A 57,671-nucleotide genomic window follows, 5' to 3' on the forward strand; every position below is an offset into this window, starting at 1 on the left:
GACGGAGCCCTCGTGACCACGGTGGTGGTGCCGGCGGAGGAGACATCAGGCCTCAGCTCCGCGACCAACGTCGCTATCGCGCCCGGCACTACTGATGCCTACGCGTCGGTCAGCGGCTCCGATGGCGGCTTCGTCTACCGCTTCGACGCTCTTGCGGAGGGGATCCCTCAGTCGAACGGAGGCTGAGCAGAGAAAAGGCTCATGCAGACCACCGCCGTGCTCGGCCAGCTGGCGCCGGGGTGCATCGACACGTTTCGGTTCGCGAAGGGCTAGTCCGTGGTGGCGTCGGGCGGCCGGCGCATACCCCGAGTAGAAGAAGGGTGACGGACAGGGGTCCCTCGCGCGCTCCAACTCTCCGACCCTCAGCGCTCGGTCTGACGAAGGACTTCGAGCCGACCGGCCCCAATCCGGCTGAGGAGACCAAGGCTCTCAAGCAGCGCTCCACTGATGATCGAGGCCGACGAGATCGCGATCAGGACGTGCTGAAGCGCAGCACGACCAAACGAAAGAGACCGTGCAGGAGCAGCGGGCGACGTGCTGGTGAAGGTGCGAGTGACGAAAGGGCTGGACATGGACATCGTGGCCTCCTGGGCTGCGGGGCCGGGCGCTCCGCGATGCCTTCACCCTCTCGCGGTCCGGCGGCCCGGTCGTCGTTCCGGTAGACCGGTCGCTGTCGTCTCGCTGCAGTAGAGCACGCGGACGGCGATCGACAAGAGGACGGGACTACTTCGGATGTAGTAGAGGTGACGGTCTCAGGGGACGACTCCTGGGAGAGCACTCAGCGGGACTCTGGATGCAGGCGGCGCTTCCGCCATCCCTCCCCGTCCTCTCTTCTCCCAGGAGCCACTATGTCCACATTTCTCGCCCGCCTCGGGCGGTACAGCGCACGTCACCGGTTGGTGGTCGTCGGAGCCTGGATCGTGATCTTCGCGGCCCTGATCGGCACCCTGGTCATCGGTTCCCAGAATGGCGGGAGTGAGGCCGCCAAGACATCGGTCCCGAACTCGCCCGCCTCGCAAGCTCTCGACCGGATGAACGAGGAGTTCCCGGCCGCCGGCAACTCATCGGCCGCCGCGCTCCAGCTCGTCTTCCAGCCCGCCGACGGGAACGTCGCAGACCCGGCGACATCGGCCGAGATCACCGCTTTCCTCGCTGAGGCCCGAACGCTGCCCGGAGTCGTGTCGGTCACAGACCCGTTCGACCCCGCCCAGCCCTACGTCTCCGCCGATCAGACCCTCGCCGTCGCCACGCTGGCCTACCCCGATCTCTCGGAGGACGACCAGAAGACCGACTACGAGGCGGCGCTCGCCCTGCAGGAGAACGCGCCCGCAGAGCTCGGCGTCCAACTCGGCGGCAATCTCGTCCCGATCGGCGCCCCTGCGCCGGGTCTCGGCGAGCTCGTCGGCGTCGTCATCGCCTTCCTCGTTCTGATCCTGACCTTCGGCTCGCTCCTCGCGGCCGGCGTCAACCTGCTGATCGCGGTGTTCGGTGTCGGAGTCGGCCTCGTCGGCGTCCTCGCCTACGGTTCGCTCTTCCCGATCGGCGACAACGCGATCATCCTGGCCTCCATGCTGGGGCTGGCCGTCGGCATCGACTACACCCTCTTCATCCTTTCGAGGTTCCGGATCGAACTGAGAGCCGGCAAGAGCGTGGAGGACTCCGTCGCTCGCGCCACCGGCACCGCAGGCACCGCTGTGGTCTTCGCCGGTCTCACCGTCATCGTCGCCCTGGTGGCACTGCTGGTCGCGAACCTCAGCTTCGTCACCGAGATGGGCTTCGCCGCCGCTGCCGCCGTCCTGGTGGCCGTGTTGCTGGCACTGACCCTCCTTCCCGCGCTGATGCGCACGATGGGCCTGCGCGCCCTGTCGAAGAAGCAGCGCGCCGAGGTTCTCGCGGGGCATTTCATGGTCGAGGGCGGCGAGCAGAAGCGCGGTGTCATGCGCGGCTGGGGCAGCTTCGTTGTCAACCGCCCGGTCATCTCCGCTCTTGCCGGCATCATCATCCTGGTGATCGTGGCGTTGCCGATGTTCAGCATGAAGACCGCGTTCAACATCCCCGGCGGCTCCAGCCCCGACTCGACCGAGCGCACCGCTTACAACCTGATCGTCGACGAGTTCGGCGGCACCCAGAGCCCGCTCATCGTCCTCGCCGAGGGCGACAACATCGCCGCGAAGACCGACGGCGTTCAGTCCCGCCTCACCGAGCTCGATGGTGTCCTCCAGGTCGCTCCGGCCGAGATCTCGGCCGATGGCAGGATGGCGCGCTTTATCGTCATCCCCGACGGCAGCCCGATTGACCAGGAGACCAAGGACATCGTGCACACCCTGCGCGACGACGCGGACACTCTGGCCGGCGTCCATCTCGAGGTCACCGGCGAGACCGCGATCGGGATCGATCAGGATGCGGCGCTGATGAGCGCGCTCGTGAAGTACATCATCGTGATCGTCGTCATCTCGCTGCTGCTGCTGATCGTGATGTTCCGCTCGCTCGTCATCCCGCTCATCGCCACCCTCGGCTACCTGCTCTCGGTAGGCGCGTCGTTCGGCGCGAGCACCGCGGTGTTCCAGTGGGGCTGGCTCGACCCCTTCATTGCGGCTCCCCAGGGGGACCCCATGCTGAGCCTGCTGCCGCTGTTGCTGGTCGGCGTGCTCTTCGGTCTCGCAATGGACTACCAGGTGTTCCTGGTCTCGCGGATCAAAGAGATGCACGACAAGGGCATGGCACCCAAGGAGGCGATCCGCGAGGGCTTCGCCCGCTCCGGTCCTGTCCTCGTCGCGGCCGCGACGATCATGACCGTCGTGTTCGGAGGATTCGCCACCGGCGAGTTCGCGATCGGCGCCTCGATCGCCTTCGGCCTGATGGTCGGAGTCATGGCGGACGCCTTCATCGTCCGCCTGGTGCTCATGCCGGCCCTGCTGAGCCTGCTCGGCACGTCGGCCTGGTGGCTGCCGAAGTGGCTCGACAAGATCGTTCCCCACGTCGACACCGAAGGCCACGCTCTCGACGCGGAGCCCACCGCGAAAGAGCGCGAGCTCACGAACGCCTGACCCGCTCGATCCGAGGGGCCCGTCACCGAGAAGGTGACGGGCCCCTTCGTGCTTCGGTGAGAGAACCCCGGACCGCCGAGGGAGCTTGCTCTCGGAGGTCCGGAATTTCCTCACCGCTCGCTCACTCGTTTGACTGCGTTTCCCACTGAATTCCTCTGGGTGCGTCCTGCGCCCGGACCAGAACGAGGGCGACAACGTGAACAGCGACTCGAGCATCTCTCTGGCTCGTCGTTCGCTGAGCGCGGCGCGACTCAGTCAACCTCTCCCGGCGCTGAACACCGACATCGACCTGCTGGACTCGCTCCGGCTCACGTCGTTCCGCTGCGGCATCAAGTACGCGCGAATCGAGCCCACGCGATGTGACTTCCCACGTGCAGAGCCGGCGCACGAGCGCGCGATCATCCAATACTGCCTCGCGCAAGGCATCGAACCGGTCGTCACGTTGCACCACTTCTCGAGCGCGCTGTCGTTCGCGATATCTGACGGCTGGAGCTCGGAAGCGGCTGTCGGTCGCTTCGGCGAGCGTGCCGAGGACGGCCGCACCGGTCCTCGGGGGCGCCACCTGCGTCGTCACGATCAAGTAGCCGGACATGTTCGCCATGATGCAACACATGGCGGTACCGCTTCAGTTACCTGGATCCCGCGGCCGTAGTGGCGCGCAAGGGAGCGGGCCGCGAGGTCGGCATTAACGTGTTCTCCCTGCCGGAACCGAAGCGCGAGGCGAGGGACACCATCATCCGCGCGGGTGTCCGCGTCCGCGAGATCCGTCGCGAGAAGACGACCGTCGAAGTCGGCTGGCCCATCACGGTCCGAGTCTCCTGCCCGCGAGGGCTATGAAGACAGGCTCGTCCACTACGAGCGGATCTGGGAGGACACCTACCTCGAGGCCTCCCGCGACGACGATTGGGGCAGCGTCCAGTCCGACACGAGTCAGCTGGTCGGCCTGGAAGGGGTACCCGAGGGCGCCGAGCTGACGCAGACCTCCTAGGCCTACCGCCTTGACGCCCTCAACATCGCCGTCCGTCGCGCGTGAGCCGTGACCGGAAGCACCCCGATCCTGATCTCCGAGAGCGGCCTTGCCGCCTCCGACGAGGATCGCCGCTGCATCGCCTACACGGCGGGCGCCCTGCTAGGACTGTCGTAGGCGAGCGCCGACGGGATCGACGTCCGCGGCTACCTGCACTGGACCTCCTCGACAGCCTCAAGTGGATGCACGTCTTCGACATCACCTTCGGTCTCGTCGCTGTCGGCCGCGAAATAGTTGAGCGCACCCTCAGGGCAGCGCCTCTGGCCCTGCGCCCTGGCGTAGCGCAGCGGTGCGGGGCTGTGACCGCCTCGCTCAATGCGGGGTCATCACCAGCAGAGCCCCGGGGTCGACCCTCGCGCTGAAGGTGCTTGCCAGGCCCTCCGTGTCTCCGTCGAGCTGGTAGGCCATCGGCCGGTCGAGCTCGATGTCGACTTGTCGGCCGCGGAGGCGTCGGAGCGGTGCGTCAGGTGAGTCCTTGCGGGTGATGCTGAGCACCAACCGCAGCAGTCCCCGGAGGCCGCCTTCGCCAGAGGCGACGAGCACGTGCAGCAGTCCATCGTCGGGCTCCGCGGCGGGGAGCAGCGCGAGTCCGCCCTGGAGGTGGCCGACGTTGCCGACGAGCACCATGACCGCGTCGGAGTCGTGGATCTGCTGGTCGTCGATGGTGACCGTCGCTCGGAACGGGCGCATGCGACGCTGCTGCACGGCCGCCACGACGTAGGCACCGGCCTTGATCACCTTCTTGAGGCGGGCATCAGTGTCGCGCATGATCTGCGCATCCAGTCCGACTCCGGCCATCACGGCGAAAGGAGCGTCCACTCCGTCGACGCTCCAGTGGACCATGTCGATCTCGCGGACGCGTCCGTGCAGCGCGACGTCGAGGGCCTCGTCCTCGTCGAGGGAGATCCCAAGGTTGCGACCCAGCAGGTTGCCGGTTCCTGCCGGGATCAGCGCGACCGGAACACCGCTACCGGCGATGGCGGCGCAGACGGTCCGCGCCGTGCCGTCGCCACCCGCGACGAGGACACGGTCGACGTTCTGCGAGAGGGCGTACTCAGCCATCGCGCGCCCGGGGTCGTCCTGTCGCGTCTCGATCCAGAGGGGCGGATCCCAGCCGCTGCGGGCGAGGGCAAAGATCACTCGACGGCGGAAGAGGTCGAGGTCGAGGACCTTCGTCGGGTTGAAGATCACGGCGGCCCGGCCACCGGACTCGGGCGGCAGCTCACGAAGGCGCCAGGCGCGACCGATGGCCTCCACTCCGCTGATCCAGAGCGCACCCGTCGCGATACTGGTGCCGAGCAGAAGTCCGCCGATCAGATCTGTCAGCCGATCCGTCCCCATCGCCCACATGCTCGTGCCGACGAGGGCGACGAACAGCATCCCGAGGAGGCGGCGCTCGCGCTGGGCGCGCCGCGATCGGCGTCGAGCGTTGGCGAGGGTGACGACGACCCACGTGAGGACCGTCGCTCCGACGATGTGTCCAGAGGGGTAGGCCGCCCCGAGAGCCGAAACGGAGTCGTGGTACTCGGAAAAGGGATGAGGGCGGCCGATCAGGTTGCGCTGCAGCTCCCAGAACACGAGCCCGAGGACGGCGATCGTCAGCGCCAGCGCAAGTCGGCGCTGACGCTGACGGAGGGACCTCAGTGCGGCCAAGACGGTGACCACTAACACCACGTAGGGGTGGGTCAGGAGCGCGAAGGCCTCGACCGACTGCCCTGCGGCGGAGCGCGGCGGCAGCGACGGCGTCCGGAGTAGGGAGTCCAGAGAGTCGCCGGAGCCGTTCACGACGCCGAAGGTCCACCCGCTGTACAGCGCGAGGGCGCCCAGGAACACGACGAGCTCTGTTGTGCGGCGGGCTCTGGACGTCGTCACCTCGGTGAACTCGTCGGGGAGGAGTGCGGGCGGTTTCGCGGTCACGGCGGTTCTTCCGAGGGAGGAGGCGGGAGAAGTCAGTCGTTCTCGACGACGACCGAGCCGGTGCCGCGGGTGAGAGTGCGCTCCCCGAGCGGCTGAGCGGGTCGGGTGTTGCCGGGGTGGGCCTTGTCAACCTCTGCCAGCTGCTGGGTCGAGAGCTCGATCGGGGTGCTCAGCACGATCCATTGCACCCCCTCGCTGCAGGGCGGCGTGGTGAGGCTGCCCTCGTAGGCGTAGTGGCCGAGGGTGGCCGGCAGCATCGCGGCCACGTCGACGTCGATCTCGGGGTCGGCGTCCGTGCCCGAGGCCTTGGCAGCATTCTCGGCGAAGGCGTCGTAGGCGCTCGACTCCGCGCCCTCGACCGCGAGGACGCCCACGACGAGCCGCTCGCCCGTCTCGCTCTGGTGCACGAAGTGGAACTCGGCGTCGGCCGCGACTCCGTCGACGGTGTGCTCGGACGGGGTGTGCACGTGCATCTGCGCGAGCTCATAGGTCATCCCGTCGTACTGCACCTCCGAGGCGTCCTCGGCGCCGACCTGCACCGTGTGCCCGGTGTCCTCGATCTCACCCTCCGTGCGCTCGCTGTCGAGCGTCAGGGGGAGGCCGGCGAGTGCGGTCGAGGACGGGAGGTCGATCGGCGACTGCTGCGTGCCGGTCGCGCAGGTCGCGAAGCCGTCCTCCAGCGCGCCCCAGCCGCTCGGGCCGGAGTCGCCCTCGTACGACCAGTGCGTCGGCTCGGCGGCGGTAGTCGGGGTCGGTGTGGAGGCTGCGGTGCCGGAGCCGGAGGTGCATCCCGCGAGCAGGAGCGCGGCGGCCGCGGAGGCGGTGAGCAGGGGCAGCGTCTTGGAGAGGTTCATGCGCCGGGTCCCGTCTATCGCGCGGTGGTTGAGAGGCCGGCGAAGAAGAGCTCGATGGAGTCGCCGAGATCGATCGACGACGATCCGCGGGGCGAGTTGTCAAGAAGCATCACCGGCAGAGCAGCGGCGATGCGGGGCTCGGAGGGGGCGGTGCGCTGGGGCATGACGTGTCCTTCGGTAGGGCGATGCGGGGTGCGTCGCTGTCCTTCGAGGTTCGCGGAACCGGGAGCCGCGCTCGTCATCCAGCCGGACCGCCGGATCTACTGCGGATGGATGACGATGACCGCTCTGCGCACTTCAGGCGTCGCGTGATCGGGCGGTGAAGACCCTCGAGCGCGGCGAGTCAGCCATCGTGTTCGAGATCTCGAGCGACGTCGTCGCGACGACGAGCGAGCTGCTCACCTCGCTGTCGGCGCGCCAGATTGCAGTCGAGACCGTCGATGCGAGCATCTCGGCGCTCTTCGACTAAGCGATGACACCCCGGCCGGGTCATCCCGGCCAAAGTGCGCGTCTATGCGGTCAGGCCGGCGCGGTAGGCGAACGACACCAGCTGCGCTCGATCGCGCGCGCCGACCTTGGCCATCGCCCGGTTCGCGTGTGTCTTCACGGTGAACGGCGAGACGAACAATTGCTCGGCGATGGCCGAGTTGTCGAGCCCGGTAGCAATTGCTGCGACGATCTCGCGTTCGCGCGGAGTGAGGGCCGAGAAGCGGTCGAGCATCGCGGAGTCGACGGCTGGCGCCGCGGCCTGCGCCGAGACCTGGCCGATGAGCACAGCGCTGGCCGCGCTCGAGAGGGCGCCGCCTCCGGCAGCGACCTCGCGGATGCCGTCGGCGAGGGCCGTGGGCCCCACCCCTTTGCTCAGGAAGCCGTTGGCGCCCGCCCGCAGCGCCGCGAGGACGTTCTCGTCGTTGTCAAAGGTCGTCAGCACGACGATACGTAGATCCTCCGCGGCGTAGCGCTCGCGGAGGCGGCGCGTGGTCTCGACTCCATCGATACCTGGCATGCGGATGTCCATGAGCACGACATCCACCTCGAGTGCATCGATCGCGGTCAGGGCCTCGAGTCCGTCACCGGCCGACCCGACGACGTCGATCCCCTCCTGCTTCGCGAGGATGGCCTGCAGCCCCTCGCGGATCATCTCCTGATCGTCGACGATCATCACTCGCACCATCAGATCCTGCTTCCCTCGATGCGCAGCTGTGCCACGACACGGTAGTCGTCATCGGTCTCCTCAATCCGAAGCGTGCCTCCGGCCGAGTGGGCGCGCTCGCGCATGCCGATCAGGCCGAAGCCTCGTCGCCCGGGTGCCCGATCGGGACGTCTGCGGTTCGAGATCGAAAGAGTGAGGAGCCGCTTCTCGGCGCGCACCGAGACCGCGGCGGGGCCGGCTCCGTGCTTCTGTGCGTTCGTCAGCGCCTCCTGGACAATGCGGTACGCCGCTGTCGAGACCTCAGGATCAAGATCCGCCGGCGGGTCGATCAGCTGGGCCTCCACGACGACTCCGGCGGCGCGGTACGACTCAATGAGTGCGGGGATTCGCGCGAAGTCGGGCGTCGGGGCCGAATCGGTCGAGGACCCGGAGTCGGAGCGGAGAACGCGCAGCACCCGCTGCGTCTCGTGTAGGACTGACTGCACGTTGGCTCTGGCCTTCTCGAGCGACGCCCGAGATGTTCCGGCTTCGTCGGGGAGGTTCACCTCGGCGACCCCCAGGTGGATGCCGAGCACCGCGATCTCGTGTCCGACGACGTCGTGCAGGTCGCGGGCGATGCTGAGCCGCTCTTCCGCGACGCGCCGATGGGCGTCGGCGTCCCGCGCGGCGATCGCCTCGACCGCGCGGTTCTCGACCTCCTGCTGAAACTGGGCGTAGCTGCGCAGAGCCGTACCGGCGGAGGCGAAGGCGAACGACATCGCCAGCGCGACGCCCGCCGTCGGGTTCACCCAGCCGAGACCTTCGAAGAGCACGACGGAGGCGTAGCTAACCACGCCAATGAACGCGCCGACTACGGGCCCCGAGAGACCGCGCAGCGCGATCGCGAAGCTCGTGAAGACCGCCAGGTTCCACGGCACCAGCGGATCGGTGCCCAGCATGGCGGAGGAGACGGGTCCAAGGACGAGCACGACCGTGCCTAGCCAGAGGCGCGCGCGGTCGTCGGCGATTCCGATTGGGAGGAGGTCGCGGACGATGGCGACTCCCACGAGGGACACTCCTAGTCCTACATATCCGCCGATCCCCTCCTCAATCCCGCGGCCGTCGACGAAGCCGTTGACAACGAGCGCGACTAGGGCCGTGGCGCTTGCCCCCGCAGTGATGATGAGGCTTGCGAGATCGAGCCAGCGGAGGCGGCGTGTCGAAGCGCGGCCGCGCGCGCCGAGATCGAGGAGGAAAGTGGCCACGTCTCATGCTCACAGGTGCAGGGTCGTCGCCCGTACTCCCAGCGCAGTAGTCGCGGCTACCGCACCACCACCCGTGCGCGCGCAACATTGTCGAGCCGCGCGTGGGGGCTTTCCGCCCGCCCCTCCGTCTGCGCGGTGACGCGGACGGCGAGCAGGTAGATGCCGGGGGTGTCGAATGAGCACTCCTGCACGGTGGCGATCGCGACGGCTGGAGTCACCGGCTGAACCGGGGAGAAACGTCCCGATCCCATCAGATCGGTAGCCACCTCGACGAGGACACCGTGCTGGGTGGTCGCCTGGGCGCTGATCGCGACCTGGACTACCTGACCGACCGTGACTTGCGCCGACTCGGCGCCGTCGACCAGCAGCGAGACGATCGGCTGAACGCCACCGCGCGCAGGGTTGGAGGAGTCGAGGGCGACCTGCCCGTCGACCACCTCGTAGACGGTGGAAGTGCTCGGCGCGACGCCGTCCTCGACCCACGCGCTGAGCTGACGCAACGCGGTCTGCAGCGCGCCTGCGTAGCTGACGGTCCGCGTCTCGTGCTCTTGCACGCCGCTCTCGTCGCCGTGCAGCGCGTTGTCGGTGTACCAGAGGCGGAAGCGGTCGTCGGCGGCGTCGCCGAGGAACTCCGCGACGCGGGAGCGGTACCAGTCGGCCTGCCAGGGGAATGCCTCCCGGTCGAGGAGGGAGGCGACCACGATCATCCGGCCGCTGATGCGACCGGTCGGGACGGTGCCGGAGGCGCCCTGCGCGAAGAGCGGACCGAGCAGCAGAGGTCGCTGGGGCAGGGCAGGCTCGCCGTCGATGTCTCGGAACTGGTCCCAGACGCGGTAGTCGGCGGACGGGACCTGATGGCGGTGGTAGGTCTGGGCGGCGAGGAAGTTCGAGTTGTCGAGGGTCACCGCGTCGCCGACGGCGAGGACGGCGTCGCCCTGGCCGGGCTCGAGAAGAACCTCATCACCGTCGACTTCTGCGACGCGCAGCACGCGACCGGTCGAGGAGCCGGAGCGGATCACGAGCTCGGCGCCCAGGGTCCAGCCGCGGGGGGCGTCCGCGAGGCGGACGCCGATGACCGAGCCCCCGCCGGAGACGGTGGCCTTGTACGACTCGTCGACCCCGCCGGTGACGGTCGCCGCCTCGGGGTCGGCGGTGAGCAGCTCGAGGACGGTGCTGTCGAGGCGGACGCGGTCGCGGTGCACGGAGGCGTGCGGGTCGCTGCCGAGGTAGCCCTCCGCGTTCCAGAAGTCGGTGGCGTAGCTCGGGTCGGCGGCCATGATCCCGGGGTACAAGACGCTGAACGCGTGCATTCCCATGGTCTCCCAGCCGAACCAGGAGCGGAGCGGGAAGCCCATGCGGGTCACCTCGTCCAGCGTCGCGCGCTCCTCGTCGGTGAGCTCCAGCGCAGCGGGGTCTCCGCCGGCGTCGTACGCGTCGACGATCCGGGGGAGTGCGTCGCGGAGGATCCGCTGTGCGTGCATCCGGACGGCGAAGACGTTGGGGATCGCCATCGGGCTGCCGATGACGTAGGGCACGAAGCCGTCCCAGACGCCGTCGGTGTTCTCGGACGCGCCGATCGTGCGGTAGCCGCCGCCGCTGCCGCCGTAGAGGTAGCCGAAGATCCGCTGCTCGCCGAAGACCGCGCTCGCGAGCCGGCGCGAGAGCCGGGCGACGGCCGCGTTGGCGCGATAGGCGCCGATCGTCGGGTCGACGCCGGACATCGGGCCGCCCGAGGCCGCGGGACCGCCGCTGTTGGTCTCGAGGTAGTAGCCGCCGCTGGCGAGGGTGAAGGGGATCGGGTTCTCGTCGTCGAAGCGCTGCTGCGCGAGGTTCTCGCTCTGCGGGACGGGGGTGACGTGCTGGAAGAACCTGCCCTCGAACCGCTCGACGGTCGGGAGGTAGAGCGAGAAGCGCGTGTCGCTGTCGTGGAAGCCGCCGTGCAGGTAGCGGTGGCGCACCGGCTCGTCGCGCCACTCGTCGATGTCGACGTAGGGCAGCGCGAAGGCGTCGTCCACCGGGTCCGGGTCGAACGGCTGCCCGGCGAGCGAGTCGGTCGTGACGGGGGAGGGGTGGGTCATCGGGCGTCCTTCGGTTCAGGGGTGACCACGGCGAGGCCCGCGGTGATGGTGGGGAGCAGCTTCTCGAAGCTCCGGTAGGGGCGCATGGCGAGCGCGACACCGATCCAGAGGACCGCGGGGAACGCGCCGGCGAGCAGGACGATGCCGGTGAGCGCCTCAGGGGTCTGGGTCGCGGCTGTGCCGTCGTAGCCGACGACGCCGAGGACCCAGCCGGTGGCCGCGCCGCCGAGGCCGCCGCCGAGCCGGACGGCGAACGCGGTGATCGCGCCCATGGTGCTCTCGAGCCGTCGGCGGCCGCTCCACTGGTTGTAGCTCGCGTTGTCGATCACGAGCACCTGGAGGAGGAAGGTGATGGGGAGGATCCCGAGGCCGCTCAGCGCGCTGGAGATCAGGATGACCGCCAGGTTCCCGTTGGCGATGATCATGAGGACTCCGGCGAGGACTCCGCAGAAGGCGCCGGCGGTGATGATCGTGCTGACGGCGAAGCGCTTCATCAGACGGGGGAAGAACAGCATCAGCGGGAGGATCAGCACGGGCACGAGGCCGGTGAGGCTCATCAGGGAGATGTCGCCGACGACGTACTTGAAGTAGTAGACGGCGATCCCGGTGCCGCCGGCGAGGGCACCGACGAAGCTGATCCCGGCGACGATCCAGATGTAGCGGTTCGAGACGAGGACCTCGCGGATATCGCGGAAGGTGACCTTGGGAGCGTCCGCGGCCTCCGTCTGGTACTTCTCCTTGAAGAAGAGGAAGCGGCCCAGCCCGATGAGGGCCAGCGGGATCGCGAGGAAGAGCGCGAGCATCGACCACGCCGAGCTGCTCGTGCCCGCCTGGGCGATGAAGAGCGGCAGGGCGACGTTGAAGGCGACGACTCCCACGGTCGTGAAGAAGCCGGTGCGGGTGGCGACCTTGGCGACGAGGACGCGGGAGTTGAACGTGCGGGCGAGGTAGAGGTAGTCGTTCGCTCCGAGGAGGGAGGTGAAGACGACGTTGGCCAGGAGGAGCCAGACGAAGAGCCACGCCGTCTTACCGGCATCGGGGAGATCGGGCGTGGAGAAGAGGAACCAGGTCGAGACCCAGACCCCGATGATCGCCAGCTCGTACGGCCGGGCCTTGCCCCAGCGAGTCTCGGGGGTGCGGTCGACGAGCCAGCCGGCGAGGACGACGACCGCCGCCTCGAGGAGCTTGCTCACCAGGGCGAGCGTGCCGAGGACGGCCGGATTCAGGCCGAGGACGTCGGTGCCGTAGAACACCCACATCGCGAGGAACAGGTAGTTAACCGCTCCGGAGAGCCCGGTGGTGGTCCACGCCAGGCCCGCTGCGGCGGAGAGGCGGTCGGGGTCGCTGCGCCGGTCGGCCTTGCGGGCGGCGCGGGCGCTGGCGGGTCGTGACGTCGTCGTCATCGGGGGGTCCTTTGGAGGAGGAGCGCGGAGATCTGGAGGGCGGCGTCTCTCGGCGCCGGATCTGAAACCAGAGTGAACCACAGAGTTCAGGACGTCCACAAGAAGAACACTGCTCCTTCGCGAATCGAATTCCGAGTGCTCGGATAACTTCACTCGCTTAGGCTGGTCGCGTGACAACGACTGCACCGACGAAGCGCGGACCGTACGCCTCGACGCGGAAGCGCCGCGAGACGATCGTCGCCGCGGTGATGGGGCTCGTCGACGAGCTCGGCCACGAGGGCGTGACCACGTCGCTGGTCTCGCAGCGCTCGGGGGTGAGCGAGACGACGGTGCTCTACCACTTCCCCTCGAAGGACCACCTGCTCGTCGCCGCTCTGGGAGCGATCGAGGACGAGCGGGGCGCCGAGTCGCAGCTGGACTTGGACGACACCGTCATCGACGCCCGCGCCTTCCGCCGGCTGCCGAACCCCGATTCCGCCGATCCTCGCTTCCGGCTCCTCACGGTGCTGCGGGGCGCAGCGGCGTCGCCGGAGCATCCGGCCGCCGAGTACTTCGCCGCGCGCAACGCCCGCCTCGTCGAGGTCTTCGCGCGCCTCATCGAGCACAGCCAGCAGAAGGGGCTCGCTCACCCCGCTGTGGATCCACGCATCACCGCACGTCAGGTCATCGCGGTCTGGGACGGGCTCATGCAGTTCTGGATCTCCGACCCGACGTTCGACCTCGGTGCCGCGGTCGAGGACGCGATCCGCCGATTGACGGGTCAGAATCTGATGGAGATCCAGCAGCTGCTCGGAGCTTCGTTCGACACGCCTCCCTCGCGGTGACGCCGAGGAACCCCTGATCCGTCGACACGCCCTCTCGTGTCGGCTGTCGCGACGGTCCAGGGGGATCGCGAGGCAGTCGGCGTAGCCGGCAGCGAACATCAGATCGGCACGGGCGCATCGCCCTGAGCCGCCCATGGCGACCGGAAGCTCGCCTTTCATGCTGACCATCGCCACTGGTGCGCTCGTTGCAGCTACTGCAGATGGACTACACAGGCCGCTCCTGAAGCACGACGGCAGCGCGATGGCGAGCCGGGAGAGTGGACCTACATCGCCCGGCGACAAGCGCAGGGCCTGATCGAGGAGCACTTCATGAGCGCAACAGCCCCCACCCGAACCATCCTCGCCGCGACCTTCGCTACACCGGACGGCGCAGCGCGAGCCGCCGCGGCCGTCGTCGGCGCCGCCCCTGAGAAGATCGCCAACACCGCAGTCCTCCATGTCAAGGCCGACGGTACGCCCACGTTCACCGAGACCAAGGACTGGGGTGCGGGGCGCGGCGCTCTCGTCGGCGGGGCCATCGGCCTCATCGGCGGACCGCTCGGTGTCCTGGCGGGAAGTGGTGTCGGGATCCTGGCCAGTCGCCTCCGTGACGTCGGCTTCAAGAATTCGCAGCTCCAGGAGCTCGGTGAGACGCTTCAGCTCGGCGAGTCCGCCGTGGTGTTCGAGATCTCGAGCGACGCCGTTTCCCAGGCGTCCGAGCTTCTCGGCTCGCTCTCGGCGCGTCAGGTGGTCGTCGAGCCGGTCGATGCCGACGTGTCGGCGCTCTTCGATTGACCGTCAGCGTCGACCTGAACCTGGCCGGGGTCCGCTGATCCCGGTGCATCACCGTCTGAAAGAGAGAACCGATGGATCAGAACCCTGCGGGCGGTGATGAAGTGGTCCAGGCCGCGCAAGGCGGCTCGATCGGTGTCGACACCGCTGCCGCCCGTGCCCAGGCCTACATCTACGGCAATATCGTCGTCCTGGGCACCCTGGCGGTCATCGGTCCCGCCGAAGCGGGCACCGCCGAGAACCTGCTCTTGCTGATCGGCACCGTGGTTTCGACGTTCGTCGCTCATGTCGTCGCGGAGTCGTACGCGACACGGATTCGGACGAATCATCGGCCTGACCGGGCGGCACTTCGGCACTCGCTGCGCGACGGTCTGCCCGTGCTCAGCTCGGGCGCGATACCCGTGGTGCTCCTGATTGCCGCAGCCACCGGGCTTCTCGGCAGTACTGCGGCTTTCTCGCTCGCCGCGCTCTCCGTTGTGGCGAGGTTCCTGCTTCTCGGCTTCACGATCGGCCACCTCCGCGGCACTCAGAGTTCGTGGCGCACGGTGGGCACCGGAGTAGCACTGGCGGCGGCGGGAGTCGCGACCGCGGGGTTCAAGCTCGTCGTCGGGCACTGAACGCAGTCCGTCAAAGTCGCTCGGTCAGGTCGTCCCGCCGACCACCAGCTCGAGCTCGAGAGCGTTGACCGGGCCATCGGGCGCCGGTGTTTCACCGAGGACCGACAGGAAGTTGGCGATCATGTTCTTCGTCGGCGCGGTGACGTCGTAGGAGATCGTCGTCAGCCGGGGCACGGTGACCTGCGAAAGAGGCGTGCGGTCCATGCCGATGATCGCGACCTGCCCGGGCACCTCGAACGAACGGATCCGGGCGGCCGAGAGCAGGCAGGTCGCGATGTCGTCGTTATAGCAGGCGATCCCGATCCCGGGAGGATTCAGGCTGTCGAGCGCCCCCACAGCCTGGTCCAGATCCACACCGAGGTGCACCACATCCGGATCGGCGAGGCCGGCTCGGCGGCACTCCTCACGAACGCCCTCCTCGCGGCCCTGACCGAACGGGTCCTGCCGCGCGTCCTGGAGGCGAGCCACTGCCAGGCGGGTGCTGCCCCGCTCGATCAAGTGGCGCGCCTGGAGGCGGCCGATCTCCCGGTCGAACTGATCCTCGGAAGAGAGGTGGGGCTCGAACGCGCGCACCCCTCGGCGCTCGAGAAGCTCCCTCTCCTCGTCGGAGAACGGCGTCAGCGAGAGGATCGCCCGCGGGGCCATACTGCCCACCAACCGCCCCAGCGCGGCGGTCGTCGTCGTTGCGAGCCGGAGGACGAGGGTGAGACCCTGCTCCGCGAGCTGCTCGGTCGCGGCGCCGAAGATGTCCTGCAGGTTGCCGCCGAACGTGGTGTTCGGAATGAGCGCGATCACGAAGTCGCTCGAACCCATGGCGAGGGCACGGCCGGCGGCTGAGGGCTGGTAGTCGAGCTCGAGGGCCGCCTCCTTGACGCGCTCGATCGTCGAGGCGGAGAACCGCTCGCCCCGCCCGTTCAGGATCTGACTCACGGCGCCACGCGACACTCCGGCCAGGCGGGCGACGTCCTCGCTCTTCACGATCACGCGGCTCCCCTTTCCACTCCGGCGACTGATCTTGCTCAGCAATTCTAGAACGGGTGTTGACGCGCGTTACCCGCTGTGTTTAGCTCTGTAACGCGCGATACCGGCGTGTCTTTCCCGCAATGAAGTGGAGTTCTCGATGACGAGCCTGACCGATCCCGCTACCCGCGACGACGATCGCGTCGCCACGCAGCGAATCACCGCACGTCCGAATCGGTCGCTCTTCAATCAGGGATGGTCCTTTCGTACGAAGGTCACGGCGTTCGCGGAGCTCGGCGGCTCCAGCGGTGCCGGGTGGACCGACGTGCACCTCCCGCACGACGCCCTGATCGGGCAGACCCGCCACCCGGACGCCCCGCGCGGCGAGACCAACGGCTACTTCCCCGGCGGCGCCTTCGAATACCGTCGCACGTTCGCGGCGCTCGAACAGGACGCCGGGTCGCTCGTCCTCCTCGAGTTCGACGGCGTCTACCGGGACGCAGCCATCTTCGTGAACGGGAATCTGGCCGGCACGCACGCCTACGGCTACTCGCGCTTCACCGTCCGGATCGACCCGTTCCTCCAGTTCGGCGCCGACAATGAGATCCGCGTCGAGTGCCGCACCTCTCTCGACAGCCGCTGGTACGCCGGCGCCGGCGTCTACCGCGATGTGCACCTCGTGGTGAAGCGACCCGGGCGCATCGTGCACGACGGCGTGCGCATCACCACTCCCGAGGTGACCGCGGCGGAGGCGCTCGTCGAGATCGAGGCCGTCGTCGAGAACGCAGGCCCACTCACCCGCACCTACCGGCTGGAGGTCGCCCTCCGCGACGACGCCGGCGTCCCGGTCGGCAGCAGCGGCTCGCCGATCACCCTGCTCCCCGGGACGACCGGCACCGTCCGCCGCCGCCTCCACGTCGAGGACCCCGCCCTCTGGAGTGTCGAGAGCCCGGCACTGCACCACGCCCGCGTCACCCTGCACGACGGCGACGAGATCGTCGACACCGAGCATCTGACCTTTGGCATCCGCTCGCTGCGGCTCGACCCGGCGCACGGCCTGCGCATCAACGGCGAGAGCGTGAAGCTGCGTGGCGCGTGCATCCACCTCGACAACGGCCCACTCGGGGTCGTGTCGATGCGGCCCGCGGAAGAGCGGAAGGTCGCGATCCTCAAGGAGGCCGGCTTCAACGCGATCCGCAGCTCGCACGCCCCGATGAGCACGGCGCTGCTCGATGCCTGTGACCGGCTCGGGATGCTCGTGATGGACGAGACCTTCGACGTGTGGACCCAGGCGAAGTCCGACAACGACTACGCCTTCGACTTCCCCACCTGGTGGGAGCGCGACGTCGAGGCGATGATCGCGAAGGACCGCCATCACCCCAGCGTGATCTTCTACTCCATCGGTAACGAGATCCCCGAGACCGGCTCCCCGATCGGCTCGATCTGGGGCCGGAGTCTCGCCGAGAAGGTCCGCTCGCTCGATCCGACCCGCTACGTCACCAACGGGGTGAACCCCTTCGTCTCGATGATCGACACGATCGTGCCGCAGATGAAGGCGCAGCGCTCCGCGGCCGCCGAGCAGCCCGGCGGCGGCGTGAACACGATGATGGCCGGCTTCGGCGCCATGATGGGCCGGATCCAGGCCTCTGAGCAGGCCACCCAGCGCACTGAGGAGTCGTTCGCCGTCCTCGACGTCGCCGGGATGAACTACGCCGACGCGCGCTACGAGCTCGACCGCGAATTGTTCCCCGACCGCATCATTGTGGGCAGCGAGACCTGGCCGTCGTCGATCGTCGCCAACTGGGCGCTGGTGCAGGCCGACTCCCGCGTGATCGGCGACTTCACCTGGACCGGCTGGGACTACCTCGGCGAGGTCGGCATCGGCGTCAACCGCTACGTCGAGCCGGGCGCGGAGGCTGTCTCCGGCTTCAGCGGCGCGTACCCGGCGTTGACCGCCGGCTGCGGCGACATCGACATCATCGGCGAACGACTCCCGGTCTCGTACTTCCGCGAGATCGTCTTCGGACTCACCTCGACGCCGTACATCGCCGTGAGCCGCCCTGAACGCCACGGGCAGGAGCTCGCCGTCGCCACCCCATGGGCGTGGACCGACTCCCTGGGCAGCTGGTCCTGGCCCGGCTTCGAGGGCCGGCCGATTCGCGTCGAGGTCTACAGCGACGCTGAGCAGGTCGAACTGCTGCTCGACGGCTCCTCGCTGGGAGTCGCGGAGGTCGGCGCAGAGCTGCCGTTCCGCGCGGTGTTCGAGACCTCCTTCGCGCCCGGTGAGCTCGTCGCCGTGGCTTCCGCCGGCGGAGCGGAGGTCGGCCGTTCCGCTCTCCGCTCCGCCGGCACGCAGGTCGGGTTGAACATCGTCGCGGATCGCGCGGAGGTGCGCGCCGATGGCTCCGACCTCGCCTTCCTCGCGATCACCCTCGTCGACGACTCCGGGACGGTGCACAACGCGAAGTCCCACGTCGTGACGCTGGCCGTGGACGGCCCTGCCGTCCTCGAAGCACTCGGCACCGGAGCCACCTCGACCAGCGAGCCGTTCACAGCCAATTACTGCACGACCTCCGACGGTCGCGCTCTCGCGATCGTTCGGCCGACCGGCCCCGGTGTCGTGACCGTCACCGTCTCAGCCAAGGGCCTCGCTCCTGCGGTCACGGCGATCGTCGCCGGCTGACCGATGGTGTCGACGACACGATGGCCGGCGTCCGCCGCGCTTCACGACAAGTCCGGCGTCGACCGGAGAACGCACCCGACCCGCATCGCCTCGAGGAGGATCACGTGAGTGACCGACCGGCACTGGCGGACGACGTTTCTGCGCCGACCGCCTTCGAGGCCGCGACGACGCGCGTAGTGGCCGGCGCTTCGCTCTACGACGCGACCGAGGCCTTGGTCGATGAGCTCTCCGACGAGGAGATGCGCGGTCTCCTGGACGGCGACGGCGAGTTCTGGTCGGGCATGAGCGAGATGGGTCGGCAGTACAACGCCACCCCTGTCGTGATGGGCGAGGTCGCACGCTTGGGTGTTCCCGGCCTGCGCTTCAGCGACGGACCGCGCGGTGTCGTGATGGGCGAATCGACCGCGTTCCCGGTGTCCATGGCTCGCGGAGCGACCTGGAACCTCACCCTCGAGGAGGAGATCGGCCGGGCGATCGGTGCTGAGATGCGGGCGCAGGGTGGCAACTTCTTCGGCGGGGTCTGCATCAATCTGCCGCGCCACCCCGCGTGGGGTCGGTCGCAGGAGACCTACGGCGAGGACCCCGTCCTCCTCGGCGAGTTCGGCGCCGCCCTCGTACGCGGGGTGCAGCGCCACGGAATGGCGGTCGCCAAGCACTACGCCCTCAACTCCATGGAGAACGCGCGGTTCGCAGTCGACGTGACCGCCGATGACGCCACGCTGCACGAGGTTTACCTGCCGCACTTCAAGCGTGTCGTTGAGGAGGGGGTCGCCGGGATCATGACCTCCTACAACAGCGTGAACGGCGAGTGGGCCGGCCAGAACGAGGCACTTCTCGAGGGCGTGCTGCGCGAGCAGTGGGGCTTCGAGGGCATCACCCTCTCGGACTTCATCTTCGGGCTCCGCGACCCCGCGATGTCCCTCCGGGCCGGTCTGGACGTCGAAGCACCGTTCCGGCAGCAGCGGGCCAGAGCCCTCCCCGGGGACCTCGAAGCGGGTCGCGCATCGTGGAATGACGTCCGACGAGCGGCACGACGGATCATCGCGACGCAGCTGCGCTTCGCCGCCTCCGATCTCGACCCGCAACCCGAGCTCTCGGTCGTCTTCTCGCGAGCGCACCGCGCGCTGTCCCGCCGCGCCGCCGCCGAGTCGATGGTCCTTCTGCAGAACGACGCACTCGATGAGGTCCCTCTCCTGCCGATCGACCGCACGGCGGTCTCGTCGATCGCCGTGATCGGACGCCTTTCCGACCTGGCCAACACGGGTGACAAGGGCTCCTCGAACGTGCATTCACCGCGGGTGATCACCCCCCTCGAGGGTGTTCGCAGTGCCTTCCCCACTGCGATGGTCCTCAGCAGCGTCGAGGACGATCCGGTCGCCGCCGCGCACATCGCCGCGGATGCGGACATCGCCGTCGTGGTCGTCGGCTACACGGCCGCCGACGAGGGCGAGTACCTCGGCGACACCATGCTCTCGGCTCCAGGCCTCCTCAAGGTCTTCCCCCCGCTGCCACCCGGGGTCACGATGCCGACCGGCGACGACCGCAACGAGAACCTCATGGGCTCGGCGGCTGGAGGTGACCGGGCGTCGCTCAGGATCCGTCCCGTCGACGTGGAGATCATCCGAGCGACCGCCGCGGCGAACCCACGGACGGTGGTCGTGATCGTGACCGCCGGCGCCGTGATCATCGAGGAGTGGAAGGACCTCGTCCCCGCGATCCTCGTCAGCTGGTACGCGGGCAGCGAAGGCGGGGATGCGCTCGCTGACGTGCTGCTCGGCGAGGTGGATGCCTCCGGTCGGCTTCCCTACTCGATACCGCGGGACGAGTCGCACCTCCCCTTCTTCGACGTCGCCGCCACGTCCATCGTGTACGACCGCTGGCACGGTCAGCGGCTCCTTGATCGCGATGGCATCGAGGCCGCCTACCCCTTGGGTTTCGGACTCTCCTACACACGATTCGACATCCGAAACCTCGAAGTGGGAGCCATCGACGAGGAGTCGGGCTCGTTCGAGGCGACGGTCGATGTCGTCAACATCGGCGACCGGGCGGGGCGGCATGTGGTGCAGCTCTACGGAGTGGTCGACGCCGACGACTTCCCCGAGCGCGTACTCCTCGGATTCGAACCCATCGCCGTCCGTGCGGGCGAGACGCGATGCGTCCGCATCACCGGGTCGACTGCGCCGCTGCGCCGGTGGACGTCGACCGGATGGAGTCTCGCGGCATCCCGAGTACTCGTCGAGGCCGCAGCGTTCTCGGGTGATCCCGCCGCAGCGACCGTCCCGCTCGACCTCGCTTGACCCACCACACCACGACCACTGATCACTGAACCAACGACGAAGGAGTCACCATGAGAGACCAGGACGCCCAGCACCCCCTTCCGAGCGGAGGAGCTTTCCCGATCCCGGGAGCCCTCGCCCCGGAAGACACCGCCCAGCAGAAGGCGGCGGCCGACCTCGGAAGCACACCCGAGCCGCCGAAAGTCAGCGCGGGGTGGATCACCCTGCTCGCGCTCGGTCTCTTCGGCGCCTACCTGGCGTTCGTCACCCCGATCGCGATCTCGCTCGCCATCCAGGTGCAGGCGCTCGCGCCCGGGAACGAGGAGTACCTGGGCGTCCTCCTCGGCGTCGGCTCGCTCGCCGCACTGCTCGTCGGTCCCCTCGGCGGTCAGCTCAGCGATCGCACGCGAACCCGTCTCGGGCGCCGGAGGCCGTGGATCCTGATCGGCACGTTCATCGGCCTCGTCGGCCTGACCGCGATGGCAGCAGCACCGAACGTGCTGGTCCTCGGTATCGGCTGGGTCATCGCGCAGATCGGCTGGAGCCAGACGGTCAACAACTTCACCACCCTCCAGGCCGACAAGCTCCCCGAGAGCCAGCGCGGCAAGGTCGGAGCGATCACCGGCTTCGCGACGATGGTCGCACCCGTCTTCGGCGCCGTCATCGGAGGAACGCTCGCGAGCCAGCCGTTCCTGCTCTTCCTGGTACCCGGCGCGATCGCCCTGGTCCTCGTCCTGGTCTTCGTCGCTTTCATGAGGGAGGACGACAGCCGGAACGCCCCGACCGAGCAGACACTCACCGCTGGGATCGTGCTCTCGAAGTACGTCTTCAACCCGCGCAAGTACCCGGACTTCTCCTGGAACTGGCTCGGCCGCTTCTTCTTCTTCTTCGGCCTCACGCTGAACACCTCCTACACCGCGTTCTTCTTCTCCTCGAGACTCGACATCCCCGTCGACGAGATCGGCGGCACCGTCGCCACGGTCGGACTGCTCGGCATCGTCGGCACCATCATCGGAGTCTTCGCGGGCGGCTTCCTCAGCGACAAGCTGCGCCGGCGCAAGGCCTTCGTCCTCGGCTCCGGCATCCTCTTCGCCGCCGGTTCTCTGGTAATGCTCCTCGCCAACGATCTGCCGCTCCTCATCGTGGGCGCGTTCATGGGCAACCTCGCGATCGGCGTCTTCTCTGCCGTCGACCAGGCGCTGTTCCTCGACGTGCTCCCCGAGCGGGCGACCGAGGCGGGCCGCTTCGTGAACCTCACGCAGTTCGCGACCACCATCCCGCAGGCGCTCGCTCCCCTGCTGGCCTCGGTGATCCTCGCGATCGGCGCGGGTTCGGACGGTGCTCGCGACTACTCGATGCTCTACATCCTCGCGGCGGTGTTCACGCTCCTCGGCGGGCTCGTGGTCCTTCGCGTCCGCTCTGTGCGCTGAGCCGTACCCGCTCGAATCCGACTCAAAGGAAGCGCGAAATGAGAGCACTCCGTCCCGGCTTCCTCTGGGGCGCCTCCACCGCCCCGCACCAGACCGAGGGAGGCAACGTGAACAGCGACTGGTGGGTGTACGAGCAGCGCTCTGCGCACTTCGCCGCGAGCGGGGACGGGGTCGACTCGTACCACCGCTACGAGGAGGACATGCGTCTGCTCGCCGACGCAGGGCTCACCGCCTACCGCTTCGGGGTGGAGTGGTCGCGGATCGAGCCGCTTCCCGGGCAGTTCTCGCGGGCCGAGCTCGCGCACTACCGGCGGATGATCGACACCGCTCTGGGTCTCGGGCTCACACCGGTCGTCACCCTGCACCACTTCACGAGCCCGCGCTGGTTCGTCGAGGAGGGCGGTTGGCTGGGTGAGACCGCGATCGACCGCTTCAGCGCTTACGTGCGCGAGGTGTGCGGGATCCTCGACGGAGTCGAGTGGGTCTGCACGATCAACGAGCCCAACATGTTCTCGTTCATGATCCTGATGAGCCGGATGATCAATTCCACTGCGGTGCCGCCCCTGGAGACGCCGACCATCCAGCCGGAAGGCGGCTTCACGCTGCCGTCCCCGTCATCTGAGACGACGGCGCGGCTGATCGAGGCGCATCACGCCGCCCGGGCGATCGTGCGGGAGCTGACCGGCTCGAAGGTCGGCTGGACCGTCGCGAACCTCGCGCTCTACCCGCTGCCCGGCGGTGAGTCGAGACACGCCGAGGAGCAGCAGGTCCGAGAAGACGTGTTCCTCGAAGCGGCGCGCGGCGACGACTTCCTCGGCGTGCAGGCCTACTCGACCCAGGGCGTCGACGCGAACGGCCTCGTGCCCAACCCGCCGAGCCCCGATAACACCATGGTCGGCACTCCGTACCGCCCCGACGCGCTCGGCATCGCCCTGCGGCACGCCTGGGAGGTGAGCGGAGGCGTCCCGCTCCTCGTCACCGAGAACGGCATCGCCACGCCCGACGACGCCCGGCGCATCGCCTACACGAAGGAGGCGCTCCGGCACCTCCGCGAGGCCGTCGACGACGGGATCGACGTTCGCGGTTATCTGCATTGGAGCCTGCTCGACAACTTCGAATGGGGCCACTGGGAGCCGACCTTTGGCCTGATCTCAGTCGATCGCGACACCTTCGAGCGGCATCCCAAGCCCAGCCTCGCCTGGCTCGGCCGGACCGCCACCTCGCTCGGCTCCTGAGGGTTCGCGAGTCCGACATCCTCCGACCTCGACAGTGGAAGAGCACAGCATGACCGACGACAAGATCGCCCTGACCGCCAACAGCACGATTGGCGCGTGGCTCGATCACCCCGCGGGTGCCGCGATCGTCCGCGGCATCGCGGAACAGGCTGGTATGGATGAGCACGCGCTCACGGTGCTCCGCAAGGTGACCCTCGGTCGCCTGATCGCATCGTCGCCGAACGCGCCGGCCGGACTTGCCGATTCGCTCGTCGCAAAGGCCAACGGCGGGCGCGTGCCCTTAGACGAGGAGGCGGCAGGTCTTGCCTGGGTCGAGAAGATCACTCCCGGGCGCTTCGAGGGCTCTACCGTGATCGTGACGGGCGCGGCCTCCGGAATCGGCCGGGCCGTCGCCTCGCGAGTGGCCCGCGAAGGCGGGCGGGTCATCGCCGTCGACATCTCAGCCGACCGGCTCGCCGGTCTCACGGACGAGCTCACCGGTCACGATGTCGTCCCCGTCGCCGGCGACATCACTTCGGAGGAGGGCGTCGCCGCGATCATCGCTGCAGCCGACGGGCGCGTGGACGCGCTTGCCAACGTCGCCGGGCTGAGCGACGACTTCGCTCCGCTGCACGAGGTGAGCGATGCCGTGCTCGAGCGGGTCTTCGCTGTCAACGTGTTCGGAGTCATCCGCCTCACCCGCGCAGTACTGCCGCTGATGATGGCGGCCGGCCGCGGATCCATCGTGAACATCGCCTCGGAGGCGGCGCTTCGCGGCTCCTCGTCCGGGCTCGTCTACACCGCGTCCAAGAACGCGGTCGTCGGCATCACGAAGAGCACCGCCTTCATGTACGAGCCGCACGGGATCCGCACGAACAGCGTCGCTCCCGGCGGCACGCTCACCGGGATGCGGCCGGTGAACACGAGCACGTTCGGCCAGCAGCGGATCGACAGCCAGCGAGCCGATGTACCCATCTCGGTCCCGGAGGCGCTGGCGGCGTCGATCACATTCCTCCTGAGCGACGACAGCGTCAACATCAACGGCGCGATCCTGCCGTCCGACGGCGGCGAGTCCGTGTACTAGGGCACGTCACGCCTCACGCCTCCGTCGCTCTTCACCCGCAGAATCGGCCGCAACCGGCCGGAAGGACCCATGCCATGACCACGCACACTGAACCCGCCGCCTTCGTCGGAGCCGACCGCCCGTCAGAAGAGGGCGACCCCGCGGTGTACTTCCGCCGAGGTTTCACCGTCGGTGGCGGGCTCCGCCGAGCCGAGCTCGTCGTCACGGCGCTCGGAGTCGTCGAGGCGTACGTCAACGGCACTCGTCTCGGCGACGAGGTGCTCGCACCCGGCTGGACCTCGTACCGGCACCGGGTGGTGGCCCGTCGCCATGACGTGACGGAGCTTCTGGTTGCAGGGGAGAACGTGCTCGGCGCGATCGTCGGCGAAGGCTGGGCGGTCGGCGCGCTGACCTGGGAGAACAACCGACACAACTACGCCGATCGTCCTGCGCTCTTCGCGCGAGTCGAGTTGACCTACGACGACCGAGTAGAGGTGATCGGCACCGACGGTGATGTGCGAGTCGGCACGGGCGCGGTGCTGTCTTCCGGGATCTACGGCGGCGAGTCGTACGACGCGCGTGCCGAGCCGATCGGCTGGGCCGAGCCCGGTTTCGACACGTCGTCGTGGTCGCCGGCGGTCGAGGTGCCGTGGGATCTCGCGACGGTCACGGAGGACGCCACTCCGCCGATCCGTCGTTCCGAGGAGCTCGCTCCCGTCGCGGTCACCATCAGTCCATCCGGCCGAACCATCGTCGACTTCGGTCAGAACATCTCGGGCTGGGTGCGCTTGGCCGTGTCCGGTGAGGCCGGCACGACGATCACTCTCCGTCATGCCGAGCTGCTGACCCCGGAGGGGGAACTCGAGATCGAGACGCTGCGCAGTGCCGCCGCGACCGATCGGTACACCCTCGGTGGCGGCGGGCCGGAGTCGTGGGAGCCGCGGTTCACCTTCCACGGCTTCCGTTACGCGGAGGTCGACGGCTGGCCGGGTGAGTTCGCGCCCGACGCTCTGCGAGCGGTGGTCGTGCACAGCGAGATGACCCGCACCGGCTGGTTCGAGACCTCGAACCCGCTGGTGACGAAGCTGCACGAGAACACGGTCTGGTCGATGCGCGACAACTTCGTCGGAGTGCCCACCGACTGCCCGCAGCGCGACGAGCGTCTCGGCTGGACGGGCGATCTCAACGCGTTCGCGCCGACCGCGACCTTCCTCTACGACGTCCAAGGGGTGCTCGGCTCGTGGCTGCAGGACCTCGCGGTCGAGCAGGCGGACACCGGGACCGTCCCGTGGACGGTGCCGGACGTGCTGCCGACGGGCTCCTCCGCGACCGCGCTGTGGAGCGACGTCGCGGTGAGCCTGCCGTGGGAGCTGTACCAGGAGTACGGCGACCTCGCGATCCTGCGCACCGCGTACCCCTCGATGACAGCGTTCGTCCGCGAGGTCGAGGCCGCGCTCGACGAGAACGACCTGTGGGGGAGCGGCTTCCAGTTCGGCGACTGGCTCGACCCCGACGCGCCCGCGGACAACCCCGCCGGCGGGAAGACCGACCGCTACCTCGTCGCCTGCGCCTATCTCTGCCGGACCACCCGCCAGATGGCCGAGACCGCCCGACTGCTGGGTGAGGGTGCCGACGCCGAGCACTTCGTCGCGCTGGCGAAGCGGGTCCGCGCGGCGTTCCGGCGCGAGTTCGTCACCGAGACCGGGCGAGTCGTCAGCGAGTCGGCTACCGGCTACGCGCTCCCGATCATGTTCGACCTGCTCGACCCGTCCCAGAAGCGGAAGGCCGGCGCGAAGCTCGCCGGGATCGTCGCGCAGTCCGGCTTCACCATCTCGACCGGATTCGCCGGCACCCCGCTGATCACCGACGCCCTCAGCAGCACCGGCCACCTCGAAGAGGCCTACGAGCTGCTGCTGCAGACGAAGAGCCCGTCCTTCCTCTACCCGGTGACGATGGGCGCGACCACGATCTGGGAGCGCTGGGACTCCGTCCTCCCCGATGGCACGATCAACGCCACCGGCATGACCTCGCTGAACCACTACGCCCTCGGCGCCGTCGCCGATTGGATGCACCGCGTCATCGGCGGCCTCACCCGCACCTCCGCGGGCTGGCGCACCCTGACGATCGCCCCGCAGCCCGGTGGAGACCTCACCTCCGCCCGCGCCGTGCACGACACCGTGCTCGGCCGCGCCGAATCGCACTGGCGCGCCGAGGGCAGCGAGATGCTCTTCGACGTCGTCGTGCCCGATGGCGCGACCGCGACGGTCGTGCCCCCGCTGCACCCGGACCGCCTCAGCATCGAGGTCGGCCCCGGCGCCCACTCCTGGCGCTACCCGCTGCCCACCGGCTTCGGCGAGGAAGCGGTGCTCTCGCTCGAGACCCCGATCAAGGACGTGATGAAGCACGACGCCCTCTGGCAGGCCGTGCTCGACGTGATGCGCGCCTACCTCCCCGGCGTTCCCGTCGAGGCCGCCGGCAGCCACATGGGCGACCTCCCGCTCGGGATGCTCGCCTCGCGCCTGCCGCAGAACGGCGAGGCGATGGAGCGCGACCTCCTCGCTGTCCTGGAGACCGCACGATGACCGCCGAACCGACGGACGACACCGCGATGACCCAGACCTACGACTCCTTCCACCCCGGCCAGGTATGGCTCGACACGAAGGGCGAGCGGATCCAGGCCCACGGCGGCTCGATCCACTACGAGGACGGCGTCTACTACTGGTACGGCGAGAACAAGGAGAGGACCGTCCCCGGCAGCGGAATCTGGCACTGGGGCATGCGCGCCTACTCCTCGACCGACCTCTACAACTGGGAGGACCGCGGACTGATCGTGCCTCCCGTCCTCGACGATCCCGAATCGCCGCTGCACCCCTCGAAGGGCGCCGACCGGCCGCACATCCTCTTCAACGAGAAGACGAGCAAGTACGTCTGCTGGATCAAGGTCATGGACGAGGAGGCGAAGACCCAGTCCTCCGCCGTCCTCACCGCCGACGCCTTCCTCGGCCCCTACGAGATCGTGCGCACCGGACTCCGGCCGCTCGGCATGGACGCCGGCGACTTCGACCTCGTCGTCGACCCCGCCACCAAGAAGGCCTACTACTACTTCGAGAAGGTCCACACGGAGCTCATCTGCGCCGAGCTGACCGACGACTACACCGACGTCACCGGCGAGCACACCAGCCACTTCCCCCACCCCGGCCCGCCCGACACCCGCGAGGCGCCCGCCCACTTCGAGCGGAACGGCAGCCACTACCTCATCACCTCCGGCACCACCGGGTACTTCCCGAACTTCTCCGAGACTGCGAGCGCACCCGGCTTCCACGGACCGTGGACCGTCCTCGGCGACACCCACCCGACGGACGCCTCGCGCACCTCGTTCCGTTCGCAGATCACCTCTGTCTTCCGGCACCCGACCATCGACGACCTCTACATCGCCCTCGGCGACCGCTGGCTTCCGCAGCTGCCCGAGGACATGCCGAATGTCTACGACTCCGTCGCCGCGATGACCGCGGGCGGCGGCGAGGCGCGCGCCGGGGACGCTCGCGAGACGACCCCGGAGGACCGGGAGCGGATGGGTGCCGTCATGGCCGCCGGCCGTGGCGAGAACACGGCGATCGCTGACTACGTCTGGCTACCGATCAGCTTTGACGGGCCGTATCCCGTCATCCAGTGGCACGACGAGTGGCGCCTGGACACGAAACGCTGACGCCAGCGCGTGGTGCGGCTCGCTCTGGGTTCGCCGGTCCAGCGTGAGCGTCGCTGCGCTGGAGCCGACCGTCAGGCGTGGCGGACGTGGAAGACCGTCTTGAGGAGGTCCTCGTCTCGAGAGCTGCGTCCGACGAGGAGATCGAACGCGCCGAGTTCGACACGGCGGTCGCCGTCGGCGTCGACGAGCGAGCAGTCGGAGGCGGCGATCTCCAGCACGGTATCGACTGATTCCCCGGGCGGGACTGTCATCTGCACGAAGCTCTTGAGCTCCCGCTCGGCCCAGGTGACGCTGGTGATCTGATCGGCGATGTACGCCTGAACTGTCTCGAGCGCCGGCCGGTCTCCGGTGTTCGTCAGCGTCACGGTCGCCCGGATCAGTCCGTCGACGGGGACGGAGTCGCTCTCGAGCCGCAGATCGGAGTACTCGACAGTCGTGTAGCTGAGCCCTTCACCGAACGCGAAGAGAGGGTCCTGGGTGAGGTCGGCGTAGCGATCGCCGTGCTGCCCGCGGATCTGGTTGTAGTAAACGGGCAGCTGCCCGACGTGGCGGGCGAACGTGATCGGCAGGCGGCCGGAGGGTTCGATCAGGCCGAGGAGGAGTTCGGCGATCGCGGTCCCGCCCTGCATGCCGGGGTTGAAGGCTTCGACGATCGCGGCCGACCCGAGGACGGAGTTCGGCAGGGTCGACGGCTTGCCCTGAATGAGGACGACGATCACGGGAGTGCCGGTGGCGACGAGTGCGTCGACGAGCGCGACCTGGCCGCCCTGAAGCTCCAGGGTCGCGGTCGATTTCCCCTCTCCCGTGAGCGCGACGGTGTCGCCGATGACCGCGACCACGTAGTCCGCCTGCTCGGCGGCGGCGACGGCCTCGGCGATCAGATCCGCGTCAGGTGCTGCCGCTCGGAAGAGCGGCGGACGCGGCTGCCCGTCGGGGTAGGTCGCGCCGGCGGGGTCGGGGACGAGGTCGCCGATGTCCGCGCCGCGGGTGTGAGTGATGGTCCAGCTCTCGGGCGCGATGTCGCGGAGACCGTCGAAGACAGTCCGCGTCATCTCCCGCGGGTGGCCGTCGCCCATCCAGTCCACTTGGCCGGAGAGGCCGGCCCAGTCGCCGAGCTGCGCATGCACGTCGTCGGCGTTCGGGCCGACGACCGCGACACGGGTCGGCCTCGTCGGATCCAGGGGGAGCGTGCCGTCGTTGCGGAGGAGGACGAGAGAACGGCGGGCGGTCTCGAGGTTGATCGTCGTGTGCTCGTCGGAGCCGATCACGGCGGCTTGGCGCGCCGTGTCGGGGGAGCGGGGGTCCTCGAAGAGTCCGAGCTCGAACTTCAGCGCGAGGATGCGACGGACCGCGTCGTCGATGAGCGCCTCGTCGAGGTCGCCACGGTCGACGGCCTCCTGAGCTGCGTCGAAGAACTGCGGGGTGTTCATGATCAGGTCGTTGCCGGCGCCGACCGCGACGGTCGCCGCTTCGACGTCGTCTGCGGCGACCTTCTGCTCCCAGACCATGCGGCCGACGTTGTCCCAGTCGGTGACGAGGGTGCCGGCGAAGCCCCATTCGCCCTTGAGGACCTCGTTGAGCAGCCACCGGTTCGTGGTGATGGGGACGCCATCGATGGCCTGGTAGCCGAGCATGAACGTCGCGACGCCCTCGCGGGCGGCCTTCTCGAACGGGGGCAGGAACCAGGAGCGGAGCTTGCGGCGGCTGAGGTCCGCCTCGGAAGCATCGCGGCCGCCCTGGGTCTCGGAGTAGCCGGCGAAATGCTTTGCCGTCGCGAGCACCGCGGTGCGGTCCGTCAGCCCATCACCTTGGTAGCCGCGGATCATCGCTGCTCCCAGCTCACCGATGAGGTGCGGGTCTTCTCCGAACGTCTCATCGACTCGCCCCCACCGCAGGTCGCGGGTGATGCAGAGAACGGGGGAGAACGTCCAGTGCAGGCCGGTGGCGGCGATCTCGATCGCTGCGGCGCGGGCACCTCGTTCGAGCAGTCCCGGATCCCAGGTGCAGGCCATGCCGAGCTGGGTGGGAAAGATCGTCGCGCCGGGCCAGAACGAATGGCCGTGGATAGCGTCATCGGCCATGAGCAGCGGGATGCGCAGTCGCGTGGTTGCGACGAGATCGCGGGCCTGCAGCATCCGCTCGGGAGAGGCGTGCAGCAGCGACCCGCCGAGTTTGCCGGTGACGAGGTCGGCGAGATCGCCTCTCGCGTCGAGCTGCAGCATCTGCCCGACCTTCTCGGCGAGCGTCATCTGCGCGAGGAGGTCGTCGACGCGCTCGCCGACGGGCAGTGCAGGGTCGAGATAGGGGGCGCTCATGTCGATTCCGTTCGGGGTGTCAGAGGGCGCTGAGCCGGTCGGCGATACCGTCGAGTACGCCGGCGGGAACGCCGTCGAGCTCGGTGCGGAGGGTGCGCTGAGGGACCCACCGGGTGCGGTGACGGATCCGATGTACTGACTCCGGCGCGTGGGTGGTCAGCTCTTCGACGAGGACGTCGTAGGCGCCCGGACGGTCGATCACGTCTGAGAGGGCGCTGTCGGGGGAGACGGACGGTACCGGTGAGGACTGTCCCGCGGCGATGCGCCAGGCGTGGAATCCGGAACCGACCTCTTCCGACTCCAAGCCGGGAACGTCGACCTCAGCGACGCAGTTCGCCGGGACGGTCACCTCGAGGATGACGTCGCCGCCGTCACGGCGCCACGAGACCTCGGCGCGACCGTAAGGGGTGTCGTGGACGGCCGCGGCGTGGTCGAAGCTCGCGAGCAGGACCGGGGCGATGCGCAAGCGCCGGTATCCGGGCGCTGCAGGGGCGAGGCCGGCGAGGCGGCGGTGCAGCCAATCGGCGACGGCGCCGAAGGCGTAGTGGTTGAACGAGGTCATCTCGCCCGGGTTCACGCTGCCGTCTTCGAGGAGCGAGTCCCAGCGCTCCCACACCGTCGTCGCGCCCATGGTCACGGCGTACAGCCAGGACGGGTTCTCGGTCTGCAGGAGCAACCGCTCGGCGACGTCCGCGCGGCCGGTGTCGACGAGGGCGTCCTGAACGAGGGGGGTGCCGACGAAGCCGGTCGCCATGCGATAGCCCTCACGGCGCAGCAGCTCGGCGAGGCGCCGACCCAGTGCGGCCCTGATCGAGGGGTCGCGGACGATGTCGTAGCGCAATGCGACGGCGTAGGCGGTGGGCGCATCGGACATCATGCGGCCGGAGGGGGTGAGGTATTCGGCGCAGAACGCATCACGGGCGCGCTGGGCGAGGGCGCAGTAGCGGTCGGAGTCGTCGAGGTGTCCGAGGATGTCGGCGGCGGACGCGACCAGGTCGAGCGCACGGATGAGAGCGGCGGAGGCGACGAGGTCGGGGTCGGCGCGGACGTCCTCGGGGTGCTCGGGAGGCGCGGCCGGGTCGAGCCAGTCGCCGAACTGGAACATGCCTTCCCACAGCATCCGGTCTCCGGCGACTCGCAGCAGTGCGTCGGCCCAGGCTCGCATCGACTCGTACTGCTCGGCCAGGGCGCGTCGATCGCCGAAGCGCTCGTGGAGCACGCTCGGGACGACGACGGCAGCGTCTCCCCAGGCAGCGGCGGGGTAGGGGTCTCCGGGGAGGACCCAGGGGACGACGACAGGGCAGACGCCGTCATGGGCGGTCTGCTCCGCGGCGACGTCGCGCAGCCAGGAAGCGAGGAAGGCGTCGCTGTCGTAGAGGAAGGAAGCAGTGGGGCTGAACACCTGGACATCCCCGGTCCAGCCCAGGCGCTCGTCGCGCTGGGGGCAGTCGGTGGGGATGGCGAGGAAGTTGCCTCGCATGCCCCAGACGATGTTCTCGTGCAGCCGGTTCACGAGCGGGTTGGAGGAGTCGAACCAGCCGGTGCGGCGCATGTCGCTGCCGATGACGACCGCGATGACGTCGGTGGGATCGAAGTCACCCGGCCAGTCGTCGATCTGGGCGTAGCGGAAGCCGTGGAAGGTGAACTCCGGCTCCCACATCTCCGCGGCGTCGCCGGCGAGGACGTAGCGGTCAGTGGCGGCCGCGAAGCGGAGCGGCCGGACACCGAGCTCGTCGTTCTCGAGGACTTCAGCGTGACGGAGGGTGATCACGTGTCCTTCCGCTCCGGAGACGGTGATCCGGAGGCGGCCGACCAGGTTCTGACCGAAGTCGAGGATCAAGCGGCCGGTGGGGGAGGTGAGCACCTCCTTCACGGAGACCTCTCCGGTGCGGCGGACGGGTTCCGCGAGCATCGCCTCCGGAGCCCGGCCGACGCCGGAGCTGGCCACCTCGGTCCACGCGGAGTCGTCGAACCCCGCGGTGCTCCAGCCGTCGATTCGGCGGCGGGCGTCGTAGTGCTCGCCCGCGTAGATCCCGCTCGAGACGATCGGCCCGTCAGCGGTCGCGCGCCAATGAGTTCCGGTGGTGACGACACTGGTCGAGCCGTCCGCGTGCACGAGCAGCAGCTGCGCCGCGACGGAGGGCTGCTCGCCGTAGACGCGTCGGCCCTCGCCCGCGAAGCCGTACTCCTCGGTCCACCAGCCGCCGGCCAGGCGGATGCCGATGGCGTTGCGTCCAGGGGTGAGGAGCGCGCTGACGTCCACGCTATCGTGCACTGTCCGGTACTGGTAGGACGACCAGCCTGGTTTGAGTACGGAGTCATCGACGTCGGCTCCGTTGAGCTCGATCTGGAAGACGCCTTCGGCGGTCGACGAGAGGTAGGCCGCGGTGATGTCCGGCTCTGCGTCGAACTCGGCCCGCAGCAGTGCCGGCGTCGCCGGGGCTGACGGGTCGGTCAGGGCGATCCGCTCGGCGATCCATTCCCCGTTCGCGAGGAACGTCGTGCGGAAGGTGAGGGGGTCGCTCCACGGTGTCGTCTCGCCGGTCGTGCTGGTCGCCTGCACCTCGAGGGTGTGGACGGTGTGCGGGAGAAGCTTCGCGAAGGGCCAGTCGAGGAAGGAGGACTCGTCGCTGTCGATCTCTGCGACGTCTTCTCCGTTGAGTCGGATCCTGGCCGAGGCCTGCCACCAGTTCGGAGCATCGGCCACGGTCCAGCTCACCTGCGGGAGAGGGGAGTCGGCGTAGGCGCCGTCGGTGCGGCGGTCGATGCGGACGGTGTCGATGCGGGCGGTGGTTGCGGACATGGTTCTCCTCGGGGAGGACGAGCGACGGCGGCGTCGCTGTGCGGTGAGCGGCGAGTCAGCCCTTGACGGCGCCCGAGGTCATTCCCTCGGTGATCTGACGGTTGAAGAACACGTACATGACCAGCGGAGGGATGGTGATCAGCAGGATGTCCATGAACAGCAGGTTGAATGCGCTCTGGGTCTGGCTCTGGAAGTTGTAGAGGGTGAGCTGCACGGTCGCGTTCTCATCTCCCGGCAGGAAGTAGAGGGGGTTGGTGAAGTCGTTGAAGACGGCGACGGACTGCACGACGATGACGGTGACGACGACGGGCTTGAGCAGCGGGAGCACGACGGTGAAGAACAGCCGCAGCGGGCCGGCTCCGTCGATGATCGCCGCCTCGTCGAGCTCTTTCGGGATGGTGGCGACGAAGGCGCGGAACAGGAGGACGCAGAAGGAGAGGCCGAAGGTCGCCTCGATCAGGATCAGGCCTGGCAGGGTGCCGAAGAGCTCCATGCCCTGCAGGACCCAGATCGTGGGGACGACTGCGGGCGGGACGATGAGGCCGGCGAGGACGAAGAAGTTGATGACCGAGTTCAGCTTGGAGGGACGTCGCTGGAGCACGTATCCGACCATCGCCGCGAGGACGACCATCACCAGGACGCTGGTCACGGTGAGCACGGTGCTGTTGAGGAATGCGCGGACGATCAGGCCGTCGCGGGTGGTGAGCACCGCGATGAGGTTGTCGAAGAAGACCCATTCCTCGGGCCAGGAGAACTGCAGCGCCGACGCGTCGGTGGAGGTCTTCGACGAAGTGAGGACGATGAAGATGAAGGGGACGATGAAGACGGCGAAGGAGACGACGATGGCGATGCCGCCGACGGTCCAGCGCTGGAGGGTGGCGCGTTTCACTGGTTCGCCTCGCTGCGGTTGAGCAGGCGGGAGATCGGGATCATGATCGCCGTGACGACGACGAAGAGGATCACGTTGCCTGCGGTGGACAGGCCGTAGAAACCGGCCTGGTACTGCTTGTAGATGACGGAGGCGATCACGTCGCTGGTGAAGCCGGGGCCGCCCTTGGTCATCGCCCAGATCAGGTCGAAGGACCGCAGCCCGCCGATGAGGGACAGGATGATCACGGTGCCGGTCGCCGGCGCGGCGAGTGGCAGGGTGATGTTGCGGAATCGCTTCCAGGAGGAGGCTCCGTCCATCTCTGCGGCTTCGTAGTACTCGCCGGGGATCGCGACGATGCCGGCGATGAAGATGAGCGTCGCGATGCCGACGCCCTTCCAGACGTCGACTGCGGCGACCGAGAGCAGTGCGAGCGACGGGTCGGTCAGCCAGCCCGGTCCCTCGATGCCGAAGACGCCGAGCGCGCCGTTGACGAGTCCGTCGAAGGGGTCCAGCAGTGCCTTGAAGGTGAGTCCGACGCCGATGGTCGAGACGAGCACGGGGAAGAACACCACGGCGCGCAGGTATCCGCGGCCGATGAGCTTCGAGGTGAGCAGCACGGCCAGGGCGAGGCCGAGGACGACCTTCGCGGCGGAGGTGAGGAAGCCGTAGACGAAGGTGTTGATGAAGCCCTGGACGAGCTGAGGCTCCTGGAAGAACTGGACGAAGTTCCCGAAACCGATGAACTCGATGTCGAACAGGGTCCAGCGGGTGAGGGAGAAGTACAGCGACGCGAACGTCGGCACTGCGAAGAAGACGATGAACAGCGCCGCGGCCGGGATGTAGAACCAGGACGGGTAGATGCTCTTCATCTTGCGGGGCGGGCGGTTGCGCTTTCCTTGCTTCGCAGTCGCCTCGAAGGGCACCAGCGGCGTCGTTGTCGTGGTCATTGTTCTCCAAAGAGGCCGGAGGCGGGCGATGGAGCGCCCGCCTCCGGGGTTCGAGGGGAGGGGAGGTGGTGAGCCGAGCGGGTCGTCCGCTCAGCTCACCGGCCGGGTCACCAGCCTTCGAGGCCGAGCTGCTCGGCCTGCTTCTTCACGTCGTCGTCGTACGTCGCGGCGCCCTTGGCGGCGTCGCTGATGCCGGAGCCAACCTCGACCGCGATGTTCTCGAGGTTCGGTCCCTTGATGGGCGAGAGGAACTCGAGCGCGGTTCCGGTGTTCTCGGCGTCGACGTAGGTCTGGATGTCGGAGACGATCGTGGGAACGTCTTCCGGCAGCGCGCAGGCGCTGGTCGAGAACGGTCCGTTGATGCCGAGGTTCTCGCCCTGGAGGGTGCAGCCCTCGGGGGAGTTGATGAACGCGACGAACTTCTTCGTCGCCTCGAGCTCTGCGCCCTCGACGCCCTTGGGGACGTAGACGGCGGCCGGCTCGAAGAGGGTCAGGGTGGTGTCGTCGGCGTCGTCGGCGGGGATCGCGAAGAAGCCGATGTCGTCCACGGTGTCGGGGTTGAGCGCCGTCAGGTTCGCGACGATGAAGGACAGGGTCGGGTACTGGGCACCGGATCCGTCGGAGAGCATCGCGGCGGCGTCGTCGAACGTGGCGGAGGCGAAGTCCTCGTTGAAGAGGCCGGCGTCGGCGACGTCCTGCAGGTGCTGCCAGCTGGCGAAGGCGGGCTCGTCGGCGTACTTCGCCTCGTTGTCGGTGTACTTCTGGGCCCAGTCGGAGTCCACGGCGGTCACGTTGGCGAAGTCCGCGAGGATCATCAGCTGGCTGGTCCAGGTGTCGCCGTAGCTCTGGATGACGGGAGCGGCAGTGCCGGCGGCCTTGATGGCCTCGCTGTTGCTGACGAACTCGTCCCACGAGGTCGGGACCGAGAGGCCCAGCTCCTCGTAGATCTTCTTGCTGTAAGCGATGCCGCCCGCGTTGCCGGTACCGATCGGCGCGCCGTAGAGGCCGTTCTCGCCGGAGGCGACGGTCTTGAAGCCGTCGGTCAGGTCGCCCACCCAGGCCTCGTCCGACAGGTCGGTGAGGGTCTGGTCGGGGTTCAGGGCCTGCAACAGCGAGCCGGTGTTGTAGCTGAACAGGTCGGGGATGTCGCCGGTGGAGAGGCGGGTCTTGATCAGGTTGTCACCCTCGGTGCCGCCAGGTCGCGTGTCGACCTTCACGGTGATGTCCGGGTTCTCCTTCTGGAACGCGGCGATGGTCGCGTCGGCCATCGACTGCGGCTGGTCGCCACCCTCGATCAGCCAGGTGATCTCGGTCGAACCGCCGGACGTTTCGCTGGAACCGGAGCAGCCGGTCAGGGCGAGAGCAGATGCGACGCCGAGAGCGACGGCGGCGCTGATTCGGATGCTCGTGGTGCGCTTGCTGGGCATTCTTTACCTCCTCGTAAAGACACTGAAGTGTGCTGTGTAAACCGGTTGACGTTCGGGGTGAACCTCAGCGGCGGAACTCAAAGTAGCTGCCGCCCGGACGGTGTGTCAACTGGTTTACGAAACCGTGATCAGGCCACGGCGGTCCTGTTAACCAGTTCACGTCCTCGGTACTCTTGATCCGCCGGCATCGACGTCGGCGGAGAAGGAGTGGGTGATGACTCTCGACCAGCAGGAGCGCGCAAGCTCCTTCCGCCGACCCTCGATGGACGACGTCGCGGCGGAAGCGGGCGTCTCCAAAGGTGCGGTGTCGAAGGTGATCCGCAACGCCTACGGAGTGTCCCCCGCGATGCGCGAGCGGGTCGAAGGGGCGATCGCCCGTCTGGGATACCGTCCCCGGATCGCGGCCCGATCTATGCGCGGTCCGAGCTTCACAATCGGCTTCGAGCTTCCGCAGCTCGGCAACGACTTCTTCAACCAGGTGATGCAGGGCGTCGGCGACACGCTCGCCGGCTCGCAGTACCAGCTGATCATGGCGCCGGGGATCGGCGAGCTCAGGGGTGCACCGGTGCTCGACGCCCTGGCGGACCGGCAGGTGGACGGGATCCTCGCGATCTCGCCGGAGGTGACACCCGAGTGGCTCGAGAACCTCGCCCGCACCATTCCCCTCGTTCTGATCGGACGCCACGACGCCTCTGCCGCGTACGACACCGTGACGAACAACGACGCTGCTGGGGTCGGCCTGGTGATGGACCACCTCCGCGCCCTCACCCACACCAGAATCGCCCATCTGACCGTCCGGCCAGCGATCGATCAGGAGGGCGCTCGAGCGCCGCACGCGATCCGCTTGACGACTTATCTGGATCGGATGCACGAGGACGGCCTGTCGCCTGACGTCGTCTACTGCGACGCTTTCGAGATGGACGCCTACCGAGCGGCGAAGACCCTCATCGAGAAGCCCGATCCTCCGACCGCGATCGTCGCTGGGAACGACACTCTGGCGGTCGGGGCGCTGCGCGCTGTGGCGGAGGCTTCGGGAACTCGTCGAGCGATTTCCGTCGTCGGCTACGACGACATCGACCTCGCCAGTCATCCCTTCTTCTCCCTGACGACGGTGGATCAGTTCGGCGTCGAGGCAGGTCGGGCGGCGATGACGATGCTGCTCGAGCGGATCCAGGGCGGCCGCAGTGAAGCGCGCCACTTCCAGCTCGAACCGGAACTGCGGATACGGACGTCCTCGCGCGTCGCCTCCTCCTGATCGGCCCCGGCGCTGCCGCGCACTCTCAAGCGGGGTCGAAGGGGTTGGAGTTCTGCCCCAGCCGTTTCGGTGCATTGGCGGGGGGATGGGTGAAGGGGGTGGTGAGCACTGGCTCGCCACCCCCTTCGGGTCTTACGTCGTCCGGTTAGCGTCTGACGACGATGACCGAGACGCCCTTCGCTGATGCGACGGTGTCACTTCCTCCGTAGGAGAGGGTGATCTTCTTCGTGCCCGGGCTGAACTTCCCGATCGGGATGGAGACCTTTCCGTTGGAGAGCGTCCCGGTGAAGGTCTTGCCGTCCACCTTGACGGTGACGGTCCCTTCTGCGGTGACGTTCTTCGCGAGCGGCTGGACCCTCACGGCGAGCGTGAAGGACGTGGAGGTCGTCCCTGTGAGCTTGTTCGGCACGCCGATGACCAGTGCGGCCGACTTCACGAACACTGCCGCGCTCGTCGCTGTGCCGGCGGGCCCCGAAGCAGGAGTCGCCGTCACGGAGACGGTGAGGGACTTGCCCTGATCGGCCAAGAGCACACGGTAGGTGGACTTCGTCGCACCGGGGATCGCCGTGCCGTCTCGCAGCCACTGGTAGGAGTAGCTCAGACCGCTCTGGTTCCACTCGCCGGGGTTCGCGGTGAGGGTCTTCCCGACCTGGGGGTCACCGGAGATCGAGGGCGCCGTGGTGGCGACCGGAGCGGTCTGCGGCGCGGCCGTGAAGCTCATCGACTTCTGCAGCGGCAGGTCACGAGAGGACGATCCGACAGAGAGGGTGTACTCACCGTCGACCGTGGTCCACGAGTCGGTGTCCACGTCCCAGATCGAGAGGGGGTGGTTGCTCGCCTCGGAGTCCACGACCACTTCCACCGTGCGCTGCTCACCGGGGGCGAGCTCGAGACGGTCGAATCCGATCAGGCGCTTGCCGGGTTCGTCGGCCGCCTCGGGGAAGGTGAGGTAGACCTGCGGGATCTCCGCTCCGGCGACGTCGCCCGTGTTCTTCACGGTGAAGCTGACGGTGGCGCGAGCGGTGCCGGCGGTCTTGTCGACCTCCGCCTTCGCGCTCAGGTTCGAGTAGGCGAAGTCCGTGTAGGACAGGCCGTGACCGAATTCGAACAAGGGATCGATGCCCTGCTCGTCGTACCACTTGTAGCCGACTTCGAGACCCTCGGTGTAGTCGACCTGACGGATCTCGTCCGAGCCTTCTACGCGGGTGGTCGAGCCGTCTGCGAAGACTCCCGGGTACTGCGCGTTGTCGCCGGTGCCGGTAGGCAGGTCGGTGAGGGCCTTCGGGAAGGTCACGGGCAGCTTGCCGGAGGGGTTCACGTCGCCGAAGAGCAGACCGGCGATGGCGTCGCCGCCACGGTCTCCAGACCACCAGGTCTCCAGGACCGACGGGACGCTGTCGAGCCAGGGCATGAGGACCGGTCCTGCAGTCTGAAGCACGACGGCGGTGTTCGGGTTCGCGGCGGAGACGGCTTCGATGAGCGCGTCGCCGTCCTTGAACAGGTTCAGCGAGTCGAGGTCGAAGAACTCGCCCGCGAAGTTGAAGCCGAAGACGATGACGACGTCGGCGTCCGCAGCCACAGCTGCCGCGGCGGCCGGGTCGCTGCCGTTGTTGTAGACGACGGTGCTGCCGTTCTCGGCTGCGCGTGCCTTGATGGCGTCGAGGGGAGCGACCTGGTGGCAGTCGATGACGGTGGAGGCGAACGTGTTCCCGTAGAGCGGTGACGTGCACGTCGTGCGGGCGCTCACGCCTCCCTGCGCGTAGGCCGGGTCCGCGGTGATCTCATTCGAGGCTGTCGGGCCGATCACGGCGATGGTCTGCGGCTCGTTGCTCAGCGGAAGGAAATCGTCGTCGTTCTTGAGGAGAACGGAGCCCTTCTCCGCCATCTCGAGTGCGACCTCGCTGGAGCGGGCGGTGCGGACGTCGCTGTACCGGCCGGAGTCGGGAAGCTGGAAGTCCTGGATTCCGCTGGCGAACTTCGCGCGGACCACCCGGAATGCCGCGGTGCGGATCTGCTCCGCCGTGATCTCACCGGAGGCGAGCGCGGCGTCGAGAGCGGGGGGAGCGAAGTACTTCGGCAGGCTGAGCTCCTGATCCAGGCCCGCGTCGAGGGCGGCGACGGTCGACTTCTGAGCTCCGTTGTCGGTGACGGCGAAGCCCTTGAAGTCGAGCTGGTCGCGCAGGATCGTGGTCAGCAGCTCCGGGTCCTCGCAGGCGTAGACGCCGTTGAGCTGATTGAAGGAACACATGACACCGGCGGGATCGGCGTCGAAGGCGATCTCGTAGGGCTGCAGGTAGAGCTGATGCAGAGTGCGCTCGTCGATGTTCGACGAGCTGGTTCCCCGGTCGAGTTCCTGCTGGTTGCCGACGAAGTGCTTGAGCACGGAGGCGACGGGCTGACCGGGGTTGCTCTCGCGAAGGGAGGTGACCCATTCGGCGGCGAGGGAGCCGGCGAGCAGCGGGTCCTCGCCCAGGTACTCGGCGTTGCGGCCACCCCAGGGGGTGCGCACGATGTCGATGCCGGGCGCGAAGATCGTGTTGTACTGCTGCTTCCAGGCCTCGTCGGCCATCACGGCGCCCTTGTCGGCGGTGAGACCGAGATCCCAGCTCGAAGCCTGCGAGACGGGAACGGGGAACGCGGTCGTTCCAGTGCCGTAGGCAATGCCCCAGGGCCCGTCGATGTCGGCGTTGAACTGCACGCAGTCGGGGTGCTCGGGGTAGGTGACCGGGGGTCCGGGCGGCTGCCCGAGACCGCCGGCGGTGTTGAACTCCGTGAAGCCCACGTCGTTCGCCGAGGCCTCGTTGAGCCACCGGTACTGCTGCTGGATCGTCGATGCGTCCAGGAGCAGGTTGGCGCGGTCCTCGGGGGAGCGAGTCGGGTCCGTCCACGGGCAGTTCGGGTCGACAGCGACCGGAGTCGCGCCCTGCGCCGGGGCCGCGAGGAGCGACTGTCCGGAGAGCAGCACGACGGCGGTGGCCACGATGGCGGCACCACGAGTGAGCGCGGAGCGACGGGCGGATGCCCGGAGGGAGCGGTATCGCCGCGAGGGCGGTGGGGAGTCGGCGGCGAACGCCGACTTTCGGGGAGCACGGAACATGGGTATTACCTCCTTGTAATGACCACCAGGGTTCGAAGACGCCGCCAGGGTGCGGGCGCGCCGAGGGAGCGTCGCGGGCTGGCGACGGGGAGAGAGCGAGCGGACCGTCGGGGTTTTACGGCGCTCGGCTGGGGTAGCAGGCCATACCGTACGGACCTGAGCATCTCCTCGTCAACTGATTTACACTTTTAGTGTGAACTGGTTGACGCTCGGGTCCTCGGCGAGAAGAGTGGGACCTGTTCGGCGGGGGTGCCGTTCGACGGATGTCGAGACAGAGCCTCCGACGTGCTCATCCGATCAAGGAGGATCATGAGGAAGTATCTATTCCCCGCCGCGCTCGCTGCGGCCGCGCTGGTCGTGGGCTCGGTGGCGGCAGTGTCGCCGGCGTCCGCCGCCTCACTCACCTCGGCGGACTTCATCAAAGCCAGTGGGAACGTGCTGAAGACCGGCTCCGGGGCCGGAGACACCATCAATCTGCGCGGCACCAACATCGGCGGATGGCTCACCCAGGAGGACTGGATGTCCCCCCTCGGAGAGTTCGCGACCGATCGCACAGGTTGGTCGGTGAGCGCCTCCACAGGAAGTGGCTCCGAGGCGATCGACGGATCGGGGTCCTCCGAATGGACGACCGCCTCGGGCAAGCGCAACCCGGACTGGCTTCTCCTTGATCTGGGCGCGCCCACCCGCTTCAACCGGCTGACTCTCGACTCGAGCTCAGCAAGCCAGTATCCCCACGCGTTGAGGGTCGAGACGTCCTCGGATGCGACCACGTGGCGCAACGTCGCCGAACAGCCCGGCACGAGCGGGCGCACCACCGTCAAGTTCGTTCAGCAGGACGCGCGGTATCTCCGGCTCACGCAGACGGCCTCCGACGGAGCGGTGTGGTCGGTCGGAGAGCTGAATCTCTTCTTCGATGCGGTTCTCGCGAATCGCCCGTTCACGGCGACGGCCAGCTCTGCGAGTTCCTCTGCTCCACGAGGTGTCGACGGCGATCTGGCGACGACCTGGCAGAGCGGCACACCTCAATCACCGGGGCAGAGCTACACCGTCGACTTCGGCCGCACAGTGGAGATGGACCGGGTCTTCCTCGACTCAGGCGCCGCAGCCTCGAACGACTTCCCTCGACAGTGGGAGATGGCCACCTCCGACGACAACGTGAACTTCACCCCGATCGCCAGCGGGTACGGCACCAACCGCATCGTGGAGGCCGACTTCAAGGCATGGAAGTACGGCCGCTACCTCAAGATCACCTCGAACGGGACTGCCGCCCAGTGGTGGACGATCGCCGACCTCTCGATCGCCGCAGGCAGCAACCTCGACCGCAACGGCTGGTCCGTGACCTCCTCCGTCGGCAGTGACATCAAGAACGCAGTCGACGGGAATCCCGCCACGCGATGGAGCACAGGAGTCGCGCAGGCGCCAGGTCAGTCCGTCCGGATCGACCTCGGATCACTGCAGACCCTGAACAACCTCTCGATCGACACGGCGAAGAACACCACCGACGAGGGTGACTGGGCGCGTGGATACCGGCTGGAGCTCTCGCGAGACGGCGCCAACTGGAAGAGCGTCGCAACGGGAATCGGCGATGTGAAGGTGACCACGATCGGATTCCCCGCTCAGGCCACCCGCTACCTCCGCCTCACGCAAACCGGTTCGGCCCTGCAGTGGTGGTCGATCGGCGAACTGACCGCCGGCCTCTACAGCGACGACTACTCCCTGAACAACACCCTGACCTCGCGCTTCGGCACCGTCGGCGCACAGAAGGTGCTCGACGCCCACCAGGATGCCTGGATCACGGAGAGCGACCTCGACGCCATCGCCGCGACCGGTCTGAACTTCATCCGCGTCCCCATGGGCTGGAGCACCTTCCTCAACCTCGACGGCACCTGGAAGGCCGACCCCTGGAAGAAGGTCGACTGGATCACCCAGGAAGCCTCCGAGAGAGGGATGTACGTCCTCCTGGACCTGCACACCGTCCCCGGCGGCGGATGCCCCTGGGGAAGCTGCGGACGCATCGGCCCCGCACCCAACGGCTTCTGGGGCAACGCGACCTACCAGGACTGGGTCGAGGACATCTGGACCGCCATCGCGAACCGCTACCGCGGCAACCCCGCGGTCGCCGGCTACGACCTCATCAACGAGCCACTGATCGACGCCTACGAGGACGCCGACGACCTCAAGAAGAAGAACGACTACTTCGACCGCCTCTACGACGCCGTCCGCGCAGTCGACCCCGGCCACCTGATCGTGCTCGCGGCCTTCCTCGGCATGGACTCCATCGCCGACCCGGAAACCTACGGCTGGACCAACGTGATGTACCAGCTCCACCCCTACGACATGTCCAGCCCGAGAGACTGGAATGCGCAGAACCGGCTGGTCGAGAACGAGCTCGCCGCTGCACCCTCACGCCTCGCCGACCCAGGAGTCCCGCTGCTCAACGGCGAGTACTCCCTGTACTACAACGACGATCTCTGGGCGAAATGGATGGCCGGCATGAACGCGTCGAACATCTCCTGGTCGAACTGGACCTACAAGGTCCGAGGAGCGGCGAAAGACGCCTTCGGCTACTGGGGCATGTACTACGACAACCAGGCCCCCGTCCCGGTCATCAACAGCGACGATCCTGCGACATTCATCGCGAAACTCAAGCAATTCACGACCGACCACTTCACGAAGAACACCGGCTTCGTCCAGACGGTCAAAAAGTACGCCGGCGGCTTGTCCACCTTCTCGCCGGTCGCCATCAGCCACAGCGGCTGGACGGCGACAGCGTCGACATCCGCGAACGGGACGCCGCCCTCGGCAGGCATCGATGGCCTGAACGGCTCGGCCTGGTACAGCGGTCGTTCGCAGAGCGGAGCGGAGTGGTACCGGATCGACATGGGATCCTCCAAGCGGCTCGCCATGGTGACCCTCGAAACCGCCGCTGGGTCACCCGACGACTACCCGCGCAGCTTCACCATCGAGGTATCGACCGACGGGACGAACTGGAGAACGGCCACAAGCGGCGTGGGCTACGGCTACAAGCGCCCCATTTCGATTCCGCCGACGACGGCCCGGTTCATCCGCATCACCCAGACGGGAGCTGCCACCAACTGGTGGAGCATCGACGAGGTGACGGCGTACTCGTCCTACTGAGACACGTAAGAGGGGGTTCTGCGTCCTCCGCGGGGCAGGGCCCTCTCAGCGTGGTACACCAAGCCATCTGGGGGCGAAAAGGTACTGAAGCTATGGCAAAAAGATCCGTAGTCGCCCGGGAGTGTCATTGCTCGCAGCTTCGATTGGTGAGGAACATTAAGCGCTCACCCGCGACACAAGTTGTCGACCACCGAGCATCGCGGACGACATCGCGCTGCTTGTGCGGGGCCGCCATATTCAGCGGCCGAGGAATTGGACGACGCGAGTTGAGGATTCCGCGTAGGACTGGAAGATACTGCCGTGCCTGGAGTCGAGGTAGCAGACGGGCTCGGAGTTGGTGATCCGTCTGCACGAATCGGTGAACAGCACTAAGGGCACTATGCGGTGGTAATCGCCGTCGGCGATCAGCATGGGCAGGGTGAAGACCAGGAGGTCAGTTGAGCCGCCCATAATGATGTTGACGAGGACGATGACGTGCCAGCGTTCGGTGATCAGGTCGATATGCGGGGGTCATTCTTCACAGGCGTCCCTGTAACGTCACGAGGAAGACCACGAGGAGGCCGCTCCTCGGACTGAGCTCTCGGTAGGCGGAAGAGTCGCTGCCTGTTGACGGTGCTGTCCGTTGCTATGGGATTCAGGCTCAGCGTTTCAACTCGGGGTAGAGGGCCTCGACGGGGGCACTCAGGGCGGCCTTGACCGAGGCCGTGATCTCGTCCGCGATCACCTCGTACTCGCCTGCTTCGACAGCGTCGAACACCTGGGCAACGAGGTTGGCGGGGAACATCTTCGGGCCGTTGGCGTGGGCGGCCATGGCGGTGTCGACATAGCCGACATGCACGCCGACGACGAGAGTGCCGTTTGGTTCGAGTTCCAGACGCAACGAGTTCGTCGCCGACCAGAACGCGGCCTTCGAAGCGCTGTAGGCGCCGCCGAAGGCATACCAGCTCGCGACCGAGTGCATGTTGATCAGCACCGACTCTCGATTCCCGGTCAGCACCGGGACGAAGGCTTTCGTAAGCAGCACGGGGGCGAAGAAGTTGATCTCCATCGTGGCCCGGAGGTCATCGACCGAGAGGTCGAGAAGATTCGCCGTCGGCGGCAGCATGCCGGCGTTGTTGATCAGCACGGTGACATCGCGAGCAGCAGCAACCGCCGCGTCTACAGAGCGCGGGTCGGCGACGTCGAGCGCGAGCGGCACGACCCGGTCGTCGTCCCATTTGCGCGGGTTGCGGGCGGTGGCATAGACCTTGGCGGCGCCGCGGGCGAGGGCGCCGGCAACGAACTCGGATCCGATCCCGCCGTTGGCTCCGGTCACCAGAACGACGGCTCCGAGAAGTGAGTGCATGAACTGCTCCTTGACGAGGGATGGGATGTGACGAGGTGGGGACGGACTGGGCGGAAGTGACTGGTTTGATCAGTCGTCCATGGCGATGACGATCTTGCCGCGCAGGCCCCCGCGCTCGAGGGCGGTGAGCGCAGCGGGGGTCTGCGCGAAGGGGAACACGCGGCCGACAACGGGATGCAGCACTCCCGCCTCGACCAGCGCCGCGATTTCGGCAAGTTGGCGGCCGTCGGCGTGCATGAACAGGAAGGTGTACTTCACGCCGAGTCGCCGCGCCTGCCAACGAATGGACGCGCTGAGGCCCCCGATCGCAAGCCGAAGGCCTGGGTTGAGGCCGAGCGCGCGAGCGAACGCCGGGTCTGGGGGTCCGGCGATGCCGATCGCGCGCCCGCCCGGGCGCAGCACCCGCAGCGACTTCTCTAGGTTCTCCCCTCCGATACCGTCGACCACGAGGTCGTAGCCCTGAAGGACCTGCTCGAATCGCTGCGAGCGGTAGTCGATCACCTCGTCGGCACCGAGCTCGCGGAGCCACTCGGCGTTCGAGCCGCTCGCAGTCGTGGCGACGTACGCTCCAAGGCCCTTCGCGAGCTGGATGGCGATTGAACCGAAGCCGCCTGCGCCGCCGTGGATCAGCACACGACTGCCCGCAGTGACGTCACCGCTTTCCACCAGCGCCTGCCATGCGGTGAGAGCGACCAGCGGCAACGATGCGGCGTCGACCATGGATAGCGACGCGGGCTTGAGTGCTACGTCGGCATCGGCGATCGCGATGCGCTCAGCGAAGGTTCCAATGCGAAAATCGGTAGGACGGGCGAAGACCTCGTCACCGACCGCGAACTGGGTGACGGCCGGGCCGATGGATTCGACCACTCCGGCGACGTCGTGGCCGAGAGTCAACGGCAGCTCATAGCGGAGCATCGCCTTGAACTCACCCTCAGCGAGCTTCACGTCGAGGTGGTTCACGCCAGCAGCGTGTACGCGTACCAGCAGATCGTGCTCGCCCAGGATCGGCTCGGGAACATCCGTTTCTGTGACCTCACCCTTGTACCGGGTAATCGTGTAGGCCTTCATCGGGTTCATCTCCTCAGTTTTTATGAGCGTACTCATTTGCGAGTGCGATCGCAAGTGACTGAGGTGGGTCAGCGCTGTAGAATGGACTCCTGATGACCTCCCCCGCCAGCTCAGCTCCCGGCCGCCGCGAACGCAACAAACAGCAGAAGCTCGACCGCATCACCGCGGCCGCCGACGAGCTGTTCAGTCGTCGCGGCGTCGACGACGTGACAACGCAGCAGATCGCCGACGCGGCCGACATCGGCACCGGCACCCTTTTCCTCTACGCCCGCAACAAAGCCGAGCTGCTGCTGCTGGTACAGAACACCCACTACGCCCAAGCGATCGAAGTCGGCGTTCGAGCCTCCGCAGCGGCTTCATGTCCACTCGACGCCGTCATGGCCCTCGTCGAGCCCGTCGTCGAATGCAACCGTAGGCAAATCGAGAACGGTCGTACCTACCTCCGCGAGATCGTCTTCGGCGACGCTGAAGAACCACACCACCGCGTCGGGCTCGAACTCATGCAGCGGGTCGATACCGCCTACGCCGACATCCTTCAGCGGGACGGCCGACTGACAGCAGAAGATGCGGCGCTGCTCGCTCGTACCATCTCGGCCACCGCCTTCGTGAGCCTGGCATCGCCGATGCACGTGCACTCCACCAACCAGGAGATCTGCGACGACATCCGCGAGCAGATGCGAGTCGTCCTTCGCACGTGACTGACAGTGCGGAGGAATTGGTCTCTGCATGACCCTCCACAGCGCCGAGGTAATACAGCTGCGAAGGACGTCGCGGTCGCAGCGGGCCGGAGCCGTGCAGCTACACCCAGGTCTCGGCGCGGTACTCCGCCTTGACTCGGCGCACCGTGCCGGAGCGGCCTCGGAGGATGATGCTCTCCGTCTGGATCAGTGATCCCTTGCTGCGGACGCCACGGAGAAGGCCTCCGTCAGTGACCCCCGTCGCGACGAAATAGGTGTTGTCGCTGCGAACGAGGTCGTTCGCGTGGAGCACCTGGCCGAGGTCGTGTCCTGCGGCGAGGGCTCGCTGGCGTTCCTCGTCGTCCTTGGGCAGGAGGAGGGCCTGGATCACTCCGCCGAGCGCCTTGATCGCGCAGGCGGTGATGATGCCCTCGGGAGTGCCGCCGGTTCCGACGCACATGTCGATCCGGGAGTCGTGGCGGGCGGCGTTGATGCCGCCGGCGACGTCTCCGTCGAGGAGGAGGCGCGTGCTCGCCCCGGCGGCACGGATGTCGTCGATCAGCTGGGCGTGGCGGGGTCTGTCGAGCACGGCGATGCGCATCTCCTCGACGTGCTTGCGCTTGGCGCGAGCGAGCGCCCGGATGTTCTCGCCGATCGGACGGCGGATGTCGACGACTCCCACTCCTTCGGGGCCGGTGACGAGCTTGTCCATGTAGAAGACGGCGGACGGATCGAACATCGATCCGCGGTCGGCGACGGCGATCATCGAGAGCGCGTCCTGCCGTCCGGCTGCGGTCAGGGATGTCCCGTCGATGGGGTCCACGGCGATGTCGCAGGCGGGGCCTGATCCTGATCCGACGATCTCGCCGTTGAAGAGCATCGGCGCGTCGTCCTTCTCGCCCTCGCCGATCACCACGAGGCCGGAGAAGTCGACGGTGCCGAGGAACGCGCGCATCGCGTCGACGGCGGCGCCGTCGGCAGCGTTCTTGTCGCCCTTGCCGATCCAGGGGCTCGAGCGGATCGCTGCCGCTTCGGTCGCTCGCACCAGCTCCATTCCCAGGTTGCGGTCGGGGTGCTGGTAGACGGGGGCGCTGTCGGAGGTCACGTCGTCGGTCCTTTCGAGGTGGCTGAGGTACGAGCGGCGGCCGATCCGAACGCGTCGTTTTGTATCACCAGTCCTCATGGTACTGTCTGTACGTACAGACCGTATGTTGCTGGCAAGCGCATCGGTGACGACGCCGGCGGGACCACCCGCGGCCGGGTGCTCTGCTGCGCAGGCGTCCACTTCCCCCTTCCACGCATTCGTGACCAAAGGATTCGTATGTCAGCGACGACGAGCATCCGCGCTCAAGGACCCGAGCCGCATTCGTTCATCGAGAAGATCGGCCTGCCCAAGCCCCTGGTCTGGGGATTCGTCGGCCTGCTCCTGTTCATGATCGGAGACGGCGTCGAGTCGGGCTACATCGCCCCCTACCTCGCCGACAACGGCGCGGGATCCGAGACCAATGCCGCGGTCATCATCACCGTCTACGGCCTCATGGTCACTCTCGGATCCTGGCTCTCCGGTGCCCTGTCCGACGTCTGGGGACCTCGGCGGGTGATGATCATCGGCCTCGTCCTCTGGGCCGGTCTTCAGGTCGTCTTCCTCGCGGTCGCGCTGCCGTCGGAGAACTTCACGCTGATGCTGATCGTCTACGGACTCCGCGGCATCGCCTATCCGTTCTTCGCCTACGGGTTCCTCGTCTGGGTCCTCGGCGCCAGCCCCGCGCACCGCCTCGGCTCGGCCGTCGGCTGGTTCTACTTCGCGTTCACCGGCGGCCTGCCAACCCTCGGCTCCCTCGTCGCCTCCGGCACCGTTCCTCTTCTCGGCGCCTATGAGACCTTCTGGATCTCGCTCGGCCTCGTCGTCCTCGGTGGACTCGTCTCCCTCGTGGGGCTGCGCAAGGCTCGCGGCGGCGGCCGTCTCGCCGCCCCCGGCGTGAGCACGGGTCGCAGTCTCGTGAACAGCGTCGCGATCGCCTTCACTCAGCCCCGCGTCGGCCTCGGCTGCCTGGTCAGAGTGGTCAACACCGCCCCGCAGTTCGGGCTGTTCGTGTTCTTCCCCACCGTCTTCGCCGTCGACCTCGGTTTCGGCACTGCCGGCTGGCTGCAGCTCGTCTTCATCCTCGGAGCGGCGAACATCTTCGCGAACCTCTTCTTCGGCGTCCTCAGCGACCGGCTCGGATGGCACCGCACGCTGCGCTGGTTCGGCTGCATCGGCTCGGCCGTGAGCGTGCTCGCCTTCTACTTCCTCCCCATGTACGTCAGCGACCAGTACTGGGTCTCCGCCCTGTGCGCAGCACTGTTCGGGATCACCCTCGCCGGATTCACCCCGATCTCCGTCCTGATGTCGCTGATGGCCCCCGGCCAGAAGGGCAACTCGATCGCGGTGCTCAACCTCGGCGCCGGAGCGGCCACGTTCATCGGACCGCTGATCGTCGCGCTGTTCCTGGCACCCCTGGGCGCCGGCGGCGTGACCATCATCTTCGCGGCGCTCTACGTCCTCGCCGGAGTCTCCGTCCGCTGGCTCCGAGTCCCGGAGGAGGCGCAGCGCGTCGTCGCCGAGGGCAGGACCCTCGACGACATCGCCGAGACCAGCACCCCTCCCGCCGGTCGATAGCAGGACCAGGGGCAGGCGGCACTCGCTCCTGCCCGATCACAGGACCGCCGTCGCGGCGGCATCCCACCTCTCGCCGCACCCGGCGCCACATCGTGAAAGGACACCCTCATGCCTCTCGTCAGCGGTATCGACGTCATCAACGAATGCACCTCCCGAGGCCTCGTCGCCGGTGCGTTCAACACCACCAACATCGAGACCACGATGGGGATCGTCGACGCCATCGAGCGCGTGGGCGTTCCCACCTTCATCCAGGTCGCCCCGACCAACGTCGCCCTCTCCGGCTACGAGTACATCTACGACATGGTCAGCCGCCGCCTCGCGACGACCGACGTCCCGGTCGCGCTTCACCTCGACCACGGCAAGGAGCTCTCCGCCGTCGAGGGCGCTCTCGCCGCCGACTTCACCTCGGTCATGATCGACTACTCCGAGTACCCCTACGAGGAGAACGTCGCCGTCTCCGCCCAGGCGCGCGCACTGTGCGCTCCCGAGATCGCTCTCGAGGCGGAGCTGGGCAGCATCGGCGGGAAGGAGGACGACGTCGCACCGGAGCACGCGAGCACGACCGACCCCGACCAGGTGAAGCACTTCATCGACGCCGTCGGCTGCGACATGCTCGCCGTGTCCGTCGGCAACCAGCACGGCTACGTCCCCCACGCGAAGATCGACTTCGACCTGCTCGCTCAGGTCCGCGCCGCCAGCAGCGTCCCCCTCGTCATCCACGGCGGCTCGGGCCTCCCCGACGAGCAGCTCGCGCGGCTGCACGAGTTCGGTGTCGTCAAGGTCAACGTGGCCAGCGACCTCCGCAACGCGATGATCCGCACCTTCGGCGAGGCGTACAACGCCAACAACAGGGAAGCCTCCCTCATCCGGGTGTCCACGAACGCCGTCACCGCCATCTCGGACGTCGTCGAGCGCCGCATCCGCACCCTCAACCCCTCCGTCGCGTAACGAGGTACCGAAGTGCTTCCCACGATCACGGTCGACGTCGGAACGACGAGCGTCAAGCTGTGCCTGTTCGACGCCGCGGGTGTGCTGATCGCCTCCGCGCGACACAGCACACCCACGACGAAGGACACGTGGGGAGAGATCTACGACGTCGAGGCCCTGCAGGGCATCGTCTGCGCCTTCATCAGCGAACTCGATCCCTCCAACCGGGCGAGCGTCGCCCGCATCGCGATCACCGGGGTGGGGGAGTCCGGGGGGCTCGTCCTCCCGGACTGCTCCCTCGCCTCACCGATGATCCTCTGGCACGACCACCGCGGCGCCGACCGCCTCAGCAGGCTCACCGATTCCGACCGGACCCTCGTCTACCGGGCGACAGGTCTGCCGGTCAACGCGAACTACGGCCTGTCCAAGGTCGCGTGGGCGGTGGAGGAGGCGGGCGAGAACGCCTCGACCGCTCACTGGCTCAACGTCGCCGAGTTCCTCGCCGCGACTCTGACCGGGCAGCGCTGGTCGGAGTACTCCCTCGCCAGCCGCACCATGGCCCTCGACCTGACGGAGAAGACGTGGTCGCCGGAGATCGCGGCGCTGCTGGACCTCGACGTGGACGTGTTCCCGGAACTGCGCACCGCTGCCCACGGCTCGCCCCTGACCGCTCGCGCCGCTCGGGACCTCGATCTTGCGGAGAGCGTCGTCGTGCACGTCGCCGGCCACGACCACATGGTCGGGGCGATCGGGGCCGACCTGCGCGAGAACGAGCTGCTGAACTCCACCGGCACCACCGAAGGACTGCTCTTCCACCGGAGCGTCCCCGATCTCGACGACGCGGCTGCGCTCGCCAAGCTCGCCAACGGCATCTCCTGCACGGGTGCCGAGTACACCCTCTTCGCCTCCATCCCCACGGGAGGCTCCGCGTTCGCGACGCTGCAGTCGATGCTCGCGATCGACGCCGCCGACCTGACGGCAGGCATCGACGCCGCCCACCGCCGCTACCTCGCCGGCGACGTGGACCTCGACAGGATCCCCCTCGTCCTCCCTCGGTTCCGGGGGAGCCCCCCGCCCACCAAGGACGCGGCCGCGCGCGGGATCATCGCCGGCCTCCGCACCGATACGACTCGCGACGAACTCGTCCTCGGCTGCTTCCTCGGGATGGTCCGGCAGTTCCAGGACGTCCTCTCCCTCTTCCCGCTGCGACCCGAGCGCATCAAGGTCATCGGCCCGGCCGGCCGCAACCCGCTCTGGCTCCAGCTCAAGGCCGACCTGCTCGACACGACCCTCAGCGTCTCGCAGTTCCCCGAGGTCGTCTCCCTCGGCGCCCAAGCGCTGGCCTCCGGGACCACCGCCCGGTGGGAGGACTGCGACCCCCGGGACGTGCTCCCCGACTCCCCTCGGCACGACCTGCTCGCCCAGTGGTGCGAGCGGACTGCCCCCCAGTGGGAGCACCTCAAGGGAACCCCCGCATGAGCCCGCGCACGCTTGCGCGCTGTGCACTCCGTTCGACGACCCAGAAGCGAGGCGACGATGCTGATCGCGGGAATTGACTCCTCCACGCAGGCCTGCAAGGTCACGGTGCGCGATCTCGCGACCGGGATGCGCGTGCGTGAGGGGAAGGCCTCTCATCCGCCGCAGACCCTCGTCCACCCCGACGCCTGGTGGACCGCGCTTCTGACCGCGGTGCGTCGCGCAGGAGGGCTGGACGACGTCCTCGCGATCTCGGTCAGCGGCCAGCAGCACACCCCGGTCTTCCTGGACTCGACCGGAGCGGTCGTCTGCGAGTCACCGCTGTGGAACGACACCGGCTCGCACGCCCAGATGGTCACCCTCAACGCCGAAGTCGGCCGAGACGAGTGGATCCGGCGCACCGGCCTGCCGATCACGCTCTCCGACACCGTCGTCAAGCTGCGGTGGCTGCGAGACACGGATCCCGACGCCGTTCGCCGCACCGCGGCCGTGGCGATCGTGCACGACTGGCTGACCTGGCGCCTCCGCGGCTTCGGCGCCGGAACCGGCGGGCTCGATGCGCTGGTCACCGACCGCTCCGAAGCGAGCGGGACGGCGTACTGGTCCGGAGCCACGAACGAGTACGACATGGGGCTCTTCGAGCACGCGTTCGGGAAGACCGCGCTGCTGCCCGAGGTCCTGCACCCCCTCGCCACCGCCGGCGTCACCGGTCCCGGCATTCCCGGTATCCCCGCCGGACTGCCCATCGGCGTCGGCAGCGGCGACAACGCTGCCGCCGCCCTCGCTCTCGGACTGGACGACGGCGACGCCGTCCTCTCCCTGGGCACCTCCGGCGTCGTCTACACCCGCTCCGCCGTGCCCGTCCACGACTACGCCGGCTACGTCTGCAACTACGCCGACGCGACCGGCGAGCACCTCCCGCTCGTCGCCACGCTCAACGCAGCCAGGAACTTCGAACTCGCAGGAGGACTGCTGGGCTGCACGTACACCGAGCTCTCCGATCTCGCTCTGGAAGCGGAACCCGGCGCGGGAGGGCTCACTCTCTTGCCGTACTTCGAAGGCGAGCGCACACCGGACCTCCCTCACGCCCGAGGGTCTTTGCACCAGGCGTCACTGACCAATCTCACCCGGCCCAACTTCGCTCGAGCGGTCATCGAGGGGACACTCGCCAGCCAGGTCGAGATGCTCGATGCCCTGCGCGACTGCGGCATCCGGCCCCAGCGCCTCCTGCTCATCGGAGGCGCCGCACAGAGCCCGGCCGTGCAGCAGATCCTCACCCAGATGGTCGACGTTCCCGTCGTCGTGCCGGACCTCGACGAGTACGTCACCAAGGGCGCCGCGATGCAGGCCGTCGCAGCGCTGTCCGGCTCCTTCCCGACCTGGGCTGCCGTCTCGGCGGAGCTCGCTCCCTCCGTTCTGCATCCGCGGATCGTCGAGCAGCACAACGCGGCGAAAGCCGCCCTCGGCTACGACGACACCGCTCCCGCTGCCAGCCTGACCGGAGGCGTGCCGCGGTGACGTCCCCGCTCTCGTCGCCGCGACGACCGGCATGACGTCTGGAACGAGCGCGCCGGTTCCGGGTCCTCGCCGCGGAGGCCCTGTCGCGCGCTCCGGGCAGGGAGCGGGAAGAATGGGGACAGGAGAAGGGGAGGTGGCGCCTGTGCGCAGCACGGGGCGGACAGCCGTGGCCTGCGGTGTCGACATCGGCAGCACCAACATCAAGATTGTCGCGATGGACGCGGACGGTCATGTCGTGGCACGCGCGAGCCGTCCCACTCCGCGCGGTGCCCGGACGCCGTCCATCGATGCCGGGGCCCTCTTCCGGTCGATCGAGCAGATGATCGTCGCCCTCTGCGCGGAGACGCTCGAGGTGCACGCGATCTGTGCCGCGGGAGTGGGGGAGGACGGTGTCCTCGTCGACTCGGCACTGGCTCCCCTGACCGAGGCGCTGGCCTGGTTCGACCCTCGCCGGCAGAGCATCTTCCGCTCGCTGCGACCGCGTCTTCACGCCGATGACACGTTCGATGCCGAGACCGACCCCGTCCGAACGCTCGTCGGGTGGAGATGGGCGCGGGCACAACCGTCGGGCGGCGACGCCGCGCACTGGATCGCCCTCGCCGATTACGCCGGCGTCGTCTGGAGCGGTCGACCGTACCTCAGCGACACCCTGGCCTCCCGGACTGCGGCGTGGCGCTCACGGGACAGGGCCTGGGCGAGCGATCGAGTCGATCTGACACTCGGATCAGCGGATCTGCTGCCGGTCGTCGTCCGCACCGGCGACGTCGTCGGGGATCTGCGGTCCCCGCTGCTGCGCGACTCCGGGGCGCTCGCTCCCGATGCGATCGTGGTCGCCGGCGGCCACGATCACCCCATCGGAGGATGGGGCGTGGATCAGATCGCCCCCGGTGCCGTGCTCGACTCGATGGGGACGGCGGAGGTCGTCGTGATCCAGTCGCCCCGGAAGGGCGCGAAGCGCCACGACTACGTCGACGTCGCGCCGGGGATCCGCTCCGCCGGCACGACGCTCCTCCGGGTCGAGGAGCTCGCCCGGAACGTCGCGTGGGCCTCTCAGGATCCTGCGGTCGCCGCCCAGATCCACGCGATCCTCACCGACGAGCTCCGCCCGCTCGCCGTCCTGGACTCGGGGTACTTCGTTCCTGGACGACGAGGGGGAGGGCGGCCGTCCTATTCGCTCGACGCTCCTCGCGACCCACGCGCTCGCGCTTCGGCCGTGCTCGGTGCCCTCGCCCTCGCTGGACGGGACGCCGTCGACGCCGTCCGCAAGGACGCCTCCGAGCCGACGGAGGTCCGACTGGCCGGAGGGTGGGTCCACTCTCCGGGCTGGGTGAGGATCAAGACCGACGTCAACGGGTACAGCACGACACCGGTCTACGAGCCGGAGGTCACCGCCGTCGCCGCGGCTCTACTGGGTGCACACGCGCGGGGATGGACCCCGAATCCGTCGATCGTCTTCGGCGGGTCGGCCGTCCGGTTCTGACCGGTCCGGGCGGCCGGCTCGTCAGCTCGCGGAGACCATCACCTCGAGCGGGACGACGTCCGTGAGGACCCAGGTCTCGTAGTAGTCGAACCGGAACTCGTTCTGATCCCACGACCAGGAGCGGACCCGCAGCACGGGGTCGTCGGCGCCGATCCGCAGATGCGAGGCCACGTGCTGCGGGGCCCTCATCGAACGGATGACCCGGTGCGCGCCGCTGGTCGTGAACCCCGCCCGGCGCAGAGTGCTGTCGACGGAGCCGGTGCCGTCGAGGACGTCGTCCGCGCTCGAGATCGTCCGGGCCACCTCGTCCGGGAACCAGTTCGTGCTGAACATCGCGAGAGTGCCGTCCAGGGAGCGCACCCGCTCGAGCGCGAAGACCGGAGTGCCGGCGTCGATCTGCAGCGCCTCGGCGGCGTGCTCCGGCGGGACCAGGAAGCGTGCGTCCACCACCTCGGTCGTGATCCCGGTGCGGCCGTGACGCAGCTGCGAATCGAGGAACCCCTGAGTGTCCTGCACGGTCCACCCCGAGGTCTTCTCCGGCGCGGCCGCGAAGACCCCTCTCCGCGCAACCCTCCGCGCGAAGCCCTCGTTCTCCAGCTTCGTCAGGGTCTGGCGGACGGTCGCGCGCGACAGCCCGAACTCCCGGCCCAGCTCGAGCTCGCTCGGCAAGCGCTCGTCGGTCGGGATCTCACCGGCGGTGATGCGTCGTTTCAGGATGCTGAACAGCTGCTCGTAGTAGGGCACCGGCGATGCGCGCTCGATGATCTGCGCCATCACGTTCTCCAATCGGCGTCGACGGCCCGCTGAACGCGGTCCTCGGACAGTAACGCACGGACAGTCTCAACATGCCATACAAAAGGCTTTTCCTGTCTGCACGAGGAGGCGCGGGAGCTGTTTCCGCGTCCCTCGCGGAACAGATGGCGTCGGACTGTTGACGCTGTGAATGTACTGACCGTATGATTCGTTCCGTTCGGCCAGTACGTCCTGTACGTACCAACTCCTGAAGCACCGTCGCTCATCTGGAAGGTTCAATGATGCACACCCGACCACAGCACCGGAGGGCAGCGTTCCGATTCCTCGGAATCGCCGCCGCCGGCTCCCTCCTCGCCGGAGGACTCGCCGCCTGCTCCACCGACAACGCGGGCACCAGCGCCGACGGTGACGTGACGATCAACGTCGCCCTGGCCGCCAACCCGCAGATGAAGACCGCGGAGTCGCTCATCAGCGACTTCGAGGAGAAGAACCCGGGCATCACGGTGAAGTTCACCACGCTGCCCGAGAACGACCTCCGCCCCACTGTCACCAAGGACGTGGCCACGAAGGCCGGGCAGTTCGACGTCGCCATGATCGGCTCCTACGAGGTCCCCATCTGGGCTCAGAACGGTTGGATCGTTCCGCTCGACGACTACGCGAGCGAGGACGCGGCCTGGAACGAGGCCGACCTCACCGCGCCGATCAAGGACATCGTCTCCGACGACGGCACCCTGTACGCCGCACCGTTCTACGGCTCGTCCTCCTTCCTGTTCTACCGCAAGGACCTCGCCGAGAAGGCCGGCGTCACCATTCCCGAGAAGCCCACGTGGGACGAGGTCGCCGCTGCGGCGGCCGCGATGGACGACGACGCGGCCGGTGTCTCCGGCATCTGCCTGCGCGGGCTCGCGGGCTGGGGCCAGAACCTCGCCTCGCTCACCACCGTGATCAACACCTACGGCGGCAGCTGGTTCAACGAGGACTGGGAGCCCCAGCTCACTTCTCCCGAGACCAAGGAAGCTGTGCAGTTCTACGTCGACCTGCTCCGTGAGCACGGCCAGCCCGACGCCGCCAAGGACGGCTGGGAAGGCTGCCTGCAGCAGATGAGCCAGGGCACCACCGCCATGTGGTACGACGACACCGTCTTCGCAGGGTCCGTCCTCGACCAGGCCACGCCCGAGGTCGAGCCGAACATCGGCTTCGCGATGGCACCCACCGGACCCTCCGGTCTCGCCTCCGGCTGGCTCTGGTCCTGGGGCCTCGGCGTCACCTCGAGCAGCAAGAACCCCGACGCGGCCTGGAAGTTCATCTCCTGGGTGACCAGCGAGGACTACATCGAGCTCGCGGGAGAGAAGGCCGGCTGGGACTCGATCCCGCCCGGATCCCGCACCTCGACGTACGAGATCCCCGAGTACACCGAGGCCGCCTCGCGCTACGCGGACCTCACTCTCGCCTCCATCGAGGCCGCGAACCCCAACCAGCCCACGGTCGACCCGGTTCCGTACACGGGAGTGCAGTACGTGCAGATCCCCGAGTTCGTGGACATCGGCGACTTCGTCTCGCAGCAGGTCGCCGGTGCGATCAGCGGCTCCCAGACGGTCGACGAAGCCCTGCAGAAGAGCCAGGACTACGCCACCGAAGCCGTGACCTC

General features: G+C 68.1%; 41 protein-coding genes (2 of these 41 running past the window's edge). 23 read left to right on the top strand and 18 right to left on the bottom strand.

The genetic code is table 11. The annotated features are described in order from the left end of the window. The 3 genes from EDF45_RS18955 to EDF45_RS18970 all read left to right on the top strand — a co-directional run. A protein-coding gene (locus tag EDF45_RS18955) for an SMP-30/gluconolactonase/LRE family protein (RefSeq protein ID WP_123737444.1) crosses the window boundary here: on the top strand, nt 1–186 show its final stretch. Its footprint begins 825 nt before the window's first position; only the last 186 of its 1,011 coding nucleotides appear in the window; its start codon lies off the left edge, out of view; its stop codon occupies nt 184–186. Nucleotides 187–848: 662 nt separating this feature from the next. Then, nucleotides 849–3,047, top strand: coding sequence for an MMPL family transporter (locus tag EDF45_RS18965; RefSeq protein ID WP_123737442.1), 2,199 nt, complete (start codon nt 849–851; stop codon nt 3,045–3,047). Between the two features lie 196 nt (nt 3,048–3,243). After that, nucleotides 3,244–3,699: a family 1 glycosylhydrolase gene (locus tag EDF45_RS18970; RefSeq protein ID WP_185020278.1), complete on the top strand. Its 456-nt coding sequence runs from the start codon at nt 3,244–3,246 to the stop codon at nt 3,697–3,699. Between the two features lie 687 nt (nt 3,700–4,386). Here the strand turns inward: EDF45_RS18970 and EDF45_RS18980 are convergent. From EDF45_RS18980 to EDF45_RS21470, 3 genes are read right to left on the bottom strand one after another with little or no spacing between them, the layout of a single operon-like run. Then, complete coding sequence (locus tag EDF45_RS18980; RefSeq protein WP_123737439.1) at nt 4,387–5,991, bottom strand: diacylglycerol kinase family protein; 1,605 nt, start codon at nt 5,989–5,991, stop codon at nt 4,387–4,389. Between the two features lie 32 nt (nt 5,992–6,023). After that, nucleotides 6,024–6,845: a carbonic anhydrase gene (locus tag EDF45_RS18985; RefSeq protein WP_123737438.1), complete on the bottom strand. Its 822-nt coding sequence runs from the start codon at nt 6,843–6,845 to the stop codon at nt 6,024–6,026. Nucleotides 6,846–6,859: 14 nt separating this feature from the next. Then, nucleotides 6,860–7,009, bottom strand: coding sequence for a hypothetical protein (locus EDF45_RS21470; RefSeq protein WP_165909073.1), 150 nt, complete (start codon nt 7,007–7,009; stop codon nt 6,860–6,862). Between the two features lie 155 nt (nt 7,010–7,164). On the opposite strand from EDF45_RS21470, the gene EDF45_RS21475 reads away from it, so the two are divergent. Then, on the top strand, nt 7,165–7,314 hold the full coding sequence (locus EDF45_RS21475; RefSeq protein ID WP_185020279.1) for a hypothetical protein: 150 nt from the start codon (nt 7,165–7,167) through the stop codon (nt 7,312–7,314). Nucleotides 7,315–7,356: 42 nt separating this feature from the next. Here the strand turns inward: EDF45_RS21475 and EDF45_RS18990 are convergent, their stop codons facing one another. From EDF45_RS18990 to EDF45_RS19005, 4 genes are read right to left on the bottom strand one after another with little or no spacing between them, the layout of a single operon-like run. Next, nucleotides 7,357–8,007 carry a response regulator transcription factor gene (locus EDF45_RS18990; RefSeq protein ID WP_260300797.1) on the bottom strand — a complete coding sequence of 217 codons (651 nt, stop codon included), beginning with the start codon at nt 8,005–8,007 and terminating at the stop codon, nt 7,357–7,359. Between the two features lie 11 nt (nt 8,008–8,018). Beyond that, nucleotides 8,019–9,242: a sensor histidine kinase gene (locus EDF45_RS18995; protein ID WP_123737437.1), complete on the bottom strand. Its 1,224-nt coding sequence runs from the start codon at nt 9,240–9,242 to the stop codon at nt 8,019–8,021. A gap of 56 nt (nt 9,243–9,298) precedes the next feature. Beyond that, nucleotides 9,299–11,320 carry an alpha/beta hydrolase domain-containing protein gene (locus tag EDF45_RS19000; protein ID WP_123737436.1) on the bottom strand — a complete coding sequence of 674 codons (2,022 nt, stop codon included), beginning with the start codon at nt 11,318–11,320 and terminating at the stop codon, nt 9,299–9,301. Next, a complete protein-coding gene (locus EDF45_RS19005) occupies nt 11,317–12,723 on the bottom strand; it encodes an MFS transporter (protein ID WP_123737435.1) in 1,407 nt (468 codons plus the stop codon). The genes EDF45_RS19000 and EDF45_RS19005 overlap by 4 nt, the downstream gene beginning before the upstream one ends. 170 nt (nt 12,724–12,893) lie before the next feature. Here EDF45_RS19005 and EDF45_RS19010 point away from each other — a divergent pair, with 170 nt between their 5' ends. The 3 genes from EDF45_RS19010 to EDF45_RS19020 all read left to right on the top strand — a co-directional run bounded on the left by EDF45_RS19010 (nt 12,894) and on the right by EDF45_RS19020 (nt 14,935). Continuing rightward, on the top strand, nt 12,894–13,547 hold the full coding sequence (locus EDF45_RS19010) for a TetR/AcrR family transcriptional regulator (RefSeq protein ID WP_221181159.1): 654 nt from the start codon (nt 12,894–12,896) through the stop codon (nt 13,545–13,547). Between the two features lie 309 nt (nt 13,548–13,856). Next, nucleotides 13,857–14,321 carry a DUF1269 domain-containing protein gene (locus EDF45_RS19015; RefSeq protein WP_123737434.1) on the top strand — a complete coding sequence of 155 codons (465 nt, stop codon included), beginning with the start codon at nt 13,857–13,859 and terminating at the stop codon, nt 14,319–14,321. Nucleotides 14,322–14,392: 71 nt separating this feature from the next. Beyond that, nucleotides 14,393–14,935, top strand: a complete 543-nt coding sequence (locus EDF45_RS19020) for a hypothetical protein (RefSeq protein ID WP_132436682.1) — start codon at nt 14,393–14,395, stop codon at nt 14,933–14,935. 24 nt (nt 14,936–14,959) lie between these two features. Here EDF45_RS19020 and EDF45_RS19025 read toward each other — a convergent pair whose 3' ends face one another. Then, nucleotides 14,960–15,919 (bottom strand): LacI family DNA-binding transcriptional regulator, encoded by a 960-nt coding sequence (locus tag EDF45_RS19025; protein ID WP_185020280.1) that lies wholly within the window; start codon nt 15,917–15,919, stop codon nt 14,960–14,962. 136 nt (nt 15,920–16,055) lie between these two features. Between EDF45_RS19025 and EDF45_RS19030 the strand changes: the two genes are divergently transcribed. The 7 genes from EDF45_RS19030 to EDF45_RS19060 all read left to right on the top strand — a co-directional run bounded on the left by EDF45_RS19030 (nt 16,056) and on the right by EDF45_RS19060 (nt 28,267). Further along, complete coding sequence (locus tag EDF45_RS19030; RefSeq protein ID WP_123741039.1) at nt 16,056–18,578, top strand: glycoside hydrolase family 2 TIM barrel-domain containing protein; 2,523 nt, start codon at nt 16,056–16,058, stop codon at nt 18,576–18,578. Nucleotides 18,579–18,682: 104 nt separating this feature from the next. After that, entirely contained in the window at nt 18,683–20,875 is a 2,193-nt protein-coding gene (locus EDF45_RS19035; RefSeq protein WP_260312327.1) for a glycoside hydrolase family 3 C-terminal domain-containing protein, read from the top strand. Nucleotides 20,876–20,925: 50 nt separating this feature from the next. Continuing rightward, nucleotides 20,926–22,284 (top strand): MFS transporter, encoded by a 1,359-nt coding sequence (locus tag EDF45_RS19040; RefSeq protein ID WP_123737538.1) that lies wholly within the window; start codon nt 20,926–20,928, stop codon nt 22,282–22,284. A gap of 38 nt (nt 22,285–22,322) precedes the next feature. Further along, on the top strand, nt 22,323–23,519 hold the full coding sequence (locus EDF45_RS19045; protein ID WP_123737537.1) for a glycoside hydrolase family 1 protein: 1,197 nt from the start codon (nt 22,323–22,325) through the stop codon (nt 23,517–23,519). A gap of 49 nt (nt 23,520–23,568) precedes the next feature. Next, the gene (locus EDF45_RS19050; protein ID WP_123737536.1) at nt 23,569–24,582 is read left to right on the top strand and encodes an SDR family NAD(P)-dependent oxidoreductase; all 1,014 of its coding nucleotides are present in this window, start codon (nt 23,569–23,571) and stop codon (nt 24,580–24,582) included. A 74-nt stretch (nt 24,583–24,656) separates the two neighbouring features. Then, nucleotides 24,657–27,143: an alpha-L-rhamnosidase gene (locus tag EDF45_RS19055; RefSeq protein ID WP_123737535.1), complete on the top strand. Its 2,487-nt coding sequence runs from the start codon at nt 24,657–24,659 to the stop codon at nt 27,141–27,143. Further along, entirely contained in the window at nt 27,140–28,267 is a 1,128-nt protein-coding gene (locus EDF45_RS19060) for a family 43 glycosylhydrolase (RefSeq protein ID WP_260312326.1), read from the top strand. Before EDF45_RS19055 ends, EDF45_RS19060 begins: the two co-directional genes overlap by 4 nt. Nucleotides 28,268–28,338: 71 nt before the next feature. Here EDF45_RS19060 and EDF45_RS19065 read toward each other — a convergent pair whose 3' ends face one another. From EDF45_RS19065 to EDF45_RS19085, 5 genes are all read right to left on the bottom strand, one after another. Continuing rightward, complete coding sequence (locus EDF45_RS19065) at nt 28,339–30,582, bottom strand: glycoside hydrolase family 3 N-terminal domain-containing protein (protein WP_123737534.1); 2,244 nt, start codon at nt 30,580–30,582, stop codon at nt 28,339–28,341. Nucleotides 30,583–30,601: 19 nt separating this feature from the next. Then, entirely contained in the window at nt 30,602–33,385 is a 2,784-nt protein-coding gene (locus tag EDF45_RS19070) for an alpha-L-rhamnosidase (protein ID WP_123734170.1), read from the bottom strand. A gap of 55 nt (nt 33,386–33,440) precedes the next feature. Continuing rightward, complete coding sequence (locus EDF45_RS19075; protein WP_123734171.1) at nt 33,441–34,274, bottom strand: carbohydrate ABC transporter permease; 834 nt, start codon at nt 34,272–34,274, stop codon at nt 33,441–33,443. Continuing rightward, entirely contained in the window at nt 34,271–35,203 is a 933-nt protein-coding gene (locus tag EDF45_RS19080) for a carbohydrate ABC transporter permease (RefSeq protein ID WP_397459917.1), read from the bottom strand. The genes EDF45_RS19075 and EDF45_RS19080 overlap by 4 nt, the downstream gene beginning before the upstream one ends. Before the next feature lie 107 nt (nt 35,204–35,310). Continuing rightward, complete coding sequence (locus EDF45_RS19085) at nt 35,311–36,630, bottom strand: ABC transporter substrate-binding protein (protein ID WP_123737533.1); 1,320 nt, start codon at nt 36,628–36,630, stop codon at nt 35,311–35,313. Between the two features lie 262 nt (nt 36,631–36,892). Between EDF45_RS19085 and EDF45_RS19090 the strand changes: the two genes are divergently transcribed. Further along, nucleotides 36,893–37,885: a LacI family DNA-binding transcriptional regulator gene (locus EDF45_RS19090; protein WP_243646277.1), complete on the top strand. Its 993-nt coding sequence runs from the start codon at nt 36,893–36,895 to the stop codon at nt 37,883–37,885. Nucleotides 37,886–38,030: 145 nt separating this feature from the next. Here the strand turns inward: EDF45_RS19090 and EDF45_RS19095 are convergent, their stop codons facing one another. Beyond that, complete coding sequence (locus EDF45_RS19095) at nt 38,031–40,865, bottom strand: glycoside hydrolase family 3 C-terminal domain-containing protein (protein WP_165909076.1); 2,835 nt, start codon at nt 40,863–40,865, stop codon at nt 38,031–38,033. Between the two features lie 426 nt (nt 40,866–41,291). Between EDF45_RS19095 and EDF45_RS19100 the strand changes: the two genes are divergently transcribed. After that, complete coding sequence (locus tag EDF45_RS19100) at nt 41,292–44,120, top strand: discoidin domain-containing protein (RefSeq protein ID WP_123737530.1); 2,829 nt, start codon at nt 41,292–41,294, stop codon at nt 44,118–44,120. Between the two features lie 640 nt (nt 44,121–44,760). Here EDF45_RS19100 and EDF45_RS19110 read toward each other — a convergent pair. After that, nucleotides 44,761–45,465 carry an SDR family oxidoreductase gene (locus tag EDF45_RS19110; RefSeq protein ID WP_123737528.1) on the bottom strand — a complete coding sequence of 235 codons (705 nt, stop codon included), beginning with the start codon at nt 45,463–45,465 and terminating at the stop codon, nt 44,761–44,763. Between the two features lie 69 nt (nt 45,466–45,534). Continuing rightward, entirely contained in the window at nt 45,535–46,533 is a 999-nt protein-coding gene (locus tag EDF45_RS19115; protein WP_123734179.1) for an NADP-dependent oxidoreductase, read from the bottom strand. Between the two features lie 92 nt (nt 46,534–46,625). On the opposite strand from EDF45_RS19115, the gene EDF45_RS19120 reads away from it, so the two are divergent. Beyond that, nucleotides 46,626–47,231 (top strand): TetR/AcrR family transcriptional regulator, encoded by a 606-nt coding sequence (locus EDF45_RS19120; protein ID WP_123734180.1) that lies wholly within the window; start codon nt 46,626–46,628, stop codon nt 47,229–47,231. A 100-nt stretch (nt 47,232–47,331) separates the two neighbouring features. On the opposite strand, the gene glpX is transcribed toward EDF45_RS19120, so the two are convergent. Next, nucleotides 47,332–48,264: a class II fructose-bisphosphatase gene (gene glpX, locus EDF45_RS19125; RefSeq protein WP_185020289.1), complete on the bottom strand. Its 933-nt coding sequence runs from the start codon at nt 48,262–48,264 to the stop codon at nt 47,332–47,334. Nucleotides 48,265–48,531: 267 nt separating this feature from the next. Here glpX and EDF45_RS19130 point away from each other — a divergent pair, with 267 nt between their 5' ends. The 5 genes from EDF45_RS19130 to EDF45_RS19150 all read left to right on the top strand — a co-directional run bounded on the left by EDF45_RS19130 (nt 48,532) and on the right by EDF45_RS19150 (nt 55,270). Next, on the top strand, nt 48,532–49,869 hold the full coding sequence (locus tag EDF45_RS19130) for an MFS transporter (RefSeq protein ID WP_123734182.1): 1,338 nt from the start codon (nt 48,532–48,534) through the stop codon (nt 49,867–49,869). A 108-nt stretch (nt 49,870–49,977) separates the two neighbouring features. Next, a complete protein-coding gene (locus tag EDF45_RS19135) occupies nt 49,978–50,817 on the top strand; it encodes a class II fructose-bisphosphate aldolase (RefSeq protein WP_123737526.1) in 840 nt (279 codons plus the stop codon). 12 nt (nt 50,818–50,829) lie between these two features. Beyond that, nucleotides 50,830–52,275 (top strand): L-fuculokinase, encoded by a 1,446-nt coding sequence (locus EDF45_RS19140; protein WP_123737525.1) that lies wholly within the window; start codon nt 50,830–50,832, stop codon nt 52,273–52,275. Nucleotides 52,276–52,332: 57 nt separating this feature from the next. After that, on the top strand, nt 52,333–53,790 hold the full coding sequence (locus tag EDF45_RS19145) for an FGGY family carbohydrate kinase (protein WP_123737524.1): 1,458 nt from the start codon (nt 52,333–52,335) through the stop codon (nt 53,788–53,790). A 133-nt stretch (nt 53,791–53,923) separates the two neighbouring features. Continuing rightward, a complete protein-coding gene (locus EDF45_RS19150) occupies nt 53,924–55,270 on the top strand; it encodes an L-fuculokinase (RefSeq protein WP_185020281.1) in 1,347 nt (448 codons plus the stop codon). 21 nt (nt 55,271–55,291) lie between these two features. On the opposite strand, the gene EDF45_RS19155 is transcribed toward EDF45_RS19150, so the two are convergent. Beyond that, nucleotides 55,292–56,044 (bottom strand): GntR family transcriptional regulator, encoded by a 753-nt coding sequence (locus EDF45_RS19155; protein ID WP_123737522.1) that lies wholly within the window; start codon nt 56,042–56,044, stop codon nt 55,292–55,294. Nucleotides 56,045–56,304: 260 nt separating this feature from the next. Here EDF45_RS19155 and EDF45_RS19160 point away from each other — a divergent pair, with 260 nt between their 5' ends. After that, nucleotides 56,305–57,671 carry the 5' portion of a sugar ABC transporter substrate-binding protein gene (locus EDF45_RS19160; RefSeq protein ID WP_123734232.1) on the top strand. 19 nt of this gene lie beyond the right edge of the window, so the window shows 1,367 of its 1,386 coding nt (coding positions 1–1,367); it begins with the start codon at nt 56,305–56,307; its stop codon lies off the right edge, out of view.

Source organism: Rathayibacter sp. PhB186, from assembly GCF_003751825.1.
Taxonomy (GTDB): Bacteria; Actinomycetota; Actinomycetes; order Actinomycetales; family Microbacteriaceae; genus Rathayibacter; species Rathayibacter festucae.

Excerpts from the sequence above, each read along its gene's own strand:
- EDF45_RS18965 (WP_123737442.1), top strand. The coding sequence starts at position 849 with ATGTCCACATTTCTCGCCCGCCTCGGGCGGTACAGCGCACGTCACCGG.
- EDF45_RS18985 (WP_123737438.1), bottom strand. The coding sequence starts at position 6,845 with ATGAACCTCTCCAAGACGCTGCCCCTGCTCACCGCCTCCGCGGCCGCC.
- EDF45_RS21470 (WP_165909073.1), bottom strand. The coding sequence starts at position 7,009 with ATGCCCCAGCGCACCGCCCCCTCCGAGCCCCGCATCGCCGCTGCTCTG.
- EDF45_RS18990 (WP_260300797.1), bottom strand. The coding sequence starts at position 8,007 with ATGATCGTCGACGATCAGGAGATGATCCGCGAGGGGCTGCAGGCCATC.
- EDF45_RS19000 (WP_123737436.1), bottom strand. The coding sequence starts at position 11,320 with ATGACCCACCCCTCCCCCGTCACGACCGACTCGCTCGCCGGGCAGCCG.
- EDF45_RS19005 (WP_123737435.1), bottom strand. The coding sequence starts at position 12,723 with ATGACGACGACGTCACGACCCGCCAGCGCCCGCGCCGCCCGCAAGGCC.
- EDF45_RS19015 (WP_123737434.1), top strand. The coding sequence starts at position 13,857 with ATGAGCGCAACAGCCCCCACCCGAACCATCCTCGCCGCGACCTTCGCT.
- EDF45_RS19020 (WP_132436682.1), top strand. The coding sequence starts at position 14,393 with ATGGATCAGAACCCTGCGGGCGGTGATGAAGTGGTCCAGGCCGCGCAA.
- EDF45_RS19030 (WP_123741039.1), top strand. The coding sequence starts at position 16,056 with ATGACGAGCCTGACCGATCCCGCTACCCGCGACGACGATCGCGTCGCC.
- EDF45_RS19040 (WP_123737538.1), top strand. The coding sequence starts at position 20,926 with ATGAGAGACCAGGACGCCCAGCACCCCCTTCCGAGCGGAGGAGCTTTC.
- EDF45_RS19045 (WP_123737537.1), top strand. The coding sequence starts at position 22,323 with ATGAGAGCACTCCGTCCCGGCTTCCTCTGGGGCGCCTCCACCGCCCCG.
- EDF45_RS19050 (WP_123737536.1), top strand. The coding sequence starts at position 23,569 with ATGACCGACGACAAGATCGCCCTGACCGCCAACAGCACGATTGGCGCG.
- EDF45_RS19055 (WP_123737535.1), top strand. The coding sequence starts at position 24,657 with ATGACCACGCACACTGAACCCGCCGCCTTCGTCGGAGCCGACCGCCCG.
- EDF45_RS19060 (WP_260312326.1), top strand. The coding sequence starts at position 27,140 with ATGACCGCCGAACCGACGGACGACACCGCGATGACCCAGACCTACGAC.
- EDF45_RS19065 (WP_123737534.1), bottom strand. The coding sequence starts at position 30,582 with ATGAGCGCCCCCTATCTCGACCCTGCACTGCCCGTCGGCGAGCGCGTC.
- EDF45_RS19070 (WP_123734170.1), bottom strand. The coding sequence starts at position 33,385 with ATGTCCGCAACCACCGCCCGCATCGACACCGTCCGCATCGACCGCCGC.
- EDF45_RS19080 (WP_397459917.1), bottom strand. The coding sequence starts at position 35,203 with ATGACCACGACAACGACGCCGCTGGTGCCCTTCGAGGCGACTGCGAAG.
- EDF45_RS19085 (WP_123737533.1), bottom strand. The coding sequence starts at position 36,630 with ATGCCCAGCAAGCGCACCACGAGCATCCGAATCAGCGCCGCCGTCGCT.
- EDF45_RS19090 (WP_243646277.1), top strand. The coding sequence starts at position 36,893 with ATGGACGACGTCGCGGCGGAAGCGGGCGTCTCCAAAGGTGCGGTGTCG.
- EDF45_RS19100 (WP_123737530.1), top strand. The coding sequence starts at position 41,292 with ATGAGGAAGTATCTATTCCCCGCCGCGCTCGCTGCGGCCGCGCTGGTC.
- EDF45_RS19110 (WP_123737528.1), bottom strand. The coding sequence starts at position 45,465 with ATGCACTCACTTCTCGGAGCCGTCGTTCTGGTGACCGGAGCCAACGGC.
- EDF45_RS19115 (WP_123734179.1), bottom strand. The coding sequence starts at position 46,533 with ATGAAGGCCTACACGATTACCCGGTACAAGGGTGAGGTCACAGAAACG.
- EDF45_RS19120 (WP_123734180.1), top strand. The coding sequence starts at position 46,626 with ATGACCTCCCCCGCCAGCTCAGCTCCCGGCCGCCGCGAACGCAACAAA.
- glpX (WP_185020289.1), bottom strand. The coding sequence starts at position 48,264 with ATGGAGCTGGTGCGAGCGACCGAAGCGGCAGCGATCCGCTCGAGCCCC.
- EDF45_RS19130 (WP_123734182.1), top strand. The coding sequence starts at position 48,532 with ATGTCAGCGACGACGAGCATCCGCGCTCAAGGACCCGAGCCGCATTCG.
- EDF45_RS19135 (WP_123737526.1), top strand. The coding sequence starts at position 49,978 with ATGCCTCTCGTCAGCGGTATCGACGTCATCAACGAATGCACCTCCCGA.
- EDF45_RS19145 (WP_123737524.1), top strand. The coding sequence starts at position 52,333 with ATGCTGATCGCGGGAATTGACTCCTCCACGCAGGCCTGCAAGGTCACG.
- EDF45_RS19155 (WP_123737522.1), bottom strand. The coding sequence starts at position 56,044 with ATGGCGCAGATCATCGAGCGCGCATCGCCGGTGCCCTACTACGAGCAG.